60 protein-coding genes, 1 tRNA gene and 1 pseudogene (2 of these 62 running past the window's edge) are annotated in these 55,966 nt (G+C 46.7%); 18 read left to right on the top strand and 44 right to left on the bottom strand.

Going from position 1 to position 55,966, the window contains the following annotated elements:
• The 6 genes in view from CEW91_RS03535 to CEW91_RS03510 are tightly spaced (at most 12 nt apart) and all read left to right on the top strand, a layout consistent with a single transcriptional unit that may run on beyond the window.
• Positions 1 to 2,125: the 3' portion of a monovalent cation/H+ antiporter subunit A gene (locus CEW91_RS03535; RefSeq protein ID WP_088767703.1), read on the top strand. 665 nt of this gene lie to the left of the window's left edge; 2,125 of the gene's 2,790 nt are visible here — the last part of the coding sequence; its start codon lies off the left edge, out of view; it ends in the stop codon at positions 2,123 to 2,125.
• Complete coding sequence (locus CEW91_RS03530; protein WP_058576147.1) at positions 2,125 to 2,460, top strand: Na+/H+ antiporter subunit C; 336 nt, start codon at positions 2,125 to 2,127, stop codon at positions 2,458 to 2,460. Before CEW91_RS03535 ends, CEW91_RS03530 begins: the two co-directional genes overlap by 1 nt.
• Positions 2,460 to 3,983 carry a monovalent cation/H+ antiporter subunit D gene (locus CEW91_RS03525; RefSeq protein ID WP_088767702.1) on the top strand — a complete coding sequence of 508 codons (1,524 nt, stop codon included), beginning with the start codon at positions 2,460 to 2,462 and terminating at the stop codon, positions 3,981 to 3,983. Before CEW91_RS03530 ends, CEW91_RS03525 begins: the two co-directional genes overlap by 1 nt.
• A complete protein-coding gene (locus CEW91_RS03520) occupies positions 3,976 to 4,464 on the top strand; it encodes a Na+/H+ antiporter subunit E (protein ID WP_088767701.1) in 489 nt (162 codons plus the stop codon). The genes CEW91_RS03525 and CEW91_RS03520 overlap by 8 nt, the downstream gene beginning before the upstream one ends.
• On the top strand, positions 4,458 to 4,727 hold the full coding sequence (locus tag CEW91_RS03515) for a K+/H+ antiporter subunit F (RefSeq protein WP_088767700.1): 270 nt from the start codon (positions 4,458 to 4,460) through the stop codon (positions 4,725 to 4,727). The genes CEW91_RS03520 and CEW91_RS03515 overlap by 7 nt, the downstream gene beginning before the upstream one ends.
• Before the next feature lie 12 nt (positions 4,728 to 4,739).
• A complete protein-coding gene (locus CEW91_RS03510) occupies positions 4,740 to 5,117 on the top strand; it encodes a Na+/H+ antiporter subunit G (RefSeq protein ID WP_088767699.1) in 378 nt (125 codons plus the stop codon).
• Positions 5,118 to 5,153: 36 nt separating this feature from the next.
• Here CEW91_RS03510 and CEW91_RS03505 read toward each other — a convergent pair whose 3' ends face one another.
• From CEW91_RS03505 to dusA, 15 genes are all read right to left on the bottom strand, one after another.
• A complete protein-coding gene (locus CEW91_RS03505; protein WP_088767698.1) occupies positions 5,154 to 6,560 on the bottom strand; it encodes a hypothetical protein in 1,407 nt (468 codons plus the stop codon).
• Positions 6,561 to 6,716: 156 nt separating this feature from the next.
• Positions 6,717 to 6,980, bottom strand: coding sequence for a 30S ribosomal protein S17 (gene rpsQ / locus CEW91_RS03500; protein WP_058576141.1), 264 nt, complete (start codon positions 6,978 to 6,980; stop codon positions 6,717 to 6,719).
• Positions 6,980 to 7,171 (bottom strand): 50S ribosomal protein L29, encoded by a 192-nt coding sequence (rpmC, locus tag CEW91_RS03495; protein WP_053954206.1) that lies wholly within the window; start codon positions 7,169 to 7,171, stop codon positions 6,980 to 6,982. Before rpmC ends, rpsQ begins: the two co-directional genes overlap by 1 nt.
• A complete protein-coding gene (rplP, locus tag CEW91_RS03490) occupies positions 7,171 to 7,584 on the bottom strand; it encodes a 50S ribosomal protein L16 (RefSeq protein ID WP_053954205.1) in 414 nt (137 codons plus the stop codon). The genes rpmC and rplP overlap by 1 nt, the downstream gene beginning before the upstream one ends.
• Before the next feature lie 11 nt (positions 7,585 to 7,595).
• Positions 7,596 to 8,276: a 30S ribosomal protein S3 gene (gene rpsC, locus CEW91_RS03485; protein ID WP_088767697.1), complete on the bottom strand. Its 681-nt coding sequence runs from the start codon at positions 8,274 to 8,276 to the stop codon at positions 7,596 to 7,598.
• Positions 8,277 to 8,286: 10 nt separating this feature from the next.
• Complete coding sequence (gene rplV / locus CEW91_RS03480; RefSeq protein ID WP_053954203.1) at positions 8,287 to 8,619, bottom strand: 50S ribosomal protein L22; 333 nt, start codon at positions 8,617 to 8,619, stop codon at positions 8,287 to 8,289.
• 13 nt (positions 8,620 to 8,632) lie between these two features.
• Positions 8,633 to 8,911, bottom strand: a complete 279-nt coding sequence (rpsS, locus tag CEW91_RS03475) for a 30S ribosomal protein S19 (RefSeq protein ID WP_026860408.1) — start codon at positions 8,909 to 8,911, stop codon at positions 8,633 to 8,635.
• A 16-nt stretch (positions 8,912 to 8,927) separates the two neighbouring features.
• Positions 8,928 to 9,752 carry a 50S ribosomal protein L2 gene (rplB, locus tag CEW91_RS03470; RefSeq protein ID WP_088767696.1) on the bottom strand — a complete coding sequence of 275 codons (825 nt, stop codon included), beginning with the start codon at positions 9,750 to 9,752 and terminating at the stop codon, positions 8,928 to 8,930.
• 14 nt (positions 9,753 to 9,766) lie between these two features.
• Entirely contained in the window at positions 9,767 to 10,069 is a 303-nt protein-coding gene (gene rplW, locus CEW91_RS03465) for a 50S ribosomal protein L23 (protein WP_088767695.1), read from the bottom strand.
• Positions 10,066 to 10,671: a 50S ribosomal protein L4 gene (gene rplD, locus CEW91_RS03460; protein WP_088767694.1), complete on the bottom strand. Its 606-nt coding sequence runs from the start codon at positions 10,669 to 10,671 to the stop codon at positions 10,066 to 10,068. The genes rplW and rplD overlap by 4 nt, the downstream gene beginning before the upstream one ends.
• A gap of 18 nt (positions 10,672 to 10,689) precedes the next feature.
• Positions 10,690 to 11,328, bottom strand: a complete 639-nt coding sequence (gene rplC / locus CEW91_RS03455) for a 50S ribosomal protein L3 (protein WP_088767693.1) — start codon at positions 11,326 to 11,328, stop codon at positions 10,690 to 10,692.
• Positions 11,329 to 11,366: 38 nt separating this feature from the next.
• On the bottom strand, positions 11,367 to 11,678 hold the full coding sequence (gene rpsJ / locus CEW91_RS03450) for a 30S ribosomal protein S10 (RefSeq protein WP_008488677.1): 312 nt from the start codon (positions 11,676 to 11,678) through the stop codon (positions 11,367 to 11,369).
• Positions 11,679 to 11,900: 222 nt separating this feature from the next.
• Complete coding sequence (locus CEW91_RS03445; protein ID WP_088767692.1) at positions 11,901 to 13,121, bottom strand: dipeptidase; 1,221 nt, start codon at positions 13,119 to 13,121, stop codon at positions 11,901 to 11,903.
• A 168-nt stretch (positions 13,122 to 13,289) separates the two neighbouring features.
• A complete protein-coding gene (locus CEW91_RS03440) occupies positions 13,290 to 13,556 on the bottom strand; it encodes a hypothetical protein (protein ID WP_088767691.1) in 267 nt (88 codons plus the stop codon).
• A 181-nt stretch (positions 13,557 to 13,737) separates the two neighbouring features.
• Positions 13,738 to 14,736: a tRNA dihydrouridine(20/20a) synthase DusA gene (dusA, locus tag CEW91_RS03435; protein WP_088767690.1), complete on the bottom strand. Its 999-nt coding sequence runs from the start codon at positions 14,734 to 14,736 to the stop codon at positions 13,738 to 13,740.
• 177 nt (positions 14,737 to 14,913) lie between these two features.
• Here dusA and zur point away from each other — a divergent pair, with 177 nt between their 5' ends.
• The 4 genes and pseudogenes from zur to CEW91_RS03415 all read left to right on the top strand — a co-directional run bounded on the left by zur (position 14,914) and on the right by CEW91_RS03415 (position 18,679).
• Positions 14,914 to 15,354: a zinc uptake transcriptional repressor Zur gene (zur, locus tag CEW91_RS03430; protein WP_088767689.1), complete on the top strand. Its 441-nt coding sequence runs from the start codon at positions 14,914 to 14,916 to the stop codon at positions 15,352 to 15,354.
• A gap of 25 nt (positions 15,355 to 15,379) precedes the next feature.
• On the top strand, positions 15,380 to 17,710 hold the full coding sequence (locus CEW91_RS03425) for a M1 family metallopeptidase (protein ID WP_088767688.1): 2,331 nt from the start codon (positions 15,380 to 15,382) through the stop codon (positions 17,708 to 17,710).
• Positions 17,697 to 18,206, top strand: a complete 510-nt coding sequence (locus CEW91_RS03420; protein WP_232507021.1) for a DUF6702 family protein — start codon at positions 17,697 to 17,699, stop codon at positions 18,204 to 18,206. The genes CEW91_RS03425 and CEW91_RS03420 overlap by 14 nt, the downstream gene beginning before the upstream one ends.
• Positions 18,207 to 18,209: 3 nt before the next feature.
• A pseudogene (locus CEW91_RS03415) lies at positions 18,210 to 18,679 on the top strand (chemotaxis protein CheX).
• Between the two features lie 13 nt (positions 18,680 to 18,692).
• Here CEW91_RS03415 and dnaB read toward each other — a convergent pair.
• From dnaB to rnr, 11 genes are all read right to left on the bottom strand, one after another.
• Complete coding sequence (dnaB, locus tag CEW91_RS03410; RefSeq protein ID WP_088767686.1) at positions 18,693 to 20,087, bottom strand: replicative DNA helicase; 1,395 nt, start codon at positions 20,085 to 20,087, stop codon at positions 18,693 to 18,695.
• 84 nt (positions 20,088 to 20,171) lie between these two features.
• Positions 20,172 to 21,134, bottom strand: coding sequence for a DUF4097 family beta strand repeat-containing protein (locus tag CEW91_RS03405; protein ID WP_088767685.1), 963 nt, complete (start codon positions 21,132 to 21,134; stop codon positions 20,172 to 20,174).
• Positions 21,135 to 21,147: 13 nt separating this feature from the next.
• Complete coding sequence (locus CEW91_RS03400) at positions 21,148 to 21,663, bottom strand: hypothetical protein (protein ID WP_088767684.1); 516 nt, start codon at positions 21,661 to 21,663, stop codon at positions 21,148 to 21,150.
• Entirely contained in the window at positions 21,656 to 22,180 is a 525-nt protein-coding gene (locus CEW91_RS03395; RefSeq protein WP_088767683.1) for an RNA polymerase sigma factor, read from the bottom strand. The genes CEW91_RS03400 and CEW91_RS03395 overlap by 8 nt, the downstream gene beginning before the upstream one ends.
• Before the next feature lie 132 nt (positions 22,181 to 22,312).
• Positions 22,313 to 22,765: a 50S ribosomal protein L9 gene (gene rplI / locus CEW91_RS03390; RefSeq protein ID WP_088767682.1), complete on the bottom strand. Its 453-nt coding sequence runs from the start codon at positions 22,763 to 22,765 to the stop codon at positions 22,313 to 22,315.
• Between the two features lie 41 nt (positions 22,766 to 22,806).
• Positions 22,807 to 23,034, bottom strand: coding sequence for a 30S ribosomal protein S18 (rpsR, locus tag CEW91_RS03385; RefSeq protein WP_011235166.1), 228 nt, complete (start codon positions 23,032 to 23,034; stop codon positions 22,807 to 22,809).
• Between the two features lie 10 nt (positions 23,035 to 23,044).
• On the bottom strand, positions 23,045 to 23,344 hold the full coding sequence (gene priB, locus CEW91_RS03380) for a primosomal replication protein N (RefSeq protein WP_088767681.1): 300 nt from the start codon (positions 23,342 to 23,344) through the stop codon (positions 23,045 to 23,047).
• A gap of 19 nt (positions 23,345 to 23,363) precedes the next feature.
• Positions 23,364 to 23,714 carry a 30S ribosomal protein S6 gene (gene rpsF / locus CEW91_RS03375; protein WP_088767680.1) on the bottom strand — a complete coding sequence of 117 codons (351 nt, stop codon included), beginning with the start codon at positions 23,712 to 23,714 and terminating at the stop codon, positions 23,364 to 23,366.
• 136 nt (positions 23,715 to 23,850) lie between these two features.
• Positions 23,851 to 24,282, bottom strand: coding sequence for a signaling protein (locus CEW91_RS03370; RefSeq protein ID WP_088767679.1), 432 nt, complete (start codon positions 24,280 to 24,282; stop codon positions 23,851 to 23,853).
• Complete coding sequence (gene rlmB, locus CEW91_RS03365; protein ID WP_088767678.1) at positions 24,272 to 25,018, bottom strand: 23S rRNA (guanosine(2251)-2'-O)-methyltransferase RlmB; 747 nt, start codon at positions 25,016 to 25,018, stop codon at positions 24,272 to 24,274. The genes CEW91_RS03370 and rlmB overlap by 11 nt, the downstream gene beginning before the upstream one ends.
• A gap of 3 nt (positions 25,019 to 25,021) precedes the next feature.
• The gene (rnr, locus tag CEW91_RS03360) at positions 25,022 to 27,313 is read right to left on the bottom strand and encodes a ribonuclease R (RefSeq protein WP_088767677.1); all 2,292 of its coding nucleotides are present in this window, start codon (positions 27,311 to 27,313) and stop codon (positions 25,022 to 25,024) included.
• Positions 27,314 to 27,889: 576 nt separating this feature from the next.
• Here rnr and CEW91_RS03355 point away from each other — a divergent pair.
• The gene (locus tag CEW91_RS03355) at positions 27,890 to 28,477 is read left to right on the top strand and encodes a hypothetical protein (protein ID WP_088767676.1); all 588 of its coding nucleotides are present in this window, start codon (positions 27,890 to 27,892) and stop codon (positions 28,475 to 28,477) included.
• Positions 28,478 to 28,512: 35 nt separating this feature from the next.
• On the opposite strand, the gene CEW91_RS03350 is transcribed toward CEW91_RS03355, so the two are convergent.
• The 9 genes from CEW91_RS03350 to CEW91_RS03310 all read right to left on the bottom strand — a co-directional run bounded on the left by CEW91_RS03350 (position 28,513) and on the right by CEW91_RS03310 (position 36,618).
• The gene (locus CEW91_RS03350) at positions 28,513 to 29,013 is read right to left on the bottom strand and encodes a hypothetical protein (protein ID WP_232507020.1); all 501 of its coding nucleotides are present in this window, start codon (positions 29,011 to 29,013) and stop codon (positions 28,513 to 28,515) included.
• Between the two features lie 110 nt (positions 29,014 to 29,123).
• On the bottom strand, positions 29,124 to 30,251 hold the full coding sequence (locus CEW91_RS03345) for a transglycosylase SLT domain-containing protein (protein WP_198400883.1): 1,128 nt from the start codon (positions 30,249 to 30,251) through the stop codon (positions 29,124 to 29,126).
• Positions 30,214 to 30,930, bottom strand: coding sequence for a hypothetical protein (locus CEW91_RS03340; RefSeq protein ID WP_088767673.1), 717 nt, complete (start codon positions 30,928 to 30,930; stop codon positions 30,214 to 30,216). Before CEW91_RS03340 ends, CEW91_RS03345 begins: the two co-directional genes overlap by 38 nt.
• Complete coding sequence (locus CEW91_RS03335; protein WP_232507019.1) at positions 30,927 to 32,213, bottom strand: hypothetical protein; 1,287 nt, start codon at positions 32,211 to 32,213, stop codon at positions 30,927 to 30,929. Before CEW91_RS03335 ends, CEW91_RS03340 begins: the two co-directional genes overlap by 4 nt.
• Before the next feature lie 9 nt (positions 32,214 to 32,222).
• Positions 32,223 to 33,608, bottom strand: coding sequence for a hypothetical protein (locus CEW91_RS03330; protein WP_088767672.1), 1,386 nt, complete (start codon positions 33,606 to 33,608; stop codon positions 32,223 to 32,225).
• The gene (locus CEW91_RS03325) at positions 33,605 to 34,732 is read right to left on the bottom strand and encodes a hypothetical protein (RefSeq protein ID WP_088767671.1); all 1,128 of its coding nucleotides are present in this window, start codon (positions 34,730 to 34,732) and stop codon (positions 33,605 to 33,607) included. Before CEW91_RS03325 ends, CEW91_RS03330 begins: the two co-directional genes overlap by 4 nt.
• Positions 34,729 to 35,658, bottom strand: a complete 930-nt coding sequence (locus CEW91_RS03320; RefSeq protein WP_088767670.1) for an LPP20 family lipoprotein — start codon at positions 35,656 to 35,658, stop codon at positions 34,729 to 34,731. The genes CEW91_RS03325 and CEW91_RS03320 overlap by 4 nt, the downstream gene beginning before the upstream one ends.
• Complete coding sequence (locus CEW91_RS03315) at positions 35,658 to 36,344, bottom strand: hypothetical protein (RefSeq protein WP_088767669.1); 687 nt, start codon at positions 36,342 to 36,344, stop codon at positions 35,658 to 35,660. The genes CEW91_RS03320 and CEW91_RS03315 overlap by 1 nt, the downstream gene beginning before the upstream one ends.
• 189 nt (positions 36,345 to 36,533) lie before the next feature.
• A tRNA-Leu gene (locus CEW91_RS03310) sits at positions 36,534 to 36,618 on the bottom strand.
• 206 nt (positions 36,619 to 36,824) lie between these two features.
• Between CEW91_RS03310 and CEW91_RS03305 the strand changes: the two genes are divergently transcribed.
• Complete coding sequence (locus CEW91_RS03305) at positions 36,825 to 37,334, top strand: RDD family protein (RefSeq protein WP_088767668.1); 510 nt, start codon at positions 36,825 to 36,827, stop codon at positions 37,332 to 37,334.
• A gap of 20 nt (positions 37,335 to 37,354) precedes the next feature.
• Here CEW91_RS03305 and lptG read toward each other — a convergent pair whose 3' ends face one another.
• Together lptG and lptF are read right to left on the bottom strand one after the other, a co-directional pair.
• Complete coding sequence (gene lptG, locus CEW91_RS03300; RefSeq protein WP_088767667.1) at positions 37,355 to 38,425, bottom strand: LPS export ABC transporter permease LptG; 1,071 nt, start codon at positions 38,423 to 38,425, stop codon at positions 37,355 to 37,357.
• Between the two features lie 2 nt (positions 38,426 to 38,427).
• Entirely contained in the window at positions 38,428 to 39,534 is a 1,107-nt protein-coding gene (lptF, locus tag CEW91_RS03295) for an LPS export ABC transporter permease LptF (protein WP_088767666.1), read from the bottom strand.
• Positions 39,535 to 39,669: 135 nt separating this feature from the next.
• Between lptF and pepA the strand changes: the two genes are divergently transcribed.
• From pepA to CEW91_RS03275, 4 genes are all read left to right on the top strand, one after another.
• Positions 39,670 to 41,175, top strand: coding sequence for a leucyl aminopeptidase (pepA, locus tag CEW91_RS03290; protein ID WP_088767665.1), 1,506 nt, complete (start codon positions 39,670 to 39,672; stop codon positions 41,173 to 41,175).
• 1 nt (position 41,176) lies between these two features.
• Positions 41,177 to 41,626, top strand: a complete 450-nt coding sequence (locus tag CEW91_RS03285) for a DNA polymerase III subunit chi (protein WP_088767664.1) — start codon at positions 41,177 to 41,179, stop codon at positions 41,624 to 41,626.
• A 7-nt stretch (positions 41,627 to 41,633) separates the two neighbouring features.
• Positions 41,634 to 44,483: a valine--tRNA ligase gene (locus CEW91_RS03280; RefSeq protein ID WP_088767663.1), complete on the top strand. Its 2,850-nt coding sequence runs from the start codon at positions 41,634 to 41,636 to the stop codon at positions 44,481 to 44,483.
• Positions 44,484 to 44,597: 114 nt separating this feature from the next.
• A complete protein-coding gene (locus tag CEW91_RS03275; protein ID WP_088767662.1) occupies positions 44,598 to 45,035 on the top strand; it encodes a hemerythrin domain-containing protein in 438 nt (145 codons plus the stop codon).
• Positions 45,036 to 45,055: 20 nt separating this feature from the next.
• Here CEW91_RS03275 and rraB read toward each other — a convergent pair whose 3' ends face one another.
• The 6 genes from rraB to CEW91_RS03245 all read right to left on the bottom strand — a co-directional run bounded on the left by rraB (position 45,056) and on the right by CEW91_RS03245 (position 51,490).
• Positions 45,056 to 45,439 carry a ribonuclease E inhibitor RraB gene (gene rraB / locus CEW91_RS03270; protein WP_088767661.1) on the bottom strand — a complete coding sequence of 128 codons (384 nt, stop codon included), beginning with the start codon at positions 45,437 to 45,439 and terminating at the stop codon, positions 45,056 to 45,058.
• Positions 45,436 to 46,161, bottom strand: coding sequence for a 1-acylglycerol-3-phosphate O-acyltransferase (locus CEW91_RS03265; RefSeq protein WP_088767660.1), 726 nt, complete (start codon positions 46,159 to 46,161; stop codon positions 45,436 to 45,438). Before CEW91_RS03265 ends, rraB begins: the two co-directional genes overlap by 4 nt.
• Before the next feature lie 15 nt (positions 46,162 to 46,176).
• Complete coding sequence (gene parC, locus CEW91_RS03260) at positions 46,177 to 48,414, bottom strand: DNA topoisomerase IV subunit A (protein WP_088767659.1); 2,238 nt, start codon at positions 48,412 to 48,414, stop codon at positions 46,177 to 46,179.
• A 24-nt stretch (positions 48,415 to 48,438) separates the two neighbouring features.
• Positions 48,439 to 50,331 (bottom strand): DNA topoisomerase IV subunit B, encoded by a 1,893-nt coding sequence (gene parE / locus CEW91_RS03255; protein WP_088767658.1) that lies wholly within the window; start codon positions 50,329 to 50,331, stop codon positions 48,439 to 48,441.
• 65 nt (positions 50,332 to 50,396) lie between these two features.
• Complete coding sequence (locus CEW91_RS03250; protein ID WP_088767657.1) at positions 50,397 to 50,864, bottom strand: DUF1249 domain-containing protein; 468 nt, start codon at positions 50,862 to 50,864, stop codon at positions 50,397 to 50,399.
• An 8-nt stretch (positions 50,865 to 50,872) separates the two neighbouring features.
• Entirely contained in the window at positions 50,873 to 51,490 is a 618-nt protein-coding gene (locus CEW91_RS03245) for an NUDIX domain-containing protein (protein WP_088767656.1), read from the bottom strand.
• Positions 51,491 to 51,711: 221 nt separating this feature from the next.
• On the opposite strand from CEW91_RS03245, the gene tolC reads away from it, so the two are divergent.
• Positions 51,712 to 53,076, top strand: a complete 1,365-nt coding sequence (gene tolC, locus CEW91_RS03240; protein ID WP_088767655.1) for an outer membrane channel protein TolC — start codon at positions 51,712 to 51,714, stop codon at positions 53,074 to 53,076.
• A 100-nt stretch (positions 53,077 to 53,176) separates the two neighbouring features.
• The gene (gene lpxL, locus CEW91_RS03235; RefSeq protein ID WP_088767654.1) at positions 53,177 to 54,103 is read left to right on the top strand and encodes an LpxL/LpxP family Kdo(2)-lipid IV(A) lauroyl/palmitoleoyl acyltransferase; all 927 of its coding nucleotides are present in this window, start codon (positions 53,177 to 53,179) and stop codon (positions 54,101 to 54,103) included.
• Here lpxL and glnE read toward each other — a convergent pair.
• Positions 54,087 to 55,966, bottom strand: partial view of a bifunctional [glutamate--ammonia ligase]-adenylyl-L-tyrosine phosphorylase/[glutamate--ammonia-ligase] adenylyltransferase gene (gene glnE, locus CEW91_RS03230; RefSeq protein ID WP_088767653.1) — the 3' portion only. Its footprint extends 985 nt past the window's final position; only the last 1,880 of its 2,865 coding nucleotides appear in the window; the start codon falls outside the window, past its right edge; the stop codon is at positions 54,087 to 54,089. The two genes, lpxL and glnE, sit on opposite strands and share 17 nt — an antisense overlap.

The following is a 55,966-nucleotide window of genomic DNA, read 5'->3' as shown; positions in this document are numbered from 1 at the left end:
GCAGTTTCCATTCCAGTTCTGGTTGCCACACGCAATGGCAGCACCTACACCGGTCAGTGCGTACTTACACTCTGCTACCATGGTAAAGGCGGGAATATTCCTATTGGCCCGATTCCATCCGGTCATGGCAGGAACAGAGCTTTGGTTGACCATTGTGACGGTCACCGGCTTAATCACCATGTTAGTCGGTGCTTACTTCGCTCTATTGAAGCATGATTTGAAAGGGCTATTAGCATTTTCAACAGTCAGTCACCTCGGTTTGATTTGCATGCTGTTAGGCGTTGGCTCACAAGCAGCAGTTATAGCCGCTATGTTCCATATCATTAATCACGCGTGCTTTAAGGCCGCCCTATTCATGACAGCCGGTATTATCGATCATGAGTCTGGCACTCGTGATATGCGCAAACTTCAGGGGTTGATGGGTCTGATGCCAATTACAGCAACCCTCGCGATGGTAGTGGCGGCATCGATGGCTGGTATCCCACCCTTTAACGGTTTTATGTCAAAAGAACTTTTCCTTGATCAAGCTGCCCAACAGCACTTGTTTGGGGGCTTATCCTGGTTTGTACCGGTGCTTGCCACTGTGGGGGCTGCCCTTTCCGTAGCCTATTCAATTCGCTTTATTCACGATGTGTTTTTTAACGGTGAATATAAGGAACTGCCTAAAAAGCCACATGACCCGCCACGCATGATGTCTGCACCGGTTGCATTATTAGCGCTGCTTTGTATTGCTATAGGCCTCGCGCCAATGCCAATAGTGTCGGAGCTGCTAAATTCCGCAGTGACCGCTGTCACAAACACTCAAACAAACGTCAAGCTCTCATTATGGCATGGGTTTAATATTCCTCTGTTAATGAGTGCAATAGCGGTTGTTGCAGGGATACTAATTTACATTGCCAGAGACCAGTTATTTACTTTCAATAGACAGTTTGATGGTCAGGACGCAAAACATAACTTTGAACGAATCGTTCAAAAAGCCAGTGATGCTTCATCGCAACTGTTTGACAAATTGGATACGGGCTCTCTGCAACGATATATGGCGTTTGTTTTAATCAGCGTCATTGTCATATTACTGCCTTCGCTTATTGATATTAGTGCCCTTACGGGAAGCTCACCTCAACAACCGATAGATACCGTTTCGATGGTTGGCGCCATCGTGTTAATCGGAGCCGCTTTCGGAACGGCTACACTGCATCGGAATCGTTTTGTTATGCTTATGATGCTCTCTGTTGTGGGGTTAATGGTTTCCTTAGCATTCGCTCACTTCTCAGCGCCCGATCTGGCTATGACCCAGTTAGTCGTTGAGGTTGTGAGCATCATTCTGATGATACTGGCGCTCTTTTTTATGCCACAAAAAACGAATAGAGCATCAAGCGGTCACCGGGTTTTTCGCGATATCATCATTGCTAGCTTTATCGGCGGTATCGTTGCCACGTTAAACTTCGCAATTTTAACGTCTCCAGCAGAGTCAATTTCCGACTTCTTTATTGCTAACGCAAAAACCGGCGGCGGTGGCACTAATGTTGTCAACGTTATTCTCGTCGACTTTCGTGGCTTTGATACGCTTGGTGAGATAACCGTCTTAGCTATCGCCGCAGCCGGCATACACAAATTACTTAACAAACTTAAGCCGTTTATGCCTTCAAGTGATGTTGACGGCCGACCATGGCACCGGATTAAACATCCATTAATGCTAACGAACGTCGCCAACTTAATCTTACCGATGGCAATGGTCGTTGCTGTTTATATATTCCTGCGTGGCCATAACTTACCCGGAGGAGGATTTATTGCCGGGCTTATTGCCGCATCTGCAATGATTCTTCAGTATGTTGCAAATGGCGTTGATTGGGTTAAAGAAAGATTCAATATTAATTATCAATCGCTCATGTCTATTGGGGTCATGACAGCAGCACTCACCGGCCTGGGAAGTTGGCTGTTCAATAAACCGTTCCTCACTAGCTGGTTTACATACTTGGACTGGCCTGTTGTCGGTAAATGGGAGTTTGCTACAGCACTCCTGTTCGACTTAGGCGTATTCCTGACGGTTATTGGCGCCACCATGATGATTTTAAGTAATTTCGGCAAAATGACGACACGCCATCGTCCAACTCACGAGGGCAACTAATGGAAACGTTATATTCAGTCACCGTCGGTATCCTTACAGCCTGTAGCGTCTTTCTTATTCTCAGAGGACGTTCTTTTCCGGTGGTCGTTGGAATCACGATGCTGTCTTATGCGGTTAATTTATTCTTATTTTCGACTGGCCGCTTAACGATAGATGGTGCACCAATACTTGGCACCAGTGACAGTTATGCTGACCCTTTGCCACAAGCGCTAGTACTAACAGCCATTGTCATCGGTTTCGCAATGACTGCTTATTCCATCATTCTTGCCGTAAGAACTCGAGGCGAAGTCGGCACAGATGAAGTCAGTGACAGCAACTCGGAGGATAACCGCTGATGTGGCATCAACACCTAGCGATACTTCCAATTCTTATTCCACTATTTACAGCACTATTGCAGTTGTTGCCATGGGGTGACCGGCCGCAGCCCAAAAGACGGGCAATTGGCCTTGCTGCGAGTATTCTGACACTGGTCGCGAGCACATTCCTCGTTATTGAAGTTAACTCTCAAGAAATGCTGGTCTACTTATTGGGTAATTGGGAAGCCCCTTTTGGCATTGTTCTTATGGTCGATAAGCTTAGCGCCATGATGATGCTGCTTACTGCCATACTTGCGCTTCCTGTACTTGTATATGGCTGCTACTCTGAAGACAATCTGGGCTCCCACTTCCATGCGCTCTTTCAGTTTCAGATAATGGGCATAATGGGTGCTTTCGCCACAGGTGACTTATTTAACCTGTTTGTTTTCTTCGAGGTTCTGCTCATATCTTCCTACGCTCTGCTTATGCACGGCGGAGGTAAGTTTAGAGTAAGAGCGACCCTTCACTATGTCTTACTGAACCTATTGGGTTCCGCTCTTTTCTTGATAAGCGTAGGAACCTTATACGGTGTCACCGGCACTTTGAACATGGCTGATATGGCCGTTAAAATACAGGCGTTGAGTGGCGATCAGGCGGTGCTCGCAAAAGCCGGTGCGCTTATGTTGCTCATCGTGTTTGGGTTAAAGGCTGCGTTACTGCCACTTCATTTTTGGCTACCGCAAGCATACTCGACAACCAGCGGCGTCGTTGCGGCTCTATTCGCAATAATGACGAAGGTTGGGATTTACTCAATCATTCGTGTCTATACATTGATATTCGGTGCCGACGCCAATGAGCTCGCCCTTATCGCCCACGACTGGTTGTGGGTAATGGGTTTATTAACTATGCTCGCAGGCGCCGTTGGTATATTAGCCGCTCGTGACCTTCGCTTAATGGTTGCCTACTTGGTTGTTATTTCTGTGGGAACCATATTGACGGCTTACAGCCTGTTCTCCACTCAGACAACCGGCGCTGCACTGTTTTATTTGATTCATTCAACATTTATAACAGGGGCACTGTTCCTTCTCGCCGATGTTATGGCATTTGAAAGGGGGAAGACCGCTTCCCGCATTGTATCGGGCAAAAAGATGGCGAACCACTCGACCTATGCAGTCATGTTCCTTGTGTCGGCCGTTGCCATCATTGGACTTCCCCCCCTCTCCGGTTTTGTGAGTAAATTAATGATTCTGGAATCGGCCAATGCGAACGGACATAACTTTTGGTTATGGGCTGCTATTATAGGCGCCACTTTCATTATGCTGGTGGCCGTTACTCGGGCAGGCAGTAAAATGATTTGGCACACGCTATCGGGAAAACCGTCCGATCAATCGGCGGCGTTGGGTAAGAGAGCCTCAATTGCCAGTCTATTATTGCTGTCATTATTGATGACTGTATTTGCAAACCCAATACAACAGTACACTCAATCAGTAGCTGAGCAACTTGAGCGTACGGAAGACTACCCAAACTGGGTTTTAGGATCACCGGAGGTGTCAGATGAATAAACTGTTACCGGCCCCCATGTTAAGCCTTTTTTTGCTGGTTATTTGGCTTTTATTGTTTAATTCTATCAGTGCTGGGGTGGTATTGTTGGGGCTTATCTTCGCCCTGCTTATTCCTATTTTGTTCAAGCCAGCCTGGCCAAGCTTTGTTAGAGTAAAAAAGCCGCACCTAGCCGTTATCTATTTCTTCATTTTGCTCTACGACATTATTATTGCGAACTTTAAAGTTGCGGCGCTAATTGTCGGCAAAAGACGCTCTATTACACCCGCATTTTTCGTTTTCCCGCTGGATATGAAAGAAGAACTGCCGGTAACCATTCTGGCAAGTACCATAACGCTGACGCCGGGTACCGTTTCTTGTGAAATCACTCGCGGGAGAAAAGGTATTTTGGTACACGCATTCTCGGAGGAAGACCCCAACGAGGTGATTAAAGTAATTCGTCACCGCTACGAGCGCCGATTAAAGGAGATATTCCAATGTTAGGTACCTTACTGCAAATTGCGTTTTTGCTGTTTAGCCTGGCAATCCTGATGAATTTCTGGCGTCTCATTAAAGGCCCTGATCTTCCCGACCGGATTTTAGCGTTAGATACTATCTACATAAATTCTCTGGCGTTGCTTTTATTGCTGGGTCTGTATCAAAACACTCAAACCTATTTCGAAGCCGCACTGCTCATCGCGATGTTTGGCTTTGTGGGCACTATTGCCGCAGGTAAGTTTCTCTTGCGCGGCGATCTTATAGAATAAAGGGTTCATATTATGGATGCGTTAAACGAATTACCCGTATGGAGTCAGTGGCTAGTCGGCTTCTTTATTCTACTGGGCGCTGTTTTTGCGTTTATCGGCTCTTTAGGGCTTGCGGTTCTGCCTGACTTTTTTACGCGACTTCATGCACCAACAAAAAATACGACCTTAGGTATTGGTGGTATTGTTATCGCCACTATCATTGTCATGAGCTTACAAAACGGACTGTCTTTGAGTGAGCTACTTATTGCGATTTTTCTATTCTTAACCGCACCGATTAGTGCACACATCATGGCCAAGGCAGCGTTACACACAGAGCTCCAGATGTTTCATAAAACGAGAGATTATCGTAAAGAAGGTGATGCTTACGAGCATGAAAAAACCGACTCTTAAGAGTCGGTTTTTGATATCTTAAAACGTCAGTTCGGTTTAGAAATAATAACCAAAGTTAATATTAAAACGGTTATTAACCTCACCACCATCTGTCGCTATATTGCCGCCAATAAACGGTTGGTTTTTTGCTCTAACGAAGTCGACATAAGTATAAAAACCACCGCCGGCTGCGACAGCTACACCTAAGACATTCATCCAGGTATCGTCTTGATAACCAGCTTTATCAGTAATGATGCTGTGGTCATTATAGAATGTCAGGCTGGTAATTGGACCAATTTCTACAGGCAAGGTGTAGGCTACGTTACCTGTGTAGATTTTTGCCTCGGTTGGAATCGCGTCGTAGTAAGCATAAGCTCCCATATAAACGCCCGTATTCTCAACGTCTAGGTCATACTCATAGTCCGCATATTGAAGTTGAACATTCCATGGACCGTTGTTGTAGTTACCGTGCGCGCCCCACGCAAACCGATTACCCACGTTTTGGTTTTCGAATTGCTGTAACGCAGAGAAGCCATCCGCCGCGCTCCCGGAGTAATAATTGTTACCTTGCGCTGATAAACCAAGTTCTAAATTATGGTCATCACTAAAGGTAAAAATACGTGCGCCGCGTAATGCATAACTATTGCTCTCACCGATTGGCAACGCCGGCGTGTCATAAGCGCCTTGCCCCGGTGCACGAATACCGACCGTGTCATAGTTATAACGAGCTGTGCGGTCGCTGGTAGAGCCATCAACACCGCCTTGCTCGTCTGACTTATGATAAGCAATATCAAAGTGCCAGTCGTCGCTACGGTAGCGTAAACGAACACCGTTGTCGTGCTCGTCTTCTAAACCAACGTAAAAGGTAGAGTTAAAGAAATAACTGTGGGAGTTATAAGGCATATTGCCGAAAGGTACTTTCACCACACCCACCTGACCTTGCCAGTTGTCAGTGAAGTTGTAACCGAACCACGCATGTTTAACCACATCCATATAATGGAACCAGCGGTACTCAGCAGATAAAATCACGTCACCAATTTCGCCGTCGAAGTTAAGACGGAAGATATCAAAATCTAAGTCTCCGCCACGATTTTCATTGCCTGAGTTATAGTCGTTATATTCGTATTGGAAACGCACTGCGCCATGAATTTTAATCGGCCAGTTTTCATTCTCTTCCGTTTTTTTCTCAAGTTTGTCTAAGCGAGCTTGAACGCCTGTATCATAGGCGACGGTACGGGTGTTTGTTGTCTCTTTTGCTGCTGTATCTTTATTCACTTCGCGCTTTTCAACAACAACGAGTTTTTCTTTTTCCTCCTGCTCCTTTTCTGCCAAACGTTTTTCAAGCTCAGCGAGACGCTCTTTTAGTGCTTGAATTTCATCTTTGACGGAGCCTCCATCTTGCGGAGCGGCAAGCACCGGAGACGCAGCAAGCATAGTTGCCGCTAAGAAAAGACTTTTAGACATAGATGTCTCCTTACAGGTAAGGCGTAATAACTACGCTATTTATCTGAAATAATTCTATTTTAAATTCAGATATTTGTACTTACTAAGTAAAGGTTTAGATCAAAAAAAAGGCCTCCGCAAGGGAGGCCTTTTTATTTTCTACTTCGTTATCTGCGTTTAGACAACAGTTGCACGCTCTACAATTTCAACCAATGTCCAAGATTTGTTCTTAGACAGAGGACGACATTCGCGAACAATCACGGTATCGCCCTGTTTAACTTGGTTGTCTTCGTCATGCGCGTGTACCTTAGTTGTACGCGTGATGTACTTCCCGTATACCGGGTGCTTTACACGACGTTCAACAGCTACAGTGATGGTTTTATCCATCTTATCGCTGACAACTTTGCCTTGCAGAGTACGAACACGTTTTTCTTCAGCCATTACGCACCTGCCTTCTCATTTAAGATGGTTTTAACACGTGCGATATTGCGACGCACTTGTTTCATCATGTGAGTCTGATTCAGCTGACCAGTTGCCGCCTGCATGCGCAGATTAAACTGCTCACGACGTAGGTTCAGCAATTCTTCTTGCAGCTGCTCAACGGTTTTTTCTTTCAGTTCACTTGCTTTCATCACATTACCGTCCGAGTCACAAAGGTTGTTTTGAAAGGCAGTTTACGTGCCGCTAAGCGGAACGCTTCACGTGCCAACTCTTCAGGAACACCGTCCATTTCATACAGAACGCGACCTGGTTGAATCTGAGCAACCCAGTATTCAACGTTACCTTTACCTTTACCCATACGAACTTCTAAAGGCTTCTTGGTAATAGGTTTGTCTGGGAATACGCGGATCCAGATTTTACCCTGACGCTTAACGTGACGAGTCATTGCACGACGGCCGGCTTCGATTTGACGTGCAGTCATACGACCACGGTCAGTTGCTTTTAAACCGTATGAACCGAAGCTGACTTTGTTACCAGACTGCGCCAGACCACGGTTGCGGCCTGTGTGAACCTTACGGAATTTTGTACGCTTAGGTTGTAACATATCGTCTCTCCTTACTTACGGTTTTTGCCGCGCTTAGGAGCTGGCTTTTCTTCTGTTGGCAGGCCACCTAAAACCTCGCCACGGAAAATCCAGACCTTCACACCGATGATACCGTAAGTGGTGTTCGCTTCTGAAGTCGAGTAATCAATATCCGCACGTAATGTGTGCAGAGGTACACGACCTTCACGATACCACTCAGTACGTGCGATTTCTGCGCCGCCTAAACGACCGCTAACTTCAACTTTGATACCTTTAGCACCTAAGCGAATAGCGTTCTGTACAGCACGCTTCATTGCACGACGGAACATAACTCGACGCTCTAACTGACCAGCAATGTTGTCAGCAACAAGCTGTGAATCCAGTTCAGGCTTACGTACTTCAGAGATATTGATTTGCGACGGCGCGCCAGTCAATTTCTGAACTTCTTTACGCAGCTTTTCTACGTCTTCACCTTTCTTACCGATAACAACGCCAGGACGCGCAGTGTGAATAGTCACACGAACACTCTTAGCTGGGCGTTCAATTACGATACGAGACACTGATGCGTTACGCAGTTCTTTTGTCAGGAACTTACGTACCTGATGGTCACTGTGTAGGTTATCAGCAAACTCATTTGTATTCGCATACCAGGTTGCATTCCATGGTCTGGAGATACCTAGGCGAATACCATTAGGATGTACTTTCTGACCCATAATTTATCTCCTAGCTATCCGACACGACCACAGTAATGTGGCTGGTGCGCTTAAAGATACGATCGGCACGGCCTTTCGCACGTGGCTTGATGCGCTTCATTGTTGGACCTTCGTCTAAAAAGATCTTAGCAACTTTCAGCTCATCGATGTCCGCACCTTCGTTGTGCTCCGCGTTCGCGATTGCTGACTCTAAAACTTTCTTAATTAAGCCAGCAGCTGCTTTCGGGCTGTATGCCAGGATATCCAGCGCTTTTTCTACTGGAAGTCCACGGATTTGGTCTGCGACCAAACGGCCCTTTTGAGCAGAAACGCGGGCAAATTGGTGTTTAGCAATTGCTTCCATCACTCTCTACCTCTTACCGTTTCTTCGCTTTCTTATCAGCAGCATGGCCGCGATAAGTACGGGTTGGTGCGAATTCGCCCAGTTTATGACCGATCATTTCGTCTGAGACGAAAACCGGAACGTGTTGACGACCGTTGTGAACAGCGATAGTCAAACCGATCATATCAGGGATGATCATTGAACGACGGGACCAAGTTTTAATTGGCTTTTTATCCCCGGCTTCCAACGCTTTCTCCACCTTATTTAGCAGGTGAAGGTCAATAAATGGACCTTTTTTAAGAGAACGTGGCATGTTTAATCCTCAACTCTTATTTGTTGCGACGACGTACGATAAATTTATCAGTACGCTTGTTCTTACGGGTTTTGTAGCCCTTGGTCGGCGTGCCCCATGGACTTACAGGGTGACGACCACCAGAAGTACGGCCTTCACCACCACCATGTGGGTGATCAACTGGGTTCATCGCCACACCACGTACGGTAGGACGAATACCACGCCAGCGGTTTGCACCGGCTTTACCCAATTGACGCAGCATGTGTTCTGCGTTACCAACTTCACCAAGAGTAGCGCGGCCTTCAGCTTGAACACGACGCATTTCACCAGAGCGCAGGCGAATGGTTACATAAGCACCATCACGCGCCAAAATTTGGCAATATGCACCAGCTGAACGAGCCATCTGCGCACCTTTACCAGGCTGTAACTCAACAGCATGCACAACACTACCCACTGGGATATTACGCATTGGCAACGTGTTACCTGGTTTGATAGGCGCATCTGAACCAGATTGAATGCGGTCACCCACGTTCAAGTTCTTAGGCGCTAAAATGTAACGGCGTTCACCGTCTGCATACAGAACCAAAGCAATGTTTGCTGAACGGTTCGGATCGTATTCAATACGTTCCACTTTTGCAGGAATGCCGTCTTTATTACGTTTGAAGTCGACAATACGGTAGTGGTGTTTGTGACCACCGCCGATGTGACGAACCGTAATACGACCGTTATTGTTACGACCACCAGATTTGCTGTTCTTTTCCAGCAATGGTGCGTAAGGCTTGCCTTTATACAGTTCCTGACCAACGACTTTTATCTTGTGGCGTTGACCCGGAGACGTAGGCTTACTTTTAACTACAGCCATGTTTATTCCTCCTGTTACTCAGCGCCGCCAGCGAAGTCAATGTCAGCACCTTCTTTCAAGGCAACATACGCTTTTTTCCAGTCGCTACGTTTTCCGAAACGGAAACCGGTACGCTTGGTTTTACCCTTCACGTTGACGGTACGTACGTTTTTGACTTCAACTTCAAAAAGTTTTTCGACAGCTGCTTTGATTTCGGCTTTTGTCGCATCAACAGCTACTTTGAATACAACCGTGTTGTTGTCTTCAGCAGTCATTGTCGACTTTTCCGAAACGTGAGGTGCTACAATCACATTAAGCAAACGTTCTTCGCGCATCATGATAACACCTCCTCAAGCTGCTTGACGGCGTCTGCAGTCATCAATACTTTTTCGAAAGCAATCAGACTGACAGGGTCAATACCCTGAACGTCACGCACGTCTACTTTATGCAAGTTGCGAGACGCTAAAAATAGGTTCTCGTCAACTTCTTTGGTTACGATTAACACATCGTTCATATCCATTTCTTTTAGCTTTGCAGCCAGTTGCTTCGTCTTTGGCTCTTCAACACCAAATTTTTCAACAACAACCAAACGCTCTTGGCGAATGAGTTCAGAAAGGATGCTTTTAATCGCACCACGGTACATTTTCTTGTTAACTTTCTGGCTGTGGTTTTGCGGTTTAGCCGCAAACGTTGCACCACCAGAACGCCAAATTGGACTACGGATAGTACCCGCACGAGCACGACCAGTCCCTTTTTGACGCCAAGGTTTCTTACCGCCACCTGCTACTTCAGAACGAGTCTTCTGAGCTTTAGTGCCCTGACGAGCACCTGCAGCGTATGCTACAACTACTTGATGGACAAGGGCTTCATTAAACTCACGTCCAAAGGTAGCTTCGGAAACCTCAAGAGCGCCTTTTGCGTCTTTCAATGTTAATTCCATCACTATTCTCCTCAGACGTTATGCCTTGACCGCAGGTTTAACGATAACATCACCACCGGTAGCTCCCGGTACCGCACCTTTGATTAATAAAAGGTTACGCTCTGCATCGACTCGAACAAGTTCAAGTGATTGCGTAGTGACTTGTTCATTACCCATTTGGCCAGCCATTTTCTTGCCTTTGAATACCTTACCAGGCGACTGGTTTTGACCGATTGAACCCGGTGCACGGTGAGCCAATGAGTTACCGTGAGTAGCGTCTTGCGTACGGAAATTCCAGCGCTTAACAGCACCAGCAAAACCTTTACCTTTAGAGGTACCAGTAACGTCTACTTTCTTAACTTCTGCCAAAACTTCAACAGTCAGCTCTGCACCAACTGCGTAGTCTTCGCCTTCGCCATTTTCCAGGCGGAATTCCCAAAGACCACGACCTGCCTCTGTACCAGCTTTAGCGTAATGACCTGCTAAAGGCTTGGTTACACGGCTTGCTTTCTTCTCGCCTGTGGTCACTTGAAGGGCACGATAACCGTCTGTGTCCTCAGATTTAACCTGAGTCACACGGTTCGCCAGCACTTCGATCACAGTAACAGGAACAGAAGCGCCGTCTTCCTGGAAGACACGCGTCATTCCTACTTTACGACCGACTAGACCTATAGCCATTGTTAAAACCTCTCGTGTGTAATCCTATTACTGCCCACTTAACCCAAGCTGATTTGTACATCAACACCAGCTGCCAAATCTAAACGCATAAGCGCGTCTACGGTTTTGTCAGTTGGGTCCATGATGTCAATCAGACGCTTGTGGGTGCGGATTTCGTACTGGTCACGCGCGTCTTTATTCACGTGTGGAGAAATCAGCACGGTGAAGCGTTCTTTCCGTGTTGGCAGTGGGATAGGACCACGTACCTGAGCACCAGTGCGTTTTGCAGTTTCTACGATCTCTGCAGTTGACTGGTCGATCAGACGGTGATCGAACGCTTTCAAACGAATCCGAATTCTTTGATTAGCCATAAATAAATCAAAGCCTCAATAAAAAGAGCATTTAAAAAAGAGCACAGAAAATCGCAACCTCCCTGGCACATACCGGGGGTGCGATATTCTACGTCAACCGTTCAGTCCCCAATCGGGACTGTTGTCGAACCCCAATAAATAAAAAGCTTGCGCTGAAAATTTATGGAGTGGCCGCGAATTATACGGATTCACGGCCTTTTGTCAAGGCTTAAAAGCTCTTAATTAGTGTGCCTCGGCGTAGTCTTCGACAGCCTTCCAGACACGCATTAAGTTTTCGCCCAGAATCATCTGGATTTCTTTTTCAGAGTAACCTCGGTCGAGCAATCCCTGAACCAGGTTTGGGTAATCGGAAACATCCTTTAGCCCAACCGGTAAGGAATCTCCAACGCCATCATAGTCTGAACCAATACCAATATGTTCGACGCCGATGAGCTCTTTTACATGATCGATATGGTCTAAGACAGTTTCCAGTGTAGCAAACGGATACGGGTTATTTGCTTCAATTTCGGCGATGCGGCGCTTTGCTTCCTCACTGTCTTCTCCGAATTGCTCTTTTACTGCGTTGATGCGCTTTTTCATCATATCGCGGTAACGATTCGCCTGCTTCGCCAAAAATGAAGAGCCAAAGTTAATTTGAATGACCCCTTCGTTCTCAGCCAAAGCTTTTAGCATATCGTCGCTCATATTTCGTTCGAAGCCTGGCGTGTACTTACGTAACGATGAATGAGAAGCAATGACGGGTACCTCACTAATTTCAACCGCCTGATAGAATGCATCATCAGAGATGTGAGACACATCGACCATGACGCCGACTTTATTCATTTCCTTTACCAGCTTTTTTCCGAAAGGACTGAGACCGTTCCATTTACGGCGAATATCATAAGACGAGTCAGAAATATGATTTGATAACGAGTGCGCTAGAGTAATATAGCGAATACCGCGCTCGTAAAACATGTGTAGGTTATCGAGATCCCCTTCGATAGGGGTTCCGTTCTCCATTCCGAGCGCTATCGACATTAAGCCTTTTTCTTTGTTTTCGCGAATATCTTCTGTGCTGTATGCCATGGCAAACTTGTCCGGCGCACGAGCGACCAAAGCTTCCATACCGTCTATTAGTTCATGCGCCAACTGAATACTGCCGCCACTTTCTTCATAAGATGCCGGTATATAAATGGACATAAATGGCGCATCGAGCCCACCTTCTACCGCTCGTGGGTAGTCGAAGTCACCGTCTTCAGTTGCAACAGATACATCGTCCCACTTGTCACGGATACGATACGGAACATCAATATGAGTATCGATAAGTAAATACTCATGCGCCAAATCAATTGCTTTTTCAGAAGCCTGATATTGTGTTTCTTGTTCGTTAGATGATGATTGGCTGGCGGTTGCACAACCCGTTACAGCAACCAAAACGGATGCGGCAAGTAATGACTTTAACATGCGTATTCCTCGTTATTGTTTTTAGAGATATACGCAGATTAGCAAAAGTCTACCCTTGTCGCATCATTGATGCGCTCAATCCCATTGCAGCTCCGATAACTAACGTCCCTATTACTGGAGCTGCCAGCCAGCCAACCCACCAAGGCTCAAAGATAATCATATGTCACCTTATTGGACTTGCTTAGCTTTAGTATCTTCTGGCTGCTCACTTTTAGCTGGCTCTGCAGCAGCTACCTCGAAAGAAAGCGCTTCTGAGGCCCACTCTTGCATAGATGACACTGCGGTTTCCTTAATCAACTGAAGACCTTCAATTGTCATTTGCGTGACTTGGGCTTGTATTTCTTCCGAAAGAGATGTTTCTTGCTTGTCTGAAGCAAAAGCAGATGAACTGAACAACATAACACCGCTGACTGCACCGATAATTAACGCTTTCATGATTTTCTCCTTTGAATTAGTCATTGCGTTAGTTAAGTCGCTATAAGTAATTCAAAGGTTGTGCCAAAACTTTAAACCCATGAAAAATATAGGTTTTATTGTTTCCTCATGCAAATCACGTTAACTTTCAGTGGTGAAATAGACCACTTTTTGGTGAGTTTTTTATAAAGGTGTGAGCGATTTACTTCATTAACTCGCTCATCGTCTTTTTATGATCATTTTTGAAATCTAACGCGCCGTTTAAAAGTGATTCTCCACTTTGCGCTTTAGGCCCTTTAACGCTCAGATACTGACGCCAGCGTTTACCACCCGGAAGTCCCTGAAACAGACCCAGCATATGTCTAACCACATGCCATGCTCTACCGCCATTGGCTATGTGCTGATTCACATATGGGATCATCGTGTGGACTACGTCTTCTCGCGTCAATGAATGCGCTTGTTTACCAATAAGCGCATCGAACGTCGTTAGCAACCAAGGGTTCTGATAGGCGGCCCTGCCTACCATAACGCCATGCATATGTTGCAAATGTTCAGTTATCGCTTCGGCAGTTGTGATACCGCCATTAATTGCCACCGGTAAACTGTTATAGCGTTCCTGTGCTTTATACACCCGGTCATATTGTAGTTCCGGAATGTCTCTATTCTCTTTCGGACTTAACCCCTGAAGCCAAGCTTTTCGAGCATGCAAGGTGAGTTGATCTGCCCCGGCTTCTACAACCGCATCAGTAAACGCATACAGAAAGTCATCGTTGTCGTGCTCATCGATACCTAACCGAGTTTTGACCGTTACAGGAATGTCGACCGCTTGCTTCATTGCTTTCACGCATTCTGCAACGACCTTCGGCTCTGCCATTAAACACGCCCCAAAGCTACCATTTTGAACACGATCCGACGGACATCCGACATTGATATTAATTTCATCATAACCGCGCTCCTGAGCCAAAGCAGCACACTGTGCCATGTCTGCCGGCTGAGAGCCCCCTAATTGCAAAGCGACCGGATGTTCTTCTTCGTTATATGCCAGAAAGTCCTGACGACCATGAATAATGGCACCAGTAGTAACCATTTCGGTATAAAGCAGCGTTTCCTTCGTCAGCAAACGATGAAAGTACCGGCAGTGGCGATCGGTCCAATCCAGCATAGGGGCTACGGATAATCGGTAATTGTACGCTGTTGCCACTACTTATATTCCTTATTTGTTACTACGTTACGAAGCGCAACATTCTACCGTAAAGATGTGTGTTTATCAGCATCGAAATTGAGATGTCTCAAGCCTCTTACAGCTTGTAGCAAAAGCCTTTCACTTAACGACAAAACTCACTACAATGGCGTTAACTTTTTTTAAATATTCAGGCTAATGACTCGTCAAGAAGCACAACGACTAATTCGAAAAGCTGAAGTTCTTTGTCAAAAACGAGGAGCAAGGCTAACCACCGCCCGACGTGAGGTTTTCGCTATTTTAGCTGAACACTCTGGATCAATTGGCGCTTATGACTTACTCGATGAGCTTCGGGAAGTGATGCCAAACGCCAAGCCGCCTACTATTTACAGGGCACTGGACTTTCTCCAGGAACAAGGCTTTGTTCATAAAATAACCTCTTCTAACAGCTTTGTGCTGTGTACTCATTTCGATCATCAACACCCTGTACAAATGCTTATTTGTGATTCCTGCGGCGATGTCCAGGAAATTCAATCGGAAGGAGTTTACGACGAGCTAAAGCACCAAGCGGAAGCTCAAGGTTTTAAGGTTGAACAGCAAACCATTGAAGCACATGGCTTGTGCACGAAATGCCATTAGAATAAAAACTAAACAGGTCTTTACTATGAAGTTATATAATTATGCGTTAACCGCAACGGTTTTATTGGCTGCCAGCCAAGCAAGCCATGCCCAGGCGTTTGAAGACAAGTTTCGTCAACTCAATGACGACAAGTTTCGCAGCCCTAATGTTTATCGAACAGCTTCAGGCGCTCCGGGACATGAGTATTGGCAGCAAGAGGCTGACTATCATATCAAGGTGCAACTGGATGATGAAAACCAAAGCATTACCGCACAAAGTACTATTACTTACACCAATAATTCCCCTGATACCTTACGCTACCTGTGGGTTCAATTGGATCAAAACCGGTTCCGAAAAGACTCCATAGGTCCTCAATCAGACAGCACCAGCAAGCCGGAGCGCATCAGCTTTTCCCGCATGGAAAGCATGATGACACAGGAGAGTTTTCCAGCCGGTTATGAGCTGACAGAAATTAGCTATGACAACGGTGATCCGCTGGCTCATTATGTCAACGACACAATGCTGCGTTTGGACTTAGATGAGCCACTAAAAAGTGGTGAAAGCGTTACTTTTAATATCAATTGGGCTTTCAACATTATTGAAGCGGACGTACTCGGCGGTCGTGGCGGTTACGAATACTTCGAAGACGATGGTAATTACCTGTATGAAATGGCCCAGTGGTTCCCTCGCATGGCCGCTTACTACGATGTTGAGGGTTGGCAGAATAAACAATTCATTGGTAATGGTGAGTTTGCTTTAGAGTTTGGTGACTACCGCGTTGAAATTACGGTTCCCGCCGATCACATTGTTGCGTCAACTGGCGTACTGCAAAACCCCAAAGAGGTATTAACATCAACCCAGCGTCAGCGTCTTGAGTTAGCGAGAGGCTCAGATAAGCCTGTAAAAATTGTGACTCAAGAAGAAGCCCTGGAGAACGAAAAAGAAGGCACAGACGATACCAAAACCTGGATCTTCGAAGCGGACAAAGTGCGTGACTTTGCCTGGGCTTCTTCTCGCAAATTTATTTGGGATGCGCAGGGCTATAAGAAAAATGACACTGATGTTTTAGCAATGTCATTTTATCCAGAAGAAGGTAATCCACTTTGGGAACGCTATTCAACGGCCTCAATTCTTCACACCATTGAGCACTACAACGACTATAGCTTCGACTATCCATACCCTGTCGCTATATCTGTGAACGGGCCTGTTGGTGGTATGGAATACCCAATGATCACTTTCAATGGGCCTCGTCCTTATGTAGATGAAGACACTGGCAATAAGTACTACTCGGAGCGCACAAAGTACGGTCTGATTTCAGTCATCATCCACGAGATTGGCCATATTTACTTCCCAATGATCGTTAACACTGACGAGCGTCAGTGGACATGGATGGACGAAGGTATTAATACCTATCTACAGTTCTTAGCCGAGCAAAAATGGGAAAAGGACTATCCATCATGGCGCGGTGAACCTAGAAACATAACGAGTTATATGGCAAGCGCAAACCAAATGCCGATTATGACGAATTCAGAGTCTATCCTTCAGTTCGGCAACAACGCCTATGGTAAACCTGCAACCGCACTTAATATTTTGCGTGAAACCATTGTTGGACGAGAACTGTTCGACTTCGCTTTCCGCGAATATGCCTACCGCTGGAAGTTTAAACGCCCTACACCAGAAGATTTATTCCGCACACTTGAGGATGCCTCTGGTGTTGATCTGGACTGGTTTTGGAGAGGCTGGTTCTACTCTACTGATCATGTCGATATTGCATTGGACAACGTGCACTTGCTAACCGTAAACACGAAAGATCCAGAGATAGAGAAAGCTTGGCAGCAACAGCAAAAAGAACAGGAGCCGACGTCGTTAACCACTAAGCGTAACGCTGACGTTAATTATAAAATACATCAACAACCTCACTTAGCCGACTTCTATAATGAGCATGACGAGTTCACCGTCACTAATGCCGACAGAAATGAATACAATGAACTGTTAAAAGGTTTAAGTGATGAGCAAAAAGAAATGCTCAAAAATGGCAGTAATTTCTATGTGCTCGACTTTTCAAACCACGGCGGTTTAGTCATGCCAATTCTGCTCGATCTGCACTATGAGGACGGAAGCAAAGAGCACGTTCGCATTCCAGCAGAAATATGGCGCCGTTCACCAGAGGAAGTCAGTAAGTTATTAATACGCGATAAAACCCTAACTCAGGTTGTTGTTGACCCTAACTGGGAAACCGCTGATGTTGATACAACGAATAACTACTGGCCTGCTCGTGCCATTCCGTCAAGAATTGAACTGTTTAAGCGCGATGACCGTAAAGACAGTTTGATGGAGCGTTACGACGAAAAGTTGAAGTCTGATGATGAAAGCTAAAGTCTTTATTGCTTTACTAGTTGTTGTGCTGACGCTTCCGGCGTTGGCACACCGTTATTTTTTTGGACTGACTGAAATAAGCAGTAACCTAAATACAGGTGCCGTAGAGTTTGTTCACCAATATACGTTACATGATGTTCAACATGCGTTAAGCAAGCTCGCGGGCGAACGGTTTAGCCTTGATAAAGAGAATGCAGAAGCGGTATTAAAGCGCTGGGTTACCGATAATTTCTCAGTCAAAAATGTCGATGGCAAAAAGGTGGAGCTGACATGGGTTGGTTTTGAGGCTGACTATCAGAAAATATGGGTCTACCAAGAGCTTCCTGCGCAAAAAAATTTATGCGGTTGGGAGGTTTCTAATACCCTGTTATTCGACACTTTTTCCGCACAAGTCAACACCATTAACATTGTTGATGAATACGGAAACCGCAGTCTGATATTAACGGATGAAAACAGAACTGATATTATCAACTGCCAGAAAGAGAGTAAGGATTAAATAATGAATGCCGAGTTTGTAAACCCATTTCTTCAAGCGTTGCAAAATGTCTTGTCGATGATGGCACAAATGGAATTGAAACCGGGCAAGGCTCAGTTAAAGAAGGACGAGTATGCTCGTGGCGATGTATCCGGGATTATCGGCATGGTAGGCCCTCAAGTAAAAGGATCATTTTCTATTTCTTTTGAAGAGAACCTTGCTTGTGAAATTATGAATAAAATGCTTGGTGAATTACCTGATAGCATTAACGAAGATGTCTGTGACATGGTTGGTGAAATTACCAATATGGTTACGGGGGCGCCAAGAAGACGTTAGGCGAAAACGGTTACGACTTTGATATGGCCACCCCAATCGTTGTGTCAGGGAAAGACCATACCATTTCGCACAAGTCAGAAGGCTCTAAGCTTATAATGCCGTTCAACCACGTTGCGGGCAAAGCCTACATCGAGATTTGCTTCGACAAAATCAAGTGATTGAAACCGGCGGCTAGTAACGGTCGTCGTCTGCTGCACGGGCATAATTATCAAATCGGGATAAGTGCCCGTGAAACTTCAAGTCTACCTTACCAATAGGTCCGTTACGTTGTTTACCGATAATAATCTCGGCCATTCCTTTTTCAGCTGAGTCCGGATGATAAACTTCGTCCCGGTAAATAAACATGATCACGTCCGCGTCCTGTTCTATTGAGCCTGACTCACGCAAGTCCGAATTCACGGGGCGTTTATCTGAGCGTTGCTCAAGTGAACGGTTTAGCTGCGAAAGCGCAACGACCGGAACCTTAAGTTCTTTAGCAAGCGACTTTAATGAACGTGATATCTCCGCAATTTCCAACGTTCGGTTTTCAGACATCCCGGGCACCGTCATTAACTGAAGGTAATCCACCATAATCATCGAAATACCTTTATGCTCTCGATAAACCCGTCTCGCACGAGAACGAACCTCGTTCGGCGTAAGACCCGACGAGTCATCGATATAGATATTATTTCTGTCATTTAGCATGTTCATCACGGATGCGATTCGAGCCCAGTCATCATCTTCTAGTTTGCCAGTTCGAACCTTATTCTGATCGACACGGCTTAACGACGCCAGCATACGCATCATCAGCTGTTCAGCTGGCATTTCTAAGCTAAAAACTAAGACCGGTTTGTCATCATTAAGCGCTATGTTTTCAGCTAGGTTCATTGCAAAGGTGGTTTTACCCATTGAGGGTCGCGCAGCAACAATGACTAAGTCTGAAGGCTGCAAACCGGCTGTCATTTGATCTAGATCTGTGAAGCCAGTCGATACACCGGTAACGCCATTGTTATTCTTAAGCTTACTCAGCTGCTCTATTTTGCTAACGGTTCGCTCCAGAATTTGATTAATACCCTGGGGCCCTTCACTGGAGCTGACACGTTTTTCAGCAATCTGCAAAACTTTGGTCTCAGCTTCGTCTAATAACTGCGCGCTGGTTCGCCCCTGGTTATCATAGCCCGCTTCAACGATTTCATTAGCGGCGCCTATCATGTCCCGGACAATGGCCCGTTCTCTCACAATATTTGCGTAAGCTAGTATATTTGCGGCACTAGGTGTGTTCTTGGCAATTTCACCAAGATAGGCAAAACCACCAACCTGCTCTAGTTCACCACCGCTTTCCAATAGCTCAGAGACCGTAACCAAGTCCATTGGTTGACTGCGCTGAGCCAACTCGTTCATCGCTTTAAATATTAGCCGGTGAGCACGATGGTAGAAATCATCAGCAATAATACTTCCGGAAACACGATCCCATGCGTCGTTGTCGAGCATAAGCCCGCCTAAAACCGACTGCTCCGCCTCAATTGAATGCGGTGCTGAGCGCAATGCTTCAACGGATGCGTCTCGTTTCTTTGCTGTCTCTGCCATCGAAAAACCTAAGATAGGAAATAAAAAAGAGGGGAGTACTATACAAAATCCCCTCTTAATTAGAAAGCTCGTTTGCGCTCTAAGCTACTCTTTGCTTAACGTTATTTCTCCGCTAACAGTCGTTGCCGTAACGTCGGAGGTCGCATTACCAACTTTAAACTCTAACGCCGAAGACGGGCCCCATTCTGCTTTTTCTACTTTGTCATCCGTTAGACGGTTTTTTATCTTTCCGCCCGCATTCGATTTAATTGAGAAGTTAGCATGCAAATCACCTCTCCAACCAAAATCAACGTCGCCACTGACAGACTTGGCCTCAACCCGAGCTGATTCAGCCAGTTCAGCAATTAACTGAGCATCGCCACTGACTGTCGTCATTTTCGTCTTATTCAAGACGCCTAAGGTGGCATTAATATCCCCGGACACGGTCTGCAACGTCACCTCAGAAAGACGGTTCGACTCCACCGTTATATCGCCGCTAACTGCTTGGTATGAACCTTCAGTGGATTTATTGTCAGTATCGGTAATGTCGCCGCTAACCGTTTCAAAACTGCCATTGCCACTCATATTTTTTGCGGTAATATCACCGCTGACCGTTTTTAGATGAGCTGGCCCGCTAATGTTATGAATAACAATGTTGCCACTCACCAAGCGTACGTCAAAGTCATTTGTAAAACCTGCCGCGGTAACATCCATAGAAACGCCTTTAATATCGATATCCATTGAGTCCGGCGCGTAAACTTTTAAGTCAGAGCCTTCAGAGCTCGAGGAAGAAAAACTGAACCCCTTATTTTGAGGCGTTTTTACTTCAATATAAACGGTGTTACCACGCTGTTCGAAAATGAAATCTTCGGCGTCTTCATCAAGAGTTCCTACCACTCTGACGGTATCGCTGTCAGAAGTGAGCAATTCCAGTTTCCCGCGCATATTATCGATAGACAGCCGGCTGGTTGGTGACACCGCCAATTCCTTATCGACGGCATCTTGTGCTAAAGCCGATGACGTTATTAAAAGCAAAGCACTACTCAGTAAAGTAATGAACGTTTTCATGACATTCTCCTGGTTAAATTTCCTGAAGTTGTTTTGTTTTCGGTTGATACGACTGATTTATCAAGTTCAGTTCCTGTTGATTGACCCAAATAAGTAAATCCAGCAACTCTGGTTCAGAACGACTGTTTTTTAAAGCGCGTGTTATTTCGTCTCGGGCCATTTCCAACTCGTCTAGCTCACTTAGCAGTTGACTGTCGTCATACTGATAACCGGCTTGCTGATAGCCTGTTCTAAGTTGCGCTACCTGTTGTTTCTGGTCATTGTTTATCTTCTGCGCAATTTTATACAATGCCGATGTCGGTTGATTAAGCTCATTAACACTCAATTGCCAGCCACCCAGAAAAGTCAGAATGGCTAAGCTTGCAGCAACGGCTCCATACCAGAATGCTCGCACGGGCTTCGTCACATTCCTTTTTAACTGAATGCGCGACTCAACACCTGGCCATAAGTCTTTCTGTGGTCCCGGAGCCTTACCATTCATTTGCTCTATTAAGCTTTCTAACGTCGTTTTCTGGTTGTTGTTACTCATTTTCCAGCCACTCCTCAAGACTTTTTCTGGCACGGTGAAACTGAGCCTTACTCGTTCCTAAGGCAATTCCCAGAACATTCGCAATTTGTTGATGCGGCGCACCTTCTAACGCGTGTAACACAAACACCTGACGTGCCTGCTCCGGCAACCTGAATAACAGTGTATCCAATCGACTCAAGTCGGCATCACCTTTATCCGATGGCTCTACGCTGTCTTTTGACGAGTTTTTAAAGCGTTGAAACCATCGTTTTTGCCGACGTAACTCACTCAGGCAAATATGACTCGTGACACTGTACAACCATGTACTAAATTTTGACTCGAAGCGGAAGCTGCTCAGCTTCTCCCACAGCTGTACAAATACTTCCTGAGTTAAGTCATCAGCCATTACGCGGTCGCCACACAAACGGAACACCAGCCCATAAACATGGTTTAAATGTCGCTCATACAGTCGCTTGAACGCGCTAACATCACCATTTATTGCCTCAATGATGTCCTGCTCATCGGGGTCTGATTGCACTGTTGTCTCCGTCGCTTCTATTATTATTTAGGGTTTAGACGTTTGCCGAACCAGAAAGGTTTACATGAGATTTTTGATTGGCAAAAAAAAAGCTGCCCGAAGGCAGCTTTTCAAGTCGTTTATTGGCTGATATTACTCAGCAGCAACAACTTTCAGAGTGATATTTGCGAATACATCAGCATGCAAGTGCAATTCGATGTCAAATTCGCCTACTTCACGGATAGTTCCGTGAGGCATTAATACTTCGCTCTTCTTCACTTCAACGCCAGCAGAAGTTACTGCATCAGCAATGTCGCGAGTACCGATTGAGCCAAATAATTTACCTTCATCACCCGCTTTCGATTCAATAACAACCGCATCTAACGCGTTGACTTTTTCAGCGCGCGCTTCTGCAGCGGCTAAGTCGTCAGCTAATTTAGCTTCGTACTCAGCACGGCGTTGTTCGAACAGCTCGATGTTGCTTTTAGTTGCAGGTACTGCTTTTCCCTGAGGGAAAAGGAAGTTACGTGCATAACCAGATTTCACGCTTACTTGATCGCCAAGGCTTCCCAAGTTAGCAATTTTGTCTAATAAAATGATGTTCATTTTCTCGCTACCTCTACTTTTGGTAATCGAACCGCGCTAGCTTACTGATGTGAATCAGTATAAGGCAGCAGTGACAAATAACGAGCACGCTTAATTGCGCGCGCTAACTGACGCTGATACTTAGCAGATGTTCCAGTAATACGGCTAGGAACGATTTTACCGGTCTCGGTAATGTAGTTCTTAAGCGTAGCGATGTCTTTGTAATCAATTTCTTTTACGCCGTCTGCTTTAAAGCGGCAGAACTTACGGCGACGGAAAAAACGAGCCATGATGGTCTCCTTAAATCAATTCTAGATGCTGAGCGTGAAGCACAAGACGCGGCGTACCGCTACTGTCTTCGTGTCTGTGCAGAAAACCTTCTGCCAGAACTTCACAACCCACCGTCAATTTTTGTAACCAGTGTTGTAACCCTTCACCACTTAAAACGACTTGAATTCGCACATAAGACTGGCGACTCATTCCCGCTTCGGGTTGCATCGACCGATGCTCAATCACTAACTGCAAATGTTCTATACCCGATGGGCTAGTTTCCAGATTGGCAGTTTTGCTTAACGTTCCGGTTAAATGCAGTCGATTCATAGTGTATGGTCAGCTTGCTTTACGCAGCTTCACTGTCACCTTTGCGATCTTCCTTCGGCTTAGTCAGCGGCGAAGGTTCAGTAATCGCTTCTTTCTTACGCATGATCATGTTGCGTAATACTGCATCGTTAAAACGGAATGCAGTTTCAAGCTCTTCCACAACGTCTGCTGACGCTTCAATGTTCAAAAGAACATAGTGCGCTTTGTGCAGCTTGTTGATTGGGTAAGCCAATTGACGACGACCCCAGTCTTCTAGACGATGGATCTGACCACCACCTTGCTTGATCGTTTCGCTGTAGCGTTCGATCATGCCAGGTACTTGCTCGCTTTGGTCCGGGTGGACCATAAATACGATTTCGTAATGACGCATTACAGTTTCCTTTTGGTTCGTATAGCCTCGGTTCAGCTCAGCCGCACTGACGTAGAAGCAAGGAACTCAACTAGTAGTTTATACAATGGCTGATTTAAGCCGCGCGATACTATCAAAAAAAAACACCAACTGCAACTCAGTCGGCGTCTTTATGGGCTTTTTCTATGCGGGAACTCAGAAGAGAAACAAGTCGGTCAGCTAATTCGTTGGCAACGGCTTTTTCGCCACGGACAATTAAGTGATCAACCGGTTTTCCTTCTTTGAGGACCGATGCGTCTAACTGAACATGAGTCGCATCTTCAGTGACTGTTGTCTGTACCTGCCACTGTGACTCTTTTTCTTTAACAACATGCCACTCATGCCGCACTTGTAAACGATTTTTTATATCAATAACCAGTTCTTTTGCGGCTCGGCTATCTGCGCGGTCTAAATTAAAATCAAAAGAAACAAAAGGCTTCGTTGAACGCATCCATTCCGGGCTATCCCAGTTAGGCGTCCAGCTAATAAACAACACCGCGACCATCGCCAGTGCGATGCCAACAGGAATCAGCTTTCGTTTAAGATCCACTACGCTGCCTCACCACTTCAAACAAACAAACTCCACTGGCAACGGACACATTCAGACTACTGACACTGCCGCTCAGAGGAATAGCTATCAACTCATCACATGTCTCACGGGTAATACGGCGCATACCTTTGCCTTCAGCGCCCATCACTATAGCCACCGAACCTCTGAAGTCGATATCGTAAACGGACTTTGTCGCCTCTCCGGCAGTGCCGTACACCCAAACCCCCTGCTCTTGCAGGTCGCGCAAAGTTCGGGCTAAGTTAGTCACCACAATTAAAGGCACATGCTCAGCAGCGCCAGAGGCCACTTTTCGCACCGTTGGTGTAATTTGAGCGGACTTGTCTTTCGGCACGATAACGCCAGTTACGCCCGCTGCGTCGGCCGTTCTCAAGCATGCGCCAAGGTTATGCGGGTCAGTGACACCATCAAGCACTAAAAATAGCGACGATGTTTCTGAATTATCAATTAAAGGCAGCAAGTCGTGCTCTGTCAATGTCGGCGGAGAATGTACTGTCGCCACAACTCCTTGATGGTTGCCACCCTCAGACCGCTTCTCAAGAGCCTGCTTTGGTACCCATTGTGGTCGAATACCAGTGGCATAGCACTCGTTGACGATCTCTTTCACCGCGTCATCCTGACGTTCTTTTGAAACATATAGCTCAACCAAACGGTCAGGATGATTCTTCAAAATTGCCTTAACGGCATGCAAACCAAAAACAGTAACTTTCTGACTCATTGATTATTTCCGGTTCTTATTGCGAGAGGTCTTTTTACGCTGACCTCCGCGCTTACTTTTTGACGAGCGATTACCTTTCGGTTTGCCCGAACCTTTCTTTGGCATATCGCGCTTCTTACCACTTGGACTGGTTGCTTCCAGCAACGTTAAGTCAATTTTACGATCATCCAAGTTCACATCCTTAACTTTAACTTTTACGCTGTCACCCAGACGAAACACACTGCGGCTGTTCTCGCCGATCAACATTCCCTTCTGTTGGTCAAAGTGGTAGTAGTCATTGTCTAAATTACTGATGTGAACCAGGCCGTCAATTTGGTAGTCGCTCAACCGGATAAACAAGCCAAAGTTCGTCACTGATGATATGACACCGTCAAACTCCATACCAATATGGTCGAGCATAAATTCACACTTCAACCATTCATCAACTTGTCGTGTCGCATCATCCGCGCGGCGCTCAGTCATCGATGTATGCACACCGAGCTCGTCTAACTGAGTTTCTGAGTAGGCCCAAGCCCCCACCAGACCGTCTTCACTGCCGCTTTGCTTACGCAATATCGACTTAATCGCACGATGCAAAATGAGATCCGGATATCGGCGAATCGGTGAGGTGAAATGCGCGTAGCATTTCAGCGCCAAGCCGAAATGGCCTTTGTTCTCAGGCTGATAGACCGCTTGCTGCATAGAACGCAACAACATGGTTTCAATTAATTCGTGATCCTGGCGGTCTTTTACTTCATCCAATAGCTTTGCATAGTCTCTGGGAGTCGGTTCTTCGCCTCCGCCTAAATTCAAGCCAAGCTCGCCAAGAAACGCTCTGAAACTCGTGAGACGTTCATCACTCGGTGTTTCGTGAACGCGGAATAATGCCCCCACTTCTTTGTCCGATTCAATTAACTGAGCGGCCGCCACATTTGCCATAATCATGCATTCTTCAATTATCTTATGTGCAACGTGACGCTTAACTGGTTCAATACGCTCAATCTTGCGTTGAGCATTAAATATAAAGCGTGTTTCCTGAGTATCAAACTCAATAGCTGAACGACGTTTTCGCGCCGCACTTAACGCATTATACAGCTTTCGTAATTCCTCTATGTTGCCAAGAACCGGTCCATACTGCTCTCTTAGCTCTTTGTCACCGTCAAGGATATCCTTGACTTTGTCGTACGTTAATCTTGCATGGCTTTTCATAACCGCGGGGTAAAACTGGGACGCTTTGAGCTTACCTCTCGGGCCCAGCTCCATCTCTGCAACCATGCATAGCCGGTCAACATCCGGGTTCAGTGAGCAAAGACCATTTGACAGTTTCTCCGGTAACATCGGAATCACGTTATTCGGGAAGTAAACCGAATTACCGCGTTCAGTCGCTGATTTGTCCAAAGCTGTATCAGGACGGACATAATAAGACACGTCTGCTATCGCAACCCACAGACGCCAGCCCTTTTCTTCAGGCATACAGCAGACCGCGTCATCGAAGTCACGCGAGTCCGCACCATCGATGGTAATTAATGGCAGCTCTCGTAAGTCCACACGACCTTCATAAGCTTCTTTAGGCACTTCTTCACTGTACTTTGACAGCTCATTATCAATCCCTTGAGGCCACTCGTTAGGAATGTCATGCTCGCGAATGGCGACTTCAATTTCCATGCCCGGTGCCATGTGCTCACCCAATACCTCAGTAACACGCCCGATAGGGCTGGTACGGCGGCTGGGGCGACGTGTAATTTCAACGACAACAAGCTGTCCATGGCGGGCGCCATTCTTGTCGGCGTCGGGAATTAAAATGTCTTGGCTAATTCGATTATCATCCGGCACGACAATGCCAAGATCATGTTCGATAAAATAGCGCCCAACGATATTACTGTCACGCGGCTCAGTCACCCGAACAATTCGCCCTTCTGTCTTACCGCGACTGTCTTTACCACTTTTTTTGACTAATACGCGGTCACCATGAAGGACAGAATACATTTGATGGTGAGGAATAAATAAATCCGGACCACCTTCGTCTGGCTGGCAGAATCCAAAGCCGTCCTTGTGACCAATAATACGACCTTTAATGAGATCCATACGCTCAGGTAGGCCATACGCATTGGCTTTACTGTATATCAGTTGCCCGTCGCGTTCCATGGCTCGCAAACGTCTCTTAAGACCAATCGACTGGCGCTCGTCATCAAGTTTAAAAACGCGAATAAACTCATCAAAAGGCACAGGCTTCTGGTTATCTTTCACTAACTGCAGTAGCTGCTCGCGACTTGGAATTTCGACTTCGTATTCGGGCATTGTTTTATTATCTGACATAGAATCCTATTTACTGTTGTTCGGTTAAAGTACCGATGCTCAACAGTATACGTGCTGTGGAAGGCATTGTCAGTGTTTGCTTGTATTTTGAGCGTTTGCCTCCTAAATTAATTCAAAAAATAGATTGTTGAGTGACACAAGATGTTTTAACTTGGATCAATATAGAAGTAAGGCTGTACTTAATGATATGAAGCAAATCGCGCCAAACAACAGAACATCATCGCCGGTCTGTGCATTAGGCAGACTCTGTGCGTGCTTGTTAATCATAGTCTTCAGCCTGGTTACCTATTCCTTGCCGTCATCGATTGATGCGCCTGGGGTCTCCTCCCATAAAGACACGCTGAACGTTACAGCATCAATCCAGCTATCACTTGAAGCGGGATCAGCGCAAGACGGCGACGAGTATGACAAAGCACTGGTCGACACACCGACATACAGTTATTTACATCTTCCCACGGCAATAACCCTATCACTACGCCTAATATCATCAGTCGAAGCTAAAAAATGGTATAGACCGAGAGAGCCTCCTTTTCTCCTTTAAAAAAGACAAAACCTATTTTTTAAAGGAGTAACACAATGAATGAATTTAAAGAGATTCAATGGTCTTCAGATGAAGATAAAGCGATGCTTCATAGCCGCTCGCAAGATAACGAGACTGCAAGCTGGACAGACAACGCACTTCGTGTAATGGATGACTTTGATGTGTCATCACCAGTGCAATTATCGGAAAGCACAACACTTATGGACGCGGAAAAGAGTATGCGTAAGCAGTCTCAGCGCTATGCCTGTATCCATAACCGCAATTCTCAAATAATAGGGTTACTAGCCCTTAGAGAACTTCACGGGAGAAAAGCGACCCAAACGACAACAAGCACTCAGACTTTCTGGGAAGAGTTAACCGCAAAGGATCTAATGACACCTTTGTCAGCTTTACCACAAGTCAGCCTCAAAGATGTTCAGAAGTCACGAATTGGTGACGCCGCAGCGACATTAAAATCTAGCGGGAGAGACTTTATTGTCGTCATCAGCGATGGGGAGGTGTACGGAATCATTTCTTCACTAAAGATAGCTGAATTAACCGGCGAATCAGTCAATGTCTTTCATTTACCTTCTACTTTTGCTGAGATCATCTCTGCGGTGACTCACAAAGAGCTTATTGATTAATAGTCTAGAGGTAGGAGCCCCCTCGGGGGCTCTTTTTATAGATTTTCCAGCTCTTTCTCCAGCTCTTTCATTGCTTTCTGAGTACGAAACTCTTCATAGAGCGCCGCCTTAGATTGCGGATCAAGCTGACGGTTTGACTCTTCAACTAAGGTATCAAAGGTTTCTCGAGTGTCTTCTTTAACAACTAAAGCACACAGATACTTTTTACCATCAATTTGCGCTAGAGAAATTTCCTGAGGCGTTGAGCCTTCCAACGTCTCACTTGAAACCTGTTTAGTGACTTGTTCAAACGTTGAGCCGACATCACTTTTGCCTTCAGCTTGCAGCTTTCTGTTATACAACTTATCCAGCACGCTAGCCTTTATGCTAATTTGCTGTGCCATGTCCGCACGCGCTGCAGCAACCGCCTGAGGCCTGTCAACGGACATATTGCCTGACCAATCAACACAAGCGGATGACGCTAACCCTTTATCAGATTTAGGAAGAAATACCCAGCCTGGCGCAGAGTCTTGTGGGTTACCCGTAACAGCCTGCATTTGACTATTAGCCTGTGCTGAAGATCTTTGTGTTTCCGTTTGCTTGGGCTGAGATGCACACGCAGCTAACGCACAGCAAACGCCAATAGTAAGTATGTGTTTTTTCATAGTTATAAACCCAGTGCTTGTTGATAATGAGCTTCACGCTCAGTGACTTTTGTTAAATAGTTCTTTGTTTCAGTTGCTGGCAAATAAGTCATAAGATGCTGATACACCTGCGCAGGCGACATTTGATTAGCTGCCTTACTCGCTTTCTTTAGCGACGTTGTATTGGCCATTGCCCGCGCTACGTTACCCGGCCCCGTATTATATGCGGCAATTGCCATGTAAAAGCGAGACTGGCTATTACGAACATTTTTAAAATAACGATTTAGCAATAAATGAAAGTAGACACTTCCGGCCTGAATATTCCGATTCGGATCGAACAGATATTCCGGGCTTAATAAGCGCTGTTGGCCATGTAGAAATTGCGTAATATCCTTTCCTGCCGAAGTCGGCACTATTTGCATTAAACCAAACGCGGGAATATGGGAGCGGGCTAACGGGTTAAAGCTAGACTCAGTGTGAATAACGGCAATAACTAACTCTGTAGGGAGTCCCCATTGAAGCGCATAAGTTTCGGCTGCGGGTAGCACTCGTTTAACACGTTCAGACACTGCGGCCTCTGGCATCTTAACCGTCACTGACGCTCGATTACCTGAGCGTCTTACTTTTTGTGGAGACATTTTTTGTTCGTCGACATTATAGCCCAGCAATGACTCAGACCGTCTCGGTTGGCGCTGAGAACGATTGTTAACTGCCATACCAGCATTAATTATAATAGGGTCGGATTCTGCCGCTTCTTCAGCTGACGTTTCATTCAGGCGCTTAATTTCAGATTTGGCAGTGCCTAGTACATCGCTATCATCGGCTTCACCCAATACCTCGACAGTTATAGTATTATTCTCATAATCAACGATAGTGCGACGATTCTTATCTTCTGAATATTCCACCCAACGTTTTTTATCGGGTAATTTAGCGTCCTCCCATTTTTCAGCAATTTCATTTTTATACGCTTGCTCTGCCTTTTTCCAACGTTCGACAAATGCTTGAAACTCTTGCTCGCGCTTATTCTGAAACTCTTGAAACTCAGCCTGCTGCTCCCTAAGATACCGTTCAAATTCAGCATCATCCTGTGCAACCGTACTAAAAATACTGAGACTAAAAATAGCTAGATAAATCGTCGGCTTTTTCAGCATCTTCCCGCTCCTTTTGTTCTTCAGCATTCAGCTTTAACTGACGGCATTCTACTGAGTCGCAACTGCTGGTTACGTCAATAACAGACTGCCAACGACCATCAGAAAACCAAATCGATGACACCGCGTATTTCGCCGCATTCAAAGTCAGTGCATTTTTATTAAGGTTTGCATCCAGATAGTTTAACCGTTGCGATTCTGGCGCCAGCTTTGCAATTAATGCTACTGCATCAGCTGAGGAGTATGTGTGTGACAGTGCTTCTCTAAGATAGGGTTTTATCTCATCCAGCCTTTTATTTTGAGCTAAAAACCACGCCACTCTTACTGCCAGACCGGCAATATTTAACGACCAATCTTTTATTTCAGACTCACCGGTACAATGAAGCCACCCTGAATCATTCCATGAGTTGAACTCATCTATGTTTGCCTGAAGGAAAGAAACCTCGTCTGGAACAGTAGCACTAACGCGTTCACTTAAACGCTCTTTAACTTTCTCACGAAGTGGCATAGTAAGAGCACTGCGACACGCCTTTTGCCATACCTGACTTGGTAACTCAGCGTCGGTTTTTACTCTTGCTCCATTACCTGATACTTCCTTTTCAAACCGACTCAACTCTGGCGGCTCTGAGGCTAAAGCAAGCTGGGACAAAAGCCCCAGCGATGCAATGAACCATTTCATCATAGGTTATCTTCTTCCGAAACTTTACCTGACGCGCCTTGTGGGTTCGCCGCTTGACCATTTTGACCACCATAGACCCGAATATTACGGCCGGAGCTGCTTGGATTAGCTGTACCGCCGGCTTCCATCTCACGTTTAGCTTCGCGTGACACAGCCTCTAAAGACGGGGAGTAAACCGAAACAGTATACATCCAGTGACCATCTTCGCTCGTAAAGCTTCGGTTACTGACGCCTGGAGGAAGTTGACCTTTGGTTACAGCGCCATATTCGTCTGACATTTTCATCTGGTTCAGAAAGACCGTACGTTCACTATCTAGCTTTTTCGCTGTTGTAGGATCTTCAAGACGAGGGTCCCCGCCGTACTCAAACTGCTGATTGGACTCTATCTGATCTTCACTGAAACTACCTTGCCAGTAAACTTCATCTCCCTGCATAGTACCCAATAAAGCTGAGCGAGCACGTGTTTGTGATTGGCGTTTAGCTGCGTCTTTTAATTTTCGTGCGACACGCGCATTACTGTTGTCACGGATTATTGCAGAGCCATAGCCCATTAGAATCACTTCACCTGTTTCAGCGTGCGTTAAAATCTTGGCTCCCATCGGCGGTAAAACACCGCTGTTAATATCGGCGACTACCTGTTTGAATACTTCATTCGGGTCCGTCGTTACGGCAACAGCGCCATGGCTATCACGAATTTGAGCCCGTGTTTTAGGGGTAGAAATTAGGCTAACCCGAACTGTCTTGTCATCAACGTTGTCATAAACATCAAAAGTGACGTAGCCAGATAGAGACCCCGACACTGACTCGGCACAGTTTTCCATCATTGAGGTTGACTCATTAGCCACGGAGTCAGAGCCCGTATCAATAACATCCATTGAAGTTTGCACAGCATTCTCGCATAGTTGCTCAATGCCGTTCATATTTTCAATAAGTTGCTTCTTCGCAATAAGCGCCGCTTGATTGTACGCGCCACGTTTAGAAAGCAACGTCGCATTCATATTGTCATAGGTGTTATAGCTCGAGCTGCCAATAGACAAAATACCAGTCCCACTGCCTACCTGCACCAACCGGATACCGTCCTGGTTTTCGTCGACCAGCTGCTGGTGCGCTGCTTTTACCGCTGTTTTCTCGTCTTTTCCGACTACCACATTACCTTTCGTTACGACATCAGCAGACTCAACATTTTGCCCCGGACGTGCCGGAGTCATGTCAGTTAAATCAAAATCCTGTGCGAACGTTGGTAACGCGGCCAACAGAGCTAAACTTAAAAGCGAACGTTTCATCATGTATTTTCCTTAATCAAACCGAATAGTAAATTCATTGTTTATTTGAGCTTTTGGTAAGCTTTGAGCCGCTATCGGTCGCATAGACTGATGCAAAGCAGCGACTAATTCACCGGTGGCTCCGGCATATCGCAAGCTGGCTCTGTAATAGTCACCCTGACTATTCACCACCACGTCTTTCACGCCGCCTAAAGTCGACAAAATAGAAGATAACTTATCAGGCTGAGCTAAGTAGCGCGTGTGTATGAAAATATCACGCACCATGCCACCTTCAGCGACGACCTGATTAAATGACTTTTTCAATGTTTTCCGCAGTGACTTTTGTTGCTCAGGAGTCGCCAGGTGCACATCAATAAGGTCATGTTCGACCTGAGCACTTGTCGGCAGCGATAATAAGCTTGGCTCATTTCGCCAAAGGCCGTATTGCTGTCCTGATAAATCCTCTACTGTGACACTGAGCTGCAGTCGGCTATTGGCACCCCGTTCTCGAAGAATCGAGTCAGCGTTAATCACCAAGTTGGCGTGAGGGCTATATTCAATGCCCTGCTCAGAAAGCCAGTCTTTCAGCAAGCTACTCAGTGGTTCAGGCGCTTGAACATTCACTCGCGGTGAACCTATAGCCGTCAGCACATCTTTCGCAGCCTGAGCAATAGGTTGCTTTTCCACCACTGCTTTTATTGTTACTTCAATGCCGTTATCAGGCAGTTCTCGACTGTTAAGCAGAGACCACTCTTTAACGAGCCCTTGTGATCTTGTATGCAATTGTTGAGAAATCACTTCGTTCACCGAGAACTCATCACCGCTCTCGCTCGAAGACTCCTCGGTCGTTGAGAACTGAGTATTCTGCTGAGTCAGCCACATACCAACGACTTGTGAGACTGCACGTTTTAATGCATCCATCTCTGCTTGGGTGCGCGCTGTACGACCGTTTTCGTTATCCGGCCAGCCTTCGCCTATAACCGTCACTAACACATTCTCGGCTGCAGCATCCCAGTCACCGCCATCCGCTTGACCGCTCGATTTTGGCAAGCTGCCTGTTTTTAAGCGAACAGTGACACAGGTATCACTGCCCTGAAGACGAGGGGACGAAATATCAACAGGCATTTGCTGAATGCTCAGACCTTGTTGCTGCAAGTCACTTAACTCTCTAATCCAGGTCGATGTCTCTGTATCAATATCTTCCTTTGACGTCTGTTGCGCTAGCAACTTAGGTGATGACAGAAACTGTGCAACTTGCGACAGAGCATGCATTTTTGCCGATTCTATCGCCGGCGCTCCGCGCCCGTAGGCGCAAGCTTCCGCTTCAATACCGCGCATTGAGCTCAGAGAAATCTGAGCTAATGCACTGTATGACGCTACACTGGCTAGCACACCAAAGCTAAGTGCTAGTTTTCTCATGTGCGCGACTCCAAAAAGCCTGAAGGGGTGCCAACGGAAACCGCAAAAATCTTAGTGCCATTTGAGGGACGATAAATACCATTCGCTGCCGAGCGCTCAATTCGATCCGCTAAATCGCTGTTCTTCCAAACCGCAATTTCACCAATAGCACTATTGCGAGAAGGATTCACATTGGCCACGCCAATTGGCTCAACAAAGCCAGCTTCATATTGGAAAATAATCATGGTCTCATTGGGTAATACACCGGCATTCTGACCGCGATCCAAACTTACTTGATTACCTTTGATACCTAGGACCTGAGCCGTTGCCGGCATTTCTGAAAGCATACGCGTCAGCAAAATATCAATACCGCGAGACGTCATATCGTTAATCACCGCATTAACGTGCGCAGGATCGTGGTAACGAAAGCCTGTTTCATAACGGTTATTAACCATCACATACTTCAGCTCACTGCGTTCGCGAACGTCTTCCGATTTAACCCGAATTTTTCCTAAGTTCGGATAAGACATTAGTTCGCGTGTAAACGGATTCAAAACCGCCGTTGTAAGTTCTAATGTGTAATCCATCCAACCAGTAATTGAACCTTCACTTTTCACTGTACGGAGCGTATCGAGCTTGACAATAAAATCGGGTTTTAACACTTTCTGGCTGCCCGCTCTTTTCGCAAGAGCTTGAGCTCCCTGCTGCTCCATGAAAATTTGCTTTTCCTGAGAAATAACATCGTCGTCACGAGTAATGATTCTAAAGCGGTTAATACCCGCAAACTGGTTTTCCAGCATAAATAATAACTGTTTGTCATCATACTGACGCAGAGCTTCTACGCCTTGACCTTCTCCACCAACATCGGTACCCGCAAAGTACATGCGAACAGTTGGCTTCTTAAGCGGACAAGCATCAGACTCTGTCGCTGGATTGAAAGTACAATTCTGTAGTCCTTGAGTATCAAAGTACGCAGGAACTTTAATATCCTGATCATCAAAATTATAAGCGCTACGAGCAACACTGGCATTTGACGCCCGGTTCGATACTTTCGCCGTTTGTGTTTGGTCAGCTTGACGCGTCTGACAAGCACTAAGAGATACAACAGCCAATGCTGTGATAGTGAGTTTCGTCACTAACTTCATAATTCACTTCCTTTTTCAAAAAGCCAGTTTTGTATAGGGGTATCTAAAATCGAACGCAATTGTTCTAGGGCATGGTTTCTGGCCATATCCGCCGATACGCCGGTTCCGACAACAGAGATATGCTCTTGCCTAAACACTCTGAAAGGAGACTTAGGCTGAGTTAACTCTGCGCTCAAATCCAATTTATGTTGATAAGCGCCCTTGTGCTGTCTTGTTTTATGGCTTGGCTTCAGCTGTAACCATAAAACTGTTTCTGACGCGGAAGGGAGTTGCTTATCAATGGTTCCTGCAATACGTTGCAGTGAGCTGTCAGCAATCACTCGAACACCGTAACGCTGCCATACCTTAGCAACATGACTTAAATTGTCTCGAAATTTATTTTTAAGCGCATCATTAGCTGCGTCCAAACCGGTCAGGGCTCTTTCAAGCCTCAATCCGTAGCTGTTCGCCTCCCGATACTTCAATGCCCAAAGCACCTTATCAACCGCGGATGACTGAGCAGGAAAATTCAGCGTTGCCAGGGAAGTCAGCTCATCCTGAAGAAATCGAACCACCTCATCTTTACTAAGAGTCGCCTGCACGTAGTTCACGCCCGATGCTTTATCAACAAACTGCTTAGTCACAGTCACTTTATTCACATCAATTGAAAGCGTGCTACTGATAACCGACTGTTTAAAGTATTGAGATGTTTCTGCGGGCGTCTTTTCAAAAACAGAGACGCTTTCAGCAGACACCGACTGACTGACTTGAGCAATAATTTCTGCTATTGCGGCGCGTTTCGCTTCAGAATTCGACGAACCGCTACCAACAGCTATTAGTTGCCCGTTGGTATTTTCTGATTTGAAAACCCAGTCCGGCAGCTCTTGCGCGGCTATAGAAAAGCTGAAGGTGGTCATTATTACGACCACCCAATAACGGATAGACATTACCCTTTAGCTTCTAACTCTTCCTGAAGCGCATTAATAGCTTCAATGGTTTCTTGCTCTAGAGTTATAATTTCGTTGGCGTCAGATGCTAAATCGATTTGATCTTTTGCACGTAGGATAGCCAAACCAAGGTTGTTGTCGGCAGTTTGTTCGTTACCGCTCATCCATCCTGAGACCATACCTAAGCTGCCCGCTTTAGCGACAGTGGTAGAGTGCTCACTTAAAATGATCGCAGCTTGTGCTAGTTGCAAGGTAATTTCAGTCGCTAATTTCGTATTTTGCTCAGACACACCTTCAATTGCTGAGTTATAAGCGGCCAGTTTTGGACCTATTTTTTCGTCTTCCGTTTGAGCTTTTTCGTCAAACGCGATGATCGCAGCTCGCAACTCTTCTTCTGATTTCCCCTGATGAGCCGTTAAAAACGCTTGTACATCAACATAGTTTTCCGTCTGGGTACGATACTCACCCATTACGTTGTACTGACGCTCCAAGATAGAAGCACAGATATTTAAGAATTCATCGACACCTGGCTGAATCTCAACACGATTAAATCCGAGCTCTTCCATTTCCACAGAAAGGTCAGCAACGGCCTGGTTTCGGTCTAAAGTCGCAGCGTTTTCATTTGAAGTAGACATACACGCACTGAGTACAACTGCGGCTAGTGGTGCAACGATCCATTTTTTCATAATACTTTCCCTCAGAGGCCTTGAGCCAAATCAACATTTTTATTACATAGGCTTAGTTAAGCCATAATGGTGAATGTAAAGAAAGCGTTAAGAAGGATCAATCAATTTTTAAATTTTTTTAAAAACAGGATCGAGAAATCGGCTTTCGAATGACTGAAAGCTATATAAGGTAAATAAAGGATTTATATATGGTGGCGCTGGACGGACTTGAACCGTCACTCCCGAAGGAACCTGATTTTGAATCAGGCGTGTCTACCAATTCCACCACAGCGCCAATTTTGCGGGGTGAGTTACCAAGGAAGGTAACGGGTCGGGATTATACCCGCGATACTTAGCTAATCAAGCGAAAATTATCGAAAAGTGCCTTTCTCCCTTCTGACTGATGATTCATTAACCACATTGCGTTGAAACGGCCCTTAATGTCACTCGCCATCTACCGTGTTAGTATAGTACCCATTAAAAACAGTGAACACTTACACAATGACATCAAACGCTCAAGAATTACACGCCAGTTTTCCAAGCGCAGGTTTCCTCCGTCGCTTAGCAGCCTGGGTATACGATTTTTTGGTGGCTGTCGCTATTATCATGCTCGCGTCAGCGTTGGCGTTAGGCTTTGCCGCAGCCTTAACCGCGTTAGGTTGGATTCAGCTGACAGAAGGACTGGATCATGCCGGATGGCTTGCTCAGGGACCTTGGTACAGCATTTACTTAATCAGTGTATTAACTATCTTCTTTGGTTGGTTCTGGAAACGCTCAGGCCAAACCATTGGGATGAGAGCCTGGCGTCTTAAATTACAAAACCGCGATGGCAGCCGCTTAACTTTAAAGCAGACCATTATTCGGCTACTGACTTGCTGTGCGGGGTTGGGGAATGTGTGGGTTTTGGTCGACTTTAAAAATCGCCGAGCCTGGCATGACTATGCTGCAGGCACAGAGGTAGTGACTTTATCAAAAGAAGCGAATCAATTATTTTACTGGAACGAGCTCTGATCCTCGTTCCAGTATATGCTTTATCCCGCTTTTTTCTGCATGAAGTAAACGGCTAAGCCGGCAAATACAATACTCGGTAGCAATGCCCCAAGAAATGCCGGTATTTGGTAAACCTGCGCTAGCGGACCAAATATCTCATTACTAACGTGGAAGCCAAAACCAGTAATAACCCCTAGTAAAATCCGGGCTCCCATGGTAGTTGAGCGGAGTGGTCCAAAGATAAACGAAAGCGCAACCAGCAGCATGACAGCAACGGTTACCGGGGCTAGCAGTTTACGCCATAAGGCAAGCTCATAACGTTTTGCAGACTGCTGATTTAATTCCAGATAGTTCAAATAATCTAATAATCCGGAAACCGAGAGCGACTCAGGCTTTATGGTAACCACACCTAATTTATCGGGTGTTAACGTTGACTGCCATTGAACACTGCTTTTTCTGGTAGAATTGACTCGACTTTCACCCAGCTCGGTAATCACTACATCTTGCATACGCCAGGCACCATTTATAAACAGAGCGGTTTGCGCATAGGTCGCTTTCTGCAATTCACGGCTTTCGTCAAAGTCATAAATAATAACGTTATTAAGGCGCCCCGTATCCTCAACTTCACCGATATTGATAAAATCCGAGCCATCTTTTGCCCAGACACCTTGCTGAGCTGAAATTAGACTGCCTCCGGAAATCTCCTGCGAACGAATTGCCCGGCCTGTCGATTCCATAGGAGGAGCCACCCATTCACCAATAGCCATGACAGCGACCATCATAATAATGGCGACTTTCATTACCGCCGCTATGATATTGAGTCGGGAGCGGCCAGCCGCTAACATCACCACTAATTCAGAGTTGCTGGCCAACAAACCAACACCAATTAGCCCGCCAAGCAACGCGGCCATAGGAAAAAACAACTCGACGTCACGAGGTAGACTATAAAACACGAATAATGCCGCATCGAGAGTATCGTAACTGCCCCGCCCTACTGCCTTTAACTGCTCCACAAACCTTATCAGTGCAGACAGTCCTGTCAGAACAGCAAGACTCATTAATGAAGTTTTTAATACTGTCAGGCCAATGTACTTATCCAGAATGCTCAACATGGTTAACCTCGCTTATTCCGGATACTAAAACGTGACAAGAGTTTTAAGCCCAACGGCCGACCTTTGCCAATTAGAATGAAGCCAAAAATCAACAAAATGAGATGAATCCACCAAAGTCCTATCATCGAGGGAATGACACCATCTCTTACTGCCGCTTTCGCGGCCATTAGCACCAGAAAGTAACCAAGGTAAATCAAGAAAGCCGGGGCCATTCGCGCAAACTTGCCCTGCCTTGGGTTTACGCGACTAAGTGGCACCGCAATTAACGTTAATAACGGCATTGCCAAAGGAATAGCAATACGCCATTGGAACTCTGCTACGGCCGCGTTGCCCTGCGTTTCCAATAACTCCAGTGTTGAGTAGTTCTCTAGTTTTCGGGCCTGACTATCCGTTTCCTGCTCTTTTATTTGCAAGCGATAGTTATCAAAAGTCATGGTCTGATAGCTACTCTGATCGCCGGAGTAACGATGTCCCTCACCCAATTCTAGCCATTGAGAGCCGCTGTCTTCACTGATCACATTTCCCGTTTTAGCCATCACGACACTGCCTGAGCGTAACTCATCACCCTCGTGGCTATGTTGAGCAACAAAAATTTCCTGAAGCCGGCCTTCTTCGTCAACATCTTGCACGAAAATAACCGCTTTTTGGTTACTCGCCTGTTGAAAGCGTCCCGGCATTAGCGCCGTCAAGCCACTCTCCGAACGGGCTTTTTCTTCCACTTGTTGTTCCTGTTCTAATGCCCACGGCACTAGCCATAACGTCAATGCGCCGGTCACCAACGCCAGAATCAGCGATAGAACCAATGTCACCCGGGTCACGTACCATTCGCTGACACCACAAGCATGTAAGATTGTCATTTCATTGTCAGCGTATATGCGTCCATGAGCCAGCAAAATGCCCAAGAACAAGCTTAAGGGAAGAATTAGCGCCAGTAAGGCTGGTAAATTCAGCGACAACAATTGAAAAATGACGCTGCCGGGAATATCGCCCTCAGAGGCATCGGACAACACACGTACAAATTTCTGACTGACGAATATAGCCATCAGAATAAAAAGCACAGCAAGCTGTGATTTTAGTGTTTCACTGATTAAATACCGAAATATGCGCACTAATGTTCACTCATGTAACTTAGGTTTTTACTGGAATAGCTGCGATTTTTAAGTAAAATTGTTATTTTAACAACAAAATGTCTAAAGAGCTAAACTATAGCAGGCATTAAAGCCACCTGAAACAGGAGCACTGTCATGGAGTTCAGCGTCAAAAGTGGTAATCCGGAAAAACAACGTTCTGCGTGTATTGTCGTAGGTGTCTTTGAACCCCGTCGGTTATCGGGTGTAGCAGAACAGCTGGACAAGGTCAGTGATGGCTATTTAAGCAACTTATTGCGCCGCGGTGACTTAGAGGGGAAATCAGGGCAAGTTCTGTTATTGCATCATGTTCCCAATATTTTAGCTGAGCGAGTACTGCTGGTTGGCTGTGGTAAAGAACGCGAGCTCGACGAGCGACAGTATCGTCAAATTATCGCGCGTACCATAAATACATTAAACGAAACCGGCTCCATGGAAGCCGTATGCTTTTTAAGTGAACTGCACGTAAAAGGTCGCGATACCTACTGGAAAGTCAGGCAAGCTGTGGAAGCAGCACGTGGAGCCTTATATAACTTCAATGAATTAAAAAGTAAGAAAGAAGAGCCGCGCCGTCCGCTGCGCAAGTTAGTCTTTAATGTGCCCAGCCGAAAAGAACTCACGTTAGGTGAGCAAGCCGTGCAGCATGGTCTGGCCGTCTCTACGGGTATGGACGTTTGCCGTAACGTTGCTAACATGCCACCGAACATTTGCACGCCCCGCTACCTCGCTGAGCAAGCCAAAACAATGGCCGAAAACTACGATAATTTAAGCGTCACAACGGTTGAAGAAGCTGAGATGGAAAAGCTGGGCATGAACGCCTACTTAGCGGTTGGCAGAGGCTCAGAGCATGAATCAGTGCTCACATTAATGCATTATAAAGGCGCTCCCGATGATCAAGCTCCAATCGTATTGGTCGGTAAAGGTCTAACGTTTGACTCCGGTGGTATTTCAATAAAACCGTCCGCCAATATGGATGAGATGAAGTACGACATGGGCGGTGCCGCCGGTGTATTAGGCGCGATGCAGGCACTGGCTGAATTGCAACTTCCAGTCAATGTCATTGGTGCTGTCGCCGGCTGTGAAAATATGCCCGACGGCAAAGCGTATCGCCCGGGTGACATTCTAACCACCATGAGTGGGCAAACGGTAGAAGTCCTGAATACTGACGCAGAAGGTCGTCTGGTACTATGCGATACACTCACCTACGTAGAGCGTTTCGAGCCCGACTCAGTTATTGATTTGGCGACACTCACCGGTGCCTGCGTTATTGCTCTGGGAAGTCACGCTTCAGCGGTACTGAGTCAACACAACCCGCTTGCTCACGAAATTCTGAATGCCGCCCAGCAAAGTGGCGATAAAGCCTGGCGGATGCCGTTATGGGACGAATATCAGCCGATGCTGGACAGTCCATTTGCTGATATGGCCAACATTGGTGGTCGTGAGGCCGGCACAATAACAGCGGCCTGCTTCTTGTCTCGTTTCACCAAAAAGTACAACTGGGCGCACATGGATATCGCCGGCACAGCTTGGCAAGGCGGCAAAGAAAAAGGTTCTACCGGGCGCCCGGTGCCGTTATTGACCCAGTTCTTAATTAACCGATGCTCGAGCGAGGCGGTCGAATAATATGCCCTCAGCTACGTTTTTTATGATGCCGGAAGCGTCAGAGGATGAGCAAACTGCGTTAATTTGCGATAAGATCGCTGAACTTTACAGAAAACATAAACGACTGCGGGTCTGGGCTCAAAACCAGGCTCAGGCTGAAGCGTTAGATGAGCTATTATGGCAACGGCCAGCGGATGCCTTTATTCCGCATAATTTAGTAGGAGAAGGCGCCGCGACCGGCTCACCGGTAGAAATTGGCTGGCCGCAGACCGAGCCTGGATCAACACGACCGGGCTACGCGCTATTCAACTTAGCCAATGAAGTGCCTGTACAGGCACAACAAAGTCAGCAACTGTATGACATTGTGCCTGCTTCAGATGAAGGAAAAGCAGTTGCCAGAGAACGTTACAAACATTACCGGGCTCGCGGTTGCCAAATGCACACCGTCCCCCTGATATCCGAACAGAAGTAAGGTCATTATGGATAAAACATATTCCCCTGCAGACATAGAGCAAAACCTTTACCAACAATGGGAAGAAAAAGGGTACTTTAAACCGAGCGGTCAAGGCGACTCTTACTCCATTATGATTCCGCCGCCCAATGTCACGGGCAGTCTGCACATGGGGCACGCTTTCCAGCACACCATTATGGATACGCTCATTCGCTATCAGCGTATGGATGGTAAAAACACTCTCTGGCAGGTGGGCTCAGACCACGCCGGCATTGCAACACAAATGGTCGTGGAGCGTCAGTTGGCCGCTCAAAACCAAACGCGCCAAGAGCTAGGGCGTGACGCCTTCATTGACAAAATTTGGGAATGGAAGTATCAGTCCGGCGGTACCATTACTCAGCAAATGCGTCGCCTGGGCGACTCGGTAGACTGGGACCGCGAGCGTTTTACCATGGACGAAGGATTGTCTGACGCGGTTCGCGAAGTGTTTGTAAAACTGCATGAAGAAAACTTAATTTATCGAGGCAAGCGCCTGGTGAATTGGGATCCGGCATTGCAAACCGCGATTTCAGATTTGGAAGTCGAAAACAAAGAACAACAGGGCTCCATCTGGTACTTACGCTATCCGCTCGCTGATGACGCTACGACAGAAGACGGCAAAGACCACCTTGTTGTTGCGACCACGCGCCCGGAAACCATGTTGGGCGATGTTTGCGTTGCCGTACACCCAGACGATGAGCGCTTCGGACATTTAGTCGGAAAGCACATTAACCTGCCTATCGTAAACCGCCGAATTCCTATCGTGGCCGATCACCATGTAGATAGTGAGTTTGGTACTGGTTGCGTGAAAGTAACGCCAGCGCATGACTTTAACGATTACGAGATTGGTAAACGCCACCAAACCGGCATGATCTCTATTTTTGATGACACCGCACATGTCATGGCAAAAGCAGGCTTATACACCAGTACCGGCGAAGCCATGGAAGAACTTGACGGTTTTGACGGAACATTACCAAGCCAATACGCCGGAAAAGAACGTTTTGAAGCGCGTAAGCAACTGATTGCCGAGTTCGAAGAACTGGGACTGCTGGAAAAGATTGAAAAGCACACCAACAAAGTTCCTTACGGCGACCGTGGCGGTGTGCCTATTGAACCTCACCTAACTGACCAATGGTATGTTCGTGTAGAGCCATTAGCGAAACAAGCGACCGAAGCCGTAGAAGACGGTCGTATCGAATTTGTTCCAAAACAATACGAAAACATGTATTTCAGCTGGATGCGTGACATTCAGGACTGGTGTATTTCACGTCAGCTCTGGTGGGGACACCGTATTCCTGCGTGGTACGACGACAAAGGTAATGTTTACGTTGGTCGCTCCGAAGACGAAGTCCGCAAGAAACATAACTTAGGTGACACAAAGCTTCAGCAAGACGAAGACGTTTTGGACACCTGGTTCTCGTCAGCATTGTGGACCTTCTCGACATTGGGCTGGCCGAAAAATACTGACGATTTAAAAACCTTCCACCCTACCGATGTATTGGTGACGGGTTTTGATATTATTTTCTTCTGGGTTGCACGCATGATCATGATGACCATGCACTTTATGAAGGACGATGAGGGCAAACCTCAGGTACCTTTCAAGAAGGTGTATGTTACTGGCCTTATTCGTGACGAAGAAGGTCAGAAAATGTCTAAGTCCAAGGGGAACGTACTGGATCCTCTGGACATGATTGACGGTATTAGCGCTGACGAACTAGTCGCCAAGCGCACCGCTAATATGATGCAACCGAAAATGCGCGAAAAAATTGAAAAACGTACTCGCGCTGAATTCCCGGAAGGCATTACAGCACACGGTACCGACGCGCTGCGCTTTACGTTGACGGCACTGGCCTCAACGGGTCGTGATATCAACTGGGACATGAAACGCCTGGAAGGCTATCGCAACTTCTGCAACAAGCTTTGGAACGCCAGCCGTTTTGTGCTTATGAATACCGAAGAGCACGACTGTGGTCAGAGCGGTGATGACATGACACTGTCTCTGGCAGATGAATGGATTATTGCCCGCTTTAACAACACCGTGAAAGAGTTCCGACAAGCGCTCGATAGTTACCGTTTTGACCAGGCCGCGGCCATTGCTTATGAGTTTACCTGGAACCAGTTCTGCGACTGGTATTTGGAGCTGACAAAACCAGTACTGCACAACGGCACCGACGTTCAGCAACGAGGAACTCGACATACGCTGGTTAGCATTCTTGAACAGTTGCTTCGGTTACTGCACCCTATTATGCCGTACATAACCGAGACGATTTGGCAACGTGTTAAGCCATTAGTAGGCGTGGAAGGCGATACCATTATGCTGCAACCGTTCCCGCAAGTACAAAGCTCGGTTAATGAGCAAGCCATGCTTGATATGGAGTGGTTGAAACGTGTCATTCTGGCTGTTCGTAACATTCGTGGTGAAATGGACTTATCGCCGAATAAGCCATTACCATTACTGCTGTCGAACGCGGATACGATGGCCAGGGGGCGTATCGAGAATAATGAGAGCTTCCTGAGCAGTTTGGCCAAGCTTGAATCTATTGAGTTTATTGACAGCGATGATGGCGCACCTGCCAGCATGACGGCACTGGTTGATAGCTTGAAGTTGCACATTCCAATGGCTGGTTTAATCGACAAGGACGCCGAGTTACAGCGCTTGCAGAAGGCTATTGAAAAGGCTGAAAAAGAATGGCAGCGCCTTAATGGTAAACTCAGCAACGAAAACTTTGTGAGTAAAGCGCCTGAAGCTGTTATAGCAAAAGAGCGTGAAAAGCTTACTGAAGCTGAGGCAACGCTAAGCCAGCTGAAAGAGCAACAGGAAAAAATAAGCGCACTTTAACGCGTTGACGATAATCAAACGCCCGGCTATTAAGCTGGGCGTTTTTGTATGCGCGTAATCTAATTTTGTCATAAGTTCGTAGCAACGGTTATATCGATCGCAAGGGAGAAAGCCATGACTATTTTTGAAGAGTTACGAGTTGACCATGACAAACAGCGTCAATTATTGGACCTTTTACTCGACACGTCAGGCAATGAACCTGAGCGTGAACAGTATTACCAGCAATTAAAAGTACAGTTGGAGCAGCATGCGGCTGCGGAGGAACGTTATTTTTATAACCCGCTAATTGAAGACGATACGACCATTGAGTTGTCTCGCCACGGCATTGCTGAACACCATGAAATTGACGAGCTTATTGAGGCCTTAGAAAAAACGGATATGTCGTCTCCAGGTTGGCTGCAACACCTTAAAAACCTAAAGCATAAAGTACTGCATCATTTGGAAGACGAGGAACAAGGGTTCTTCCAGAAAGCTGGAAAGGTTTTAGAGGACTCTGAAAAGCAGTCTTTAGGTAAAGAGTATCGAGAAATGATGAAAGAAAAAGGGCTGTAACAAATTGACGGTGGAGAGGATCACTCCTCTCCATCATCGTATTCGTCATCCAGTTCATCGTCATCCAGCATGGTACCCCAGCCGTCATACTCAACGTCACACTCGTCAGCAACATCCGCAATTTCTCTTACCTGACGCGCTAACACATTATTATCGAGTTCAGCATCCGTCGCAGCGATGAACGCAAACCAGCGCTTACCCTGTTCGTCGTCAAACTCATCGGCATCATCCACATGATATCCCAGCTTCACCAACTCCACTGCGGCCTTCTCTAGCTTGGTAAAGTCTGTAGAAGCAAGGTGGTGTTCAATCTCATAAAGAACGTCAGGCTCAGCACCGTCACTGATGAGTGCGTTAATCGTTTGTTCGCTTTGCTCAAGTAGCTCATTCAGAGACTGGCTCATTCGCTTTCCTTCTTCACTTGTTCATTTAACTGATTAATTTTGCTGTCCATAATGTCATGGCAGTGGCGGCTTAAGTCGCGCAAGTTCTCTTTCTGGTAGTTTGCGATGCGAATAGGCTCAAGAAAGGCGACTTTTAATACACCATTGTTCCAACGGTTCATTTTAATTTTACCATGCAGCTCTGACACGCAAACAGGAACAATATCGACTTGAGCACGAAACGCTGTATGGAAAGCACCATTTTTAAACGGCAATAGTCCTCTGCCATAGCTTCGTGTGCCTTCCGGAAACATCCATACCGAGATATCTCGCTGATTTATCGCGTTCGCTGTTTGAGCAATTGTACCGTGTGCTTTACCCGCGTTTTTACGGTCAATCAAAATATTACCGGCCAACCAGTACAACCAGCCAAAAAACGGTATCCAACGCAGACTTTTCTTACCCAAAGTGACCGTATTTTTTGGCAGCATCGCCGCAATCGTGAAGATTTCCCAGCTGTTCTGGTGGTTACAGACAAAAACATAGGGGCCACCGTGTTCAATATCGGGGTGCCGAGTTACTTCAATTTTCAACCCAAGCACTCGAGTCGCCCAACCAAAGATATGGGCGAACCGATAGGTGTTGTTTCGGTGAAAAGGCCGAATAATACAAAACAGACAGCCAACGACACCAAAAACAACGATAAATCCACCTAAAAACAACCACCTCAGTACCGCTAACATAACAAATCCCCAGCCTTACTCATCTTCAACGACAATATCGTCGACTCGCTGAAGGCCTCTGGGCAGTTTGTTACCCCGGCGCCCTCGCTCGCCCAGATAGTGTTCAAGATCGGCCGGCTTCAAGGTTAGTTTGCGCTTTCCTGCCATTAGCGTTACTGCTTTGTCCGGTGCGGCTGTCGCCAGGGCCACCACATACTCTTCCCGCGACTGTGCTCTTAACGCTGGGATATTAATAATTTTGTTCCCTTTCCCTTTACTGAGCTGCGGTAAATCCGCTACCGGGAAAACCAACATACGACCTTCATTTGATACAGCGATAACACGGTCATTTTCAATGCTGTTCACCGCTGTGGGCGAGAGTATTTTTGAACCGGTTGGTAAGGTAATAATCGCCTTGCCATTTTTGTTACGACTGACTAAATCACTAAACTGGCAGACAAAACCGTAACCCGCATCCGATGCAAGCAGCAGACAGCTGTCGTCTTTCCCCATCAGTACATGCTCTACCGTTTCACCTGACACCAGACTGAAGCGCCCGGTTAGTGGCTCACCCTGGCTTCTCGCCGATGGCAACAAGTGCGCTTCACACGAAAAGCTTCGGCCTGAGCTATCAATAAATACAACTGGTTGGTTGCTTTTACCCTCGGCTGACCCAAGGAAACTGTCACCCGATTTATAACTCAGCTTCTCACCGTCAATATCATGGCCTTTCGCGCTACGCACCCAGCCTTTCTTAGACAGTACAACGGTAACTGCCTCTGCCGGCGTGAGATCTCGCTCACTTAATGCTTTTGCTTCGTTACGCTCAACCAACGGCGAGCGACGTTCATCACCATACGTGTCGGCATCGGCAAGCAGTTCCTTGCGAATTAACGTTTTCAGGCGACGGTCTGAGCCCAAAATTTTCTCAAGTTGCTCACGTTCCTTGCTCAGTTCGTCTTGTTCACCTTTCAGCTTCTGCTCTTCCAGCTTCGCTAAGTGGCGTAATTTTAGCTCAAGAATGGCTTCGGCCTGCTTGTCTGACAGCGCGAAGCGCGACATCAGAACCTCTTTCGGCTTGTCTTCCGTACGGATAATTTCAATAACTTCGTCTAAGTTTAGATACGCAATGAGCAAGCCTTCCAAAATATGAAGACGTGCCAATACTTTATCTAAACGGTATTGCAAGCGGCGGGTGACCGTCTGCTGACGGAACTCGAGCCATTCTTTTAAAAGCCCCACCAACGGCTTAACTTGCGGACGGCCGTCCAGCCCCAGAATATTCAAGTTAACACGGTATTGTTTTTCTAAGTCAGTGGTGGCAAACAAGTGATTCATCAGTTGTTCCGTGTCAACGCGATTGGAGCGGGGAACAATCACTAAGCGTGTCGGGTTTTCATGATCCGACTCATCACGCAAATCAGACACCAACGGTAACTTCTTCGCCTGCATTTGTTGAGCAATTTGCTCCAGCACTTTTGCGCCGGAAGCCTGATGTGGTAGCGCAGTAACCACAATTTCACCGTCGTCTACTTCATAAGACGCCCGCATTTTTATACTACCGCGACCGGTTTCGTACATTTTCTTAATGTCTTCGGCAGGCGTAATGACTTCTGCGTCGGTCGGGTAGTCTGGCCCTTTTAGCACATCCATGATGTCTTCAAGTGTGCTACTTGGCTTTTCCAGTAACATGGCACAAGCGTTGGCTACTTCGCGAGCATTATGTGGCGGGATATCCGTCGCCATACCGACCGCAATGCCTGTCACGCCGTTCAGTAAAATATGGGGAAGTCGCGCCGGTAGAACTTTCGGCTCCTTCATGGTGCCATCAAAGTTCGGTATCCAGTCAGCGGTGCCCTGTCCTAACTCACTCAACAGAACTTCACTAAACTTAGACAGTCTCGCTTCGGTATAACGCATCGCCGCAAACGACTTAGGGTCATCGGGAGAGCCCCAGTTACCCTGCCCATCCACTAGCGGATGTCGGTACGAAAATGGCTGCGCCATGAGCACCATCGCTTCGTAACACGCGCTGTCACCGTGAGGGTGAAACTTACCCAGCACATCACCCACTGTACGGGCGGACTTTTTATATTTCGCTAAAGCCGATAAGCCCAGCTCTGACATCGCATAAACAATACGTCGCTGAACCGGTTTTAAACCATCACCAATATGTGGCAATGCCCGGTCCATAATGACGTACATGGAGTAATTTAAGTAGGCCTCTTCAGTAAAGCGGCTGAGGGGGCGTGTTTCGGTAATCTCCGTCGACATTCTCACTTCTCCTTGCTTAGCAGCCTACAGTTCAGCCAAGTCGGCCATGTTGCCTTTGCTTTCCAGCCAAGTACGGCGATCACTCGCACGTTTCTTCGCCAGCAACATGTCCATCAGCTCTTCCATCATTTCAGCGTCATCTATTGTCAGCTGCACCAATCGACGTGTATTCGGGTCCATCGTCGTTTCACGAAGCGTCAATGGATTCATCTCGCCCAAGCCTTTGAAACGTTGAACATTGATTTTGCCTTTTTTCTTCTCGGCTTCAATACGATCCAAAATGCCCTGCTTTTCGTCTTCATCAAGGGCGTAAAACACCTCTTTGCCGACATCGATTCGATAAAGCGGCGGCATGGCAACAAAAATATGGCCATTCTCAACCAGCGGCCGGAAGTGTTTCACAAACAGCGCACACAGCAGAGTCGCAATGTGAAGCCCATCAGAGTCGGCATCCGCAAGAATACAAACTTTACCGTAACGCAGTTTATCCAAATCAACACTGTTTGGGTCGACGCCGACAGCAACGGATATATCATGGATTTCCTGTGATCCCAGAATTTGCTCCGGATCCACTTCCCAGGTATTCAAAATTTTTCCGCGCAGTGGCATGACGGCCTGAAACTCTCGATCGCGCGCCTGTTTCGCTGAACCACCGGCCGAGTCACCCTCAACCAAAAACAATTCGCTATTGGATGGATCCTGACTAGAGCAGTCGGTTAACTTACCCGGTAACGCAGGCCCCTGAGTGACTTTCTTACGAACAACTTTTTTGCTTGCTCGTAAACGACGCTGAGCGTTACTGATACAAACATCAGCCAATAATTCAGCTTGTTCGGTGTGCTCATTCAACCATAAGCTGAATGCGTCTTTGACGACGCCGGAAACAAAGCTGGCAGATTGTCTCGACGACAAACGCTCTTTGGTTTGCCCGGCAAACTGCGGATCTTGCATCTTAGTCGACAAAATATAGGAGCAGCGTTCCCACACATCATCAGGTGTCAGCTTCACACCTCGCGGTAGTAGATTGCGGAACTCACAAAACTCACGCATAGCCTCTAACAGACCTTGTCGCAAGCCGTTAACATGCGTACCACCTAATGGCGTTGGAATCAGGTTTACATAACTCTCAGATAGGCCCTCACCACCTTCCGGTAACCAGGTTACCGCCCATTCAACCCCTTCGGTTTGCGAGCTAAAAGAGCCATTAAATGGGTCTTCCGGTAAAGTAGGAACCTCTTTTACCGCTTCAATCAGGTAATCGGTCAGGCCGTCCTCGTAAAACCAAGTTTCTTCGGTGTCATCGACCTTATTTTTGAAGGTAATGCTTAACCCGGGACACAGCACCGCTTTCGCCCGGAGCAGGTGCTTCAACTTGGTAACAGAAAACTTTGAGGAATCAAAATACTGGGCGTCTGGCCAAAAATGGACTTTGGTTCCGGTATTGCGCTTCCCAACAGTGCCGGTGACTTCTAACTCAGAGACTTTATCGCCATTTTCGAAGGCCATTTCATACACCTGGCCATCTCGCTTAATGGTGAGCTCAACACGCTTCGACAGCGCGTTAACAACAGAGATACCAACACCATGCAGACCACCAGAAAACTGGTAATTTTTATTCGAGAACTTACCGCCCGCATGCAATTTGCTCATAATAAGCTCGACACCCGGAACCCCTTCTTCAGGGTGAATATCCACGGGCATACCACGACCGTCATCCATGACTTCTAAGGATTGGTCGGTGTGTAGAATAACCACTAAGCTTTTAGCGTGACCGGCAAGCGCCTCATCCACACTGTTATCAATAACTTCCTGGCCTAAATGGTTGGGCCGTGTGGTATCGGTGTACATACCGGGGCGGCGCTGAACCGGCTCCAGGCCATTCAGCACCTCTATAGAATCGGATTTGTAGTCTGTCATGAGTCCCTGTTTTTTGTTGTAGCTCGCTCCGCAAAGTTGACTGACAATTTACCGCTAACCGTCGTCTATTTGAAGTAGTAAGGCATAAATTTCTGCACTGACTCGCTCAGCTCTGGTTGGATTCGACCTTGCTTACGACACAGTTGCAACCAGTCCGACAAAAATTGATTAGCTTGGTACTTTTCATCGCGGTGTCGCATGTCTTTATTCGGCTGACGATAATGCACTGCTAGCTTTGTAATACCCTGCGTTTTTAAGACTTCCGCCATACGCACGTCATGGTATAGGCGCACCGTCATTTTGGCGCGCAAATAATCCGCCCAGCTAGGCTTTAGTTGCTCAATCGAAATATCCGTTGTGTAACGCGAATTGTCGACACGTTTTACCACAAACACCAAGCCTTCGCCGGCTTGAATAATGACCTCAGCTTGAGTCGAGTCATCTTCATCCGGCACAAAAGGTAACAAAGCGGCATAGTTCAGCTCATTCAACCTGTGTAACTCTGCCACGTCGACAACGTAACGCTGCTGCATATCACCCCTTACAAGCTCAGCTTATTTCTAAACACACTATCTCGATGCAATAGCAACCATTGTAACCCAATTACACTGGCGGCATTATTAATTTCCTCACGCTCTAACATACCAATAGCATCTTTACGCGGTAATACATGCACTTTAATGTCTTCATCTTCTTCAGGAAGACCGCCAAAATCAGCCGCTAAACTCGTGTCGACTTCCGCAATATAAATTGTCAGTTTCTCATCGGTTCCGCCCGGGCTCGAGTAGTAGCTGGTTGCGTAAATCAACTGTTTGGCTTCCAGGCCTGCTTCTTCTTTTAATTCTCTTGTTGCGACCTCTTCAGCACTTTCATCAGCGTCAAACATGCCTGCGACAAATTCAAATAGCCAAGGCCCGTTGGGGTCATCTAATGCACCTACCCGAAATTGTTCCAGCACGACTAACTCGTCGCGAACAGGGTCATAAGGTATCACCACGACAGCGTGGCCACGCTCCATCAATTCACGCTCAATAGGCTGACTCCAGCCGCCTTGAAACAAACGGTGTTTGAGTTTGTATTTATAAACCGACAAAAAGCCTTCATAAAGCGGCTGTTTTTTATCGAGTTCAACATCTTTTCGAGTCAATCTTGACGCCATTTCACCTTCTCGCTTCAACTTTTTTTGATATGAGAGTAAAGCCTGCTTTCTGATCTACTATACAGCAAACATTCTGTTACACTTGAGCAGATTCTGAAACCATGTTTTGCTTAAATTATCAGCGTGAATCAATTACACTGGTAATCATTCAACACTGTATGTAAACTAACGCGCAATCATTTTAAGACTATTGCATGTCAAGTAACGGGACACTGACTACCATGAAAAAGCACCTCTTGTCAGCGGCTGTAGGAATTGCATTAACTACAGTCTCTTTTACGTCAAATGCCGAAGATTTAGCTCAGATTTACCGCTTAGCGGTTGATAACGATCCGACCTTATTAAGAGCCGCCGCCGAGCGCAACGCCATTCAAAAGGGCGTTGATATTGCTAAGTCCGGTTTCTTACCACAAGTGACCGGTCAAGCTGGCTACAGTGATAGCAGTTCAGAGTCGTTTCAACCAGGCATCGGTTCATACGATATCGACACGGATGGTTGGCAAGCAGGCGTTTCTCTGAATCAAAGTCTTTTTGACTGGAGCGTTTGGAAAAATGCGGACATCGCGGAAAAGCAAGCGTATCAAGCCGAAATTTCCTATAACAACGCGCAACAAGAGTTAATGCTTCGAGTCGTCAATGCTTACTTCCAGGCGCTTCAGGCAAAAGACGACCTGTCATTTGCTGAAGCCGAGAAAAAAGCCATTAAACGTCAGCTTGAGCAAACCAAACAACGTTTCTCTGTTGGGTTAACCGCCATTACTGACGTGCACGAAGCACAAGCACAATATGACAGCGCCGTCGCCCGTGAAATTCAGGCTCGTAATGCCGTAGAAATTGCTTACGAAAGCATTCGTGAAATCACTGGGCAATACCCACAGACGCTGGCCGCATTAGACACCGAAACCTTTTCGCCCAGTGACCCTGCACCGGAAGATGTCATGAAATGGGTAAAGAAAGCGGAAAATAGTAATCTAAGCTTATTAGAGAGCATGGTGCAGGTTGAGATTGCTGAACAGCAAATTAAGCTTCAGCAAGCGGGTCACTACCCGACTGTGTCATTATCAGCGAACTATTCAACCAATGATACCGATAGAACAATACAAGGTGAGCCATCCCCAGATACGGGCCGTCTTGATAGCCGTTCAATTGGTCTAAACGTCAGCGTACCTATTTTCTCAGGCTTCCGCACCTCAGCTGAAGTTTCTCAAGCGCGTGACAACTACGTTGCAACTAGCCAGCAAATGGTTCAGACACGTCGCCAAATCGAGCGTGAAGTGCGTAACGCTTACTACGAAGTATCAGCGTCAATTGCCAGCATTAATGCGTTTCAGCAATCTGTCGTTTCAGCAGAAAGCGCATTGAAAGCAACCGAAGCCGGTTTTGAGGTAGGTACCCGGACTATTGTCGACGTCCTAAACAGTACTCAAAACCTTTACAACGCTAAACGTAACTTATCAGAAGCTCGCTATGGCTATATTCGTCAAATGCTGCGTTTAGAACAGGCCGCAGGTCAGCTTCAGGAAAACGACCTATTGGCAATTAACAGCAGTCTGTCAGAGGACGTTGAAGGAACTGCAGCGGACTAACTCCGCTGACCACAGGCACCACGTCCCGTTAGTGGTGCCTGCCTCCCTTAATTCTATGTTACTATCCGCAACAATCTAATAAGCAACAACGGTTCCTGTTGTGATCGAACAACCGACATTTAAATTCTATTTTTTACACCCTAAGTTCTGGCTTACCTGGCTCGGCGTTCTCATTCTTTATACCGTGTCTTGGCTTCCCTATCGTATGCAGCTGGCCATGGGGCGTGGGCTTGGCTTGCTGTTTAAAAAGGTCATGCCCCGCCGTGTCAATATAGCGCGCACCAACTTAAAGCTGTGCTTTCCCGAATACAGCGACGACAGCATTGAAGAACTGGTCACCGAGAACATGAAAAACACCGGCATTGCCTACTTTGAAGTCGGCATGGCGTGGTGGTGGCCGGACTGGCGTATTCGTCGCAAACTGCATATTCACGGTGAGGAAAACTTACGTAAGGCGCAGGAAGACGGCAGCGGCGTATTATTACTGTTGTTTCACTTCCTAAGTCTGGAAGTGCATGCGCGCTTGCATGGCTTCGTTGAGCCGGCAGTTGGCTTATACCGGCCACATAACAATGCGGTAATGGAGTTTCTACAAACTCGTGGACGAGCCCGCTCAAACAAGTACATGATTCAGCGGAAAGACGTTAAAGGCATGCTTAAAGCTCTGTCTAAAGGCGATATCGCCGGCTACTTACCTGATCAGGATTACGGCCGCCGTCGTACTGAGTTCGTTAAGTTCTTCGAGGTTCCTGACGCTTCAACCACTACTGGCACCATGCTGTTCGCAAATGCCCCCAATTGTAAAATAGTGGTTTCTCGCTGTATTCGCCGCAAAGACGGCACGGGCTATGACTTATATTACGAACCCGAGCTTCAAAACTTCCCGACAGGCGATGACAAAGCGGACGCTCGCTACGTCAACACCCTGGTCGAAGACGCTGTGAAAAAAGCGCCCGAGCAATACCTCTGGGTTCACCGCCGGTTTAAAACGCGGCCTGACCCCGATATGCCTAGCTATTATCAGTAGACCCAGAGTCCGCCTCGCCAAGCAGTTTGTTCCAGCAATGAATAACCGCTTGGCGTTCAGCGTCTAAATTGTGCTTCTCTAACAGCTGTTCCCCCTGAAGCGCCAGTGCGTGACTCTCACAACGAAAAATCTGAAATGCATTCACTAGGTTCTGAGCATCAACGTCATCCAGCAGGTGCTCTTGCTGAGCTTCTATTAACAGCCGAATGTTATCGCTATAGCGGCATAAACTTGGGTGCGTATGAGCGTATTTGAGCACCAAATATTGGGTAATAAATTCAATATCGGCAATGCCACCATCATCTTGTTTTAAGTCAAAAGCGTTCGTTCGGCTTACCGACAAATGATGTTTCATTTTTTGCCGCATGGAGACAATCTCTTTTTTCAGCTGCGCGTCTTCGCGTGGCTGCATCAAGGCAGCTCGACGTACATCCGCTAAAGTATCTCTTATTCCCCTGCTACCGTACACAGGACGCGCCCGTACTAACGCCTGCAGCTCCCAGGTCCATGCATCGTCATGCAGATACTTAGCATAAGAGTTTACTCGCGTGACCAACAGTCCGGATTGACCCGACGGACGCAGGCGTAAGTCAACATCGTATAACACCCCAGCGACGGTTCGGGTCGTAAACAAGTGCAACACCCGCTGCGCCAAGCGCAAATAAAACTGCTGAACCTCAATCGGTTTATTGCCGTCAGTTAAGCCTTCGTAGTTAGAATCTGTAACAAACACCAAATCGAGATCAGAGCCATAGCCGAGCTCTTCGCCACCAAGCTTGCCGTAAGCCATAACTCCAAAGCCGGTATTATCGACGCTGGTTCCTTCAGGTTTACCATGCTTCTGAGTCAACTGATGCCAAGCCAGCCCTATCACCTCGTTAATAATCGCTTCTGCCAGCGCGCTTAAGTGATCACTGACATTCATGAGTTCAAGCACGTTACTAATATCAGCCGCTGCAATTTTTAACTGCAAAGCCTGTTTTGCCTGTCTTAGCGCATCCATTTGCGTTTCCAGATCCTGCTCAGGAATACGAACTAAGTACTCACGAAGCAACGCATCATAGTTTTTCGACTCCGGCAACGTATAAAGTTGCTGCGGATCGATGAGCTCATCGAGTAACAAAGGGTGTTGTGCCAGCTGATTGGAAATCCAGGGGCTGGCCATACATAACTTACAAAGCTGCGCCCGTGCCCCAGGGTTTTCTGCCAACAGCTCTATGTAGGCAGTGCGACTCATTATGGCCTTAATAATAGACAGCAGCCGCTCAAGCAGGCGCTCAGGATGTTGGTGCTGCACAGCGTGACGAAGCATCATCGGCATTAGCCTTGCCATCGCCGCTCGCCCTCTGGGGCCTGAACTTCGGCGACGACTTTCCTGCCTGAAATTATGAATCAAGCGCCATAAGCTCTCCGGCTCATCAACCCCTTCCGCTTCCAGAATCTCAATCGCCGCATCATCGTCCAGCATATCCTGCCACAGCACTTGCAACGACTGCTCTTCTTCGTCTTCTTCTGACTGCTCACCAACGACTTGTTGAAACTCCTCGTGAATGCTCGCCATGCAGTCGTCAACACGCTGTTGAACGGGCGCCCAGTCATCTTCGCCCAGCATACAGCGTAAACGCTCCTGCCCAAGCTCATCGTCTGGCAGTTGCTGAGTCTGTGCATCATCGATTTGCTGTAATCGATGCTCTATGGTGCGCAGAAACTCATAGTTTCGCATCAGCATGTCAGCCCGCTCCTTGTCAATCAGCTCTAATTCAATCAAGCCATTAACTGCTGTATACAAAGAGCGTGTTTGTAGACTCTTTTCCTGCCCCCCACGAATCAGTTGGTGCGCCTGCACTATAAACTCGACTTCCC

This window comes from Idiomarina piscisalsi, assembly GCF_002211765.1.
Classification (GTDB): domain Bacteria; phylum Pseudomonadota; class Gammaproteobacteria; order Enterobacterales; family Alteromonadaceae; genus Idiomarina; species Idiomarina piscisalsi_A.
This window is presented reverse-complemented; position numbering and strand designations above follow the sequence as displayed.

Excerpts from the sequence above, each read along its gene's own strand:
- CEW91_RS03330 (WP_088767672.1), bottom strand. The coding sequence starts at position 33,608 with ATGAGAAAACTAGCACTTAGCTTTGGTGTGCTAGCCAGTGTAGCGTCA.
- CEW91_RS03520 (WP_088767701.1), top strand. The coding sequence starts at position 3,976 with ATGAATAAACTGTTACCGGCCCCCATGTTAAGCCTTTTTTTGCTGGTT.
- CEW91_RS03345 (WP_198400883.1), bottom strand. The coding sequence starts at position 30,251 with ATGCTGAAAAAGCCGACGATTTATCTAGCTATTTTTAGTCTCAGTATT.
- rpsF (WP_088767680.1), bottom strand. The coding sequence starts at position 23,714 with ATGCGTCATTACGAAATCGTATTTATGGTCCACCCGGACCAAAGCGAG.
- CEW91_RS03355 (WP_088767676.1), top strand. The coding sequence starts at position 27,890 with ATGAATGAATTTAAAGAGATTCAATGGTCTTCAGATGAAGATAAAGCG.
- parC (WP_088767659.1), bottom strand. The coding sequence starts at position 48,414 with ATGTCGACGGAGATTACCGAAACACGCCCCCTCAGCCGCTTTACTGAA.
- CEW91_RS03245 (WP_088767656.1), bottom strand. The coding sequence starts at position 51,490 with ATGGCGTCAAGATTGACTCGAAAAGATGTTGAACTCGATAAAAAACAG.
- CEW91_RS03275 (WP_088767662.1), top strand. The coding sequence starts at position 44,598 with ATGACTATTTTTGAAGAGTTACGAGTTGACCATGACAAACAGCGTCAA.
- parE (WP_088767658.1), bottom strand. The coding sequence starts at position 50,331 with ATGACAGACTACAAATCCGATTCTATAGAGGTGCTGAATGGCCTGGAG.
- CEW91_RS03340 (WP_088767673.1), bottom strand. The coding sequence starts at position 30,930 with ATGATGAAATGGTTCATTGCATCGCTGGGGCTTTTGTCCCAGCTTGCT.
- CEW91_RS03305 (WP_088767668.1), top strand. The coding sequence starts at position 36,825 with ATGACATCAAACGCTCAAGAATTACACGCCAGTTTTCCAAGCGCAGGT.
- lptG (WP_088767667.1), bottom strand. The coding sequence starts at position 38,425 with ATGTTGAGCATTCTGGATAAGTACATTGGCCTGACAGTATTAAAAACT.
- CEW91_RS03280 (WP_088767663.1), top strand. The coding sequence starts at position 41,634 with ATGGATAAAACATATTCCCCTGCAGACATAGAGCAAAACCTTTACCAA.
- rplD (WP_088767694.1), bottom strand. The coding sequence starts at position 10,671 with ATGGAATTAACATTGAAAGACGCAAAAGGCGCTCTTGAGGTTTCCGAA.
- CEW91_RS03405 (WP_088767685.1), bottom strand. The coding sequence starts at position 21,134 with ATGAAAACGTTCATTACTTTACTGAGTAGTGCTTTGCTTTTAATAACG.
- CEW91_RS03445 (WP_088767692.1), bottom strand. The coding sequence starts at position 13,121 with ATGTTAAAGTCATTACTTGCCGCATCCGTTTTGGTTGCTGTAACGGGT.
- CEW91_RS03515 (WP_088767700.1), top strand. The coding sequence starts at position 4,458 with ATGTTAGGTACCTTACTGCAAATTGCGTTTTTGCTGTTTAGCCTGGCA.
- priB (WP_088767681.1), bottom strand. The coding sequence starts at position 23,344 with ATGAATCGACTGCATTTAACCGGAACGTTAAGCAAAACTGCCAATCTG.
- CEW91_RS03440 (WP_088767691.1), bottom strand. The coding sequence starts at position 13,556 with ATGAAAGCGTTAATTATCGGTGCAGTCAGCGGTGTTATGTTGTTCAGT.
- rpsC (WP_088767697.1), bottom strand. The coding sequence starts at position 8,276 with ATGGGTCAGAAAGTACATCCTAATGGTATTCGCCTAGGTATCTCCAGA.
- pepA (WP_088767665.1), top strand. The coding sequence starts at position 39,670 with ATGGAGTTCAGCGTCAAAAGTGGTAATCCGGAAAAACAACGTTCTGCG.
- CEW91_RS03530 (WP_058576147.1), top strand. The coding sequence starts at position 2,125 with ATGGAAACGTTATATTCAGTCACCGTCGGTATCCTTACAGCCTGTAGC.
- rplV (WP_053954203.1), bottom strand. The coding sequence starts at position 8,619 with ATGGAAGCAATTGCTAAACACCAATTTGCCCGCGTTTCTGCTCAAAAG.
- rlmB (WP_088767678.1), bottom strand. The coding sequence starts at position 25,018 with ATGAGTCAGAAAGTTACTGTTTTTGGTTTGCATGCCGTTAAGGCAATT.
- rplB (WP_088767696.1), bottom strand. The coding sequence starts at position 9,752 with ATGGCTGTAGTTAAAAGTAAGCCTACGTCTCCGGGTCAACGCCACAAG.
- CEW91_RS03525 (WP_088767702.1), top strand. The coding sequence starts at position 2,460 with ATGTGGCATCAACACCTAGCGATACTTCCAATTCTTATTCCACTATTT.
- rpsS (WP_026860408.1), bottom strand. The coding sequence starts at position 8,911 with ATGCCACGTTCTCTTAAAAAAGGTCCATTTATTGACCTTCACCTGCTA.
- rpmC (WP_053954206.1), bottom strand. The coding sequence starts at position 7,171 with ATGAAAGCAAGTGAACTGAAAGAAAAAACCGTTGAGCAGCTGCAAGAA.
- CEW91_RS03285 (WP_088767664.1), top strand. The coding sequence starts at position 41,177 with ATGCCCTCAGCTACGTTTTTTATGATGCCGGAAGCGTCAGAGGATGAG.
- CEW91_RS03505 (WP_088767698.1), bottom strand. The coding sequence starts at position 6,560 with ATGTCTAAAAGTCTTTTCTTAGCGGCAACTATGCTTGCTGCGTCTCCG.
- rpsQ (WP_058576141.1), bottom strand. The coding sequence starts at position 6,980 with ATGGCTGAAGAAAAACGTGTTCGTACTCTGCAAGGCAAAGTTGTCAGC.
- CEW91_RS03510 (WP_088767699.1), top strand. The coding sequence starts at position 4,740 with ATGGATGCGTTAAACGAATTACCCGTATGGAGTCAGTGGCTAGTCGGC.
- zur (WP_088767689.1), top strand. The coding sequence starts at position 14,914 with ATGACTCGTCAAGAAGCACAACGACTAATTCGAAAAGCTGAAGTTCTT.
- dnaB (WP_088767686.1), bottom strand. The coding sequence starts at position 20,087 with ATGGCAGAGACAGCAAAGAAACGAGACGCATCCGTTGAAGCATTGCGC.
- CEW91_RS03315 (WP_088767669.1), bottom strand. The coding sequence starts at position 36,344 with ATGAAAAAATGGATCGTTGCACCACTAGCCGCAGTTGTACTCAGTGCG.
- CEW91_RS03350 (WP_232507020.1), bottom strand. The coding sequence starts at position 29,013 with ATGCAGGCTGTTACGGGTAACCCACAAGACTCTGCGCCAGGCTGGGTA.
- rpsR (WP_011235166.1), bottom strand. The coding sequence starts at position 23,034 with ATGGCTCGTTTTTTCCGTCGCCGTAAGTTCTGCCGCTTTAAAGCAGAC.
- tolC (WP_088767655.1), top strand. The coding sequence starts at position 51,712 with ATGAAAAAGCACCTCTTGTCAGCGGCTGTAGGAATTGCATTAACTACA.
- rplI (WP_088767682.1), bottom strand. The coding sequence starts at position 22,765 with ATGAACATCATTTTATTAGACAAAATTGCTAACTTGGGAAGCCTTGGC.
- CEW91_RS03265 (WP_088767660.1), bottom strand. The coding sequence starts at position 46,161 with ATGTTAGCGGTACTGAGGTGGTTGTTTTTAGGTGGATTTATCGTTGTT.
- rraB (WP_088767661.1), bottom strand. The coding sequence starts at position 45,439 with ATGAGCCAGTCTCTGAATGAGCTACTTGAGCAAAGCGAACAAACGATT.
- rplW (WP_088767695.1), bottom strand. The coding sequence starts at position 10,069 with ATGATGCGCGAAGAACGTTTGCTTAATGTGATTGTAGCACCTCACGTT.
- rnr (WP_088767677.1), bottom strand. The coding sequence starts at position 27,313 with ATGTCAGATAATAAAACAATGCCCGAATACGAAGTCGAAATTCCAAGT.
- CEW91_RS03320 (WP_088767670.1), bottom strand. The coding sequence starts at position 35,658 with ATGTCTATCCGTTATTGGGTGGTCGTAATAATGACCACCTTCAGCTTT.
- CEW91_RS03250 (WP_088767657.1), bottom strand. The coding sequence starts at position 50,864 with ATGCAGCAGCGTTACGTTGTCGACGTGGCAGAGTTACACAGGTTGAAT.
- CEW91_RS03420 (WP_232507021.1), top strand. The coding sequence starts at position 17,697 with ATGATGAAAGCTAAAGTCTTTATTGCTTTACTAGTTGTTGTGCTGACG.
- CEW91_RS03335 (WP_232507019.1), bottom strand. The coding sequence starts at position 32,213 with ATGATGAAACGTTCGCTTTTAAGTTTAGCTCTGTTGGCCGCGTTACCA.
- rplP (WP_053954205.1), bottom strand. The coding sequence starts at position 7,584 with ATGTTACAACCTAAGCGTACAAAATTCCGTAAGGTTCACACAGGCCGC.
- rplC (WP_088767693.1), bottom strand. The coding sequence starts at position 11,328 with ATGGCTATAGGTCTAGTCGGTCGTAAAGTAGGAATGACGCGTGTCTTC.
- rpsJ (WP_008488677.1), bottom strand. The coding sequence starts at position 11,678 with ATGGCTAATCAAAGAATTCGGATTCGTTTGAAAGCGTTCGATCACCGT.
- CEW91_RS03325 (WP_088767671.1), bottom strand. The coding sequence starts at position 34,732 with ATGAAGTTAGTGACGAAACTCACTATCACAGCATTGGCTGTTGTATCT.
- CEW91_RS03400 (WP_088767684.1), bottom strand. The coding sequence starts at position 21,663 with ATGAGTAACAACAACCAGAAAACGACGTTAGAAAGCTTAATAGAGCAA.
- CEW91_RS03425 (WP_088767688.1), top strand. The coding sequence starts at position 15,380 with ATGAAGTTATATAATTATGCGTTAACCGCAACGGTTTTATTGGCTGCC.